Origin of the sequence: Paenibacillus ottowii, from assembly GCF_050516475.1 — a bacterium.
GTDB classification, from domain to species: domain Bacteria; phylum Bacillota; class Bacilli; order Paenibacillales; family Paenibacillaceae; genus Paenibacillus; species Paenibacillus ottowii.
This window is the reverse complement of the sequence record NZ_CP191577.1, coordinates 2,983,021-3,040,691: the sequence shown is the minus strand read 5'-3', so window position 1 is coordinate 3,040,691 and position 57,671 is coordinate 2,983,021. Positions and strand designations below refer to the sequence as shown.

The 57,671-nt window shown below is 48.6% G+C and carries 52 protein-coding genes, 1 pseudogene and 2 riboswitches (1 of these 55 running past the window's edge); of the genes and pseudogenes, 43 read left to right on the top strand and 10 right to left on the bottom strand.

All coding sequences use genetic code 11. The features are described 5' to 3' along the window. From metE to ACQQ6X_RS14100, 4 genes are all read right to left on the bottom strand, one after another. On the bottom strand, positions 1–2,191 hold the 5' portion of the coding sequence (gene metE / locus ACQQ6X_RS14115) for a 5-methyltetrahydropteroyltriglutamate--homocysteine S-methyltransferase (RefSeq protein ID WP_305165846.1). The gene continues 128 nt to the left of window position 1, outside the view; 2,191 of the gene's 2,319 nt are visible here — the first part of the coding sequence; its start codon is at positions 2,189–2,191; its stop codon lies off the left edge, out of view. 159 nt (positions 2,192–2,350) lie between these two features. Then, positions 2,351–2,546: riboswitch (cobalamin riboswitch) on the bottom strand. A gap of 195 nt (positions 2,547–2,741) precedes the next feature. Next, complete coding sequence (gene nrdG, locus ACQQ6X_RS14110; protein WP_305165845.1) at positions 2,742–3,239, bottom strand: anaerobic ribonucleoside-triphosphate reductase activating protein; 498 nt, start codon at positions 3,237–3,239, stop codon at positions 2,742–2,744. Next, complete coding sequence (locus tag ACQQ6X_RS14105; RefSeq protein WP_305165844.1) at positions 3,236–5,185, bottom strand: anaerobic ribonucleoside triphosphate reductase; 1,950 nt, start codon at positions 5,183–5,185, stop codon at positions 3,236–3,238. The genes nrdG and ACQQ6X_RS14105 overlap by 4 nt, the downstream gene beginning before the upstream one ends. Positions 5,186–5,477: 292 nt before the next feature. Then, positions 5,478–5,948 carry an AbrB/MazE/SpoVT family DNA-binding domain-containing protein gene (locus tag ACQQ6X_RS14100; protein WP_142612518.1) on the bottom strand — a complete coding sequence of 157 codons (471 nt, stop codon included), beginning with the start codon at positions 5,946–5,948 and terminating at the stop codon, positions 5,478–5,480. Positions 5,949–6,180: 232 nt separating this feature from the next. Here ACQQ6X_RS14100 and ACQQ6X_RS14095 point away from each other — a divergent pair, with 232 nt between their 5' ends. Next, on the top strand, positions 6,181–9,102 hold the full coding sequence (locus ACQQ6X_RS14095) for a glycoside hydrolase family 3 C-terminal domain-containing protein (protein ID WP_305165843.1): 2,922 nt from the start codon (positions 6,181–6,183) through the stop codon (positions 9,100–9,102). Positions 9,103–9,168: 66 nt separating this feature from the next. Next, the gene (locus ACQQ6X_RS14090) at positions 9,169–9,666 is read left to right on the top strand and encodes an Rrf2 family transcriptional regulator (RefSeq protein WP_305165842.1); all 498 of its coding nucleotides are present in this window, start codon (positions 9,169–9,171) and stop codon (positions 9,664–9,666) included. Between the two features lie 86 nt (positions 9,667–9,752). Here ACQQ6X_RS14090 and ACQQ6X_RS14085 read toward each other — a convergent pair whose 3' ends face one another. Beyond that, the gene (locus ACQQ6X_RS14085; RefSeq protein ID WP_305165841.1) at positions 9,753–10,844 is read right to left on the bottom strand and encodes a diguanylate cyclase; all 1,092 of its coding nucleotides are present in this window, start codon (positions 10,842–10,844) and stop codon (positions 9,753–9,755) included. A gap of 225 nt (positions 10,845–11,069) precedes the next feature. On the opposite strand from ACQQ6X_RS14085, the gene ACQQ6X_RS14080 reads away from it, so the two are divergent. The 3 genes from ACQQ6X_RS14080 to ACQQ6X_RS14070 are packed head-to-tail and all read left to right on the top strand — an operon-like array spanning position 11,070 to position 15,063. Beyond that, positions 11,070–12,704 carry a spore germination protein gene (locus ACQQ6X_RS14080; protein ID WP_305165840.1) on the top strand — a complete coding sequence of 545 codons (1,635 nt, stop codon included), beginning with the start codon at positions 11,070–11,072 and terminating at the stop codon, positions 12,702–12,704. Positions 12,705–12,747: 43 nt separating this feature from the next. After that, positions 12,748–13,923, top strand: coding sequence for a Ger(x)C family spore germination protein (locus tag ACQQ6X_RS14075; protein ID WP_305165839.1), 1,176 nt, complete (start codon positions 12,748–12,750; stop codon positions 13,921–13,923). A gap of 27 nt (positions 13,924–13,950) precedes the next feature. Beyond that, the gene (locus tag ACQQ6X_RS14070; protein WP_305165838.1) at positions 13,951–15,063 is read left to right on the top strand and encodes a GerAB/ArcD/ProY family transporter; all 1,113 of its coding nucleotides are present in this window, start codon (positions 13,951–13,953) and stop codon (positions 15,061–15,063) included. 107 nt (positions 15,064–15,170) lie between these two features. Here the strand turns inward: ACQQ6X_RS14070 and ACQQ6X_RS14065 are convergent, their stop codons facing one another. Next, positions 15,171–15,488: a hypothetical protein gene (locus tag ACQQ6X_RS14065; protein ID WP_305165837.1), complete on the bottom strand. Its 318-nt coding sequence runs from the start codon at positions 15,486–15,488 to the stop codon at positions 15,171–15,173. 187 nt (positions 15,489–15,675) lie between these two features. On the opposite strand from ACQQ6X_RS14065, the gene ACQQ6X_RS14060 reads away from it, so the two are divergent. The 6 genes from ACQQ6X_RS14060 (at position 15,676) to ACQQ6X_RS14035 (ending at position 20,982) form a co-directional block, all read left to right on the top strand. Then, positions 15,676–16,071 (top strand): Fur family transcriptional regulator, encoded by a 396-nt coding sequence (locus tag ACQQ6X_RS14060; RefSeq protein WP_013373543.1) that lies wholly within the window; start codon positions 15,676–15,678, stop codon positions 16,069–16,071. Next, complete coding sequence (locus ACQQ6X_RS14055) at positions 16,047–16,886, top strand: winged helix-turn-helix domain-containing protein (protein WP_305165836.1); 840 nt, start codon at positions 16,047–16,049, stop codon at positions 16,884–16,886. The genes ACQQ6X_RS14060 and ACQQ6X_RS14055 overlap by 25 nt, the downstream gene beginning before the upstream one ends. A 142-nt stretch (positions 16,887–17,028) precedes the next feature. Continuing rightward, positions 17,029–17,442 (top strand): BlaI/MecI/CopY family transcriptional regulator, encoded by a 414-nt coding sequence (locus ACQQ6X_RS14050; RefSeq protein ID WP_016324858.1) that lies wholly within the window; start codon positions 17,029–17,031, stop codon positions 17,440–17,442. A gap of 3 nt (positions 17,443–17,445) precedes the next feature. Beyond that, positions 17,446–18,306 (top strand): M56 family metallopeptidase, encoded by an 861-nt coding sequence (locus ACQQ6X_RS14045; RefSeq protein WP_305165835.1) that lies wholly within the window; start codon positions 17,446–17,448, stop codon positions 18,304–18,306. A 121-nt stretch (positions 18,307–18,427) separates the two neighbouring features. Then, positions 18,428–18,835 (top strand): DoxX family protein, encoded by a 408-nt coding sequence (locus ACQQ6X_RS14040; RefSeq protein WP_305165834.1) that lies wholly within the window; start codon positions 18,428–18,430, stop codon positions 18,833–18,835. 158 nt (positions 18,836–18,993) lie between these two features. After that, complete coding sequence (locus ACQQ6X_RS14035) at positions 18,994–20,982, top strand: methyl-accepting chemotaxis protein (RefSeq protein WP_305165833.1); 1,989 nt, start codon at positions 18,994–18,996, stop codon at positions 20,980–20,982. 82 nt (positions 20,983–21,064) lie between these two features. Here the strand turns inward: ACQQ6X_RS14035 and ACQQ6X_RS14030 are convergent, their stop codons facing one another. Next, on the bottom strand, positions 21,065–22,051 hold the full coding sequence (locus tag ACQQ6X_RS14030) for a DMT family transporter (RefSeq protein ID WP_305165832.1): 987 nt from the start codon (positions 22,049–22,051) through the stop codon (positions 21,065–21,067). A 181-nt stretch (positions 22,052–22,232) separates the two neighbouring features. On the opposite strand from ACQQ6X_RS14030, the gene ACQQ6X_RS14025 reads away from it, so the two are divergent. The 20 genes from ACQQ6X_RS14025 (at position 22,233) to ACQQ6X_RS13930 (ending at position 42,025) form a co-directional block, all read left to right on the top strand. After that, entirely contained in the window at positions 22,233–23,090 is an 858-nt protein-coding gene (locus ACQQ6X_RS14025) for a LysR family transcriptional regulator (protein ID WP_305165831.1), read from the top strand. A gap of 70 nt (positions 23,091–23,160) precedes the next feature. Next, positions 23,161–23,874, top strand: a complete 714-nt coding sequence (locus ACQQ6X_RS14020; RefSeq protein ID WP_305165830.1) for a pirin family protein — start codon at positions 23,161–23,163, stop codon at positions 23,872–23,874. A gap of 15 nt (positions 23,875–23,889) precedes the next feature. Beyond that, complete coding sequence (locus ACQQ6X_RS14015) at positions 23,890–24,228, top strand: hypothetical protein (protein WP_305165829.1); 339 nt, start codon at positions 23,890–23,892, stop codon at positions 24,226–24,228. Positions 24,229–24,409: 181 nt separating this feature from the next. Beyond that, positions 24,410–26,035, top strand: a complete 1,626-nt coding sequence (locus tag ACQQ6X_RS14010) for a spore germination protein (protein ID WP_305165828.1) — start codon at positions 24,410–24,412, stop codon at positions 26,033–26,035. Then, positions 26,035–27,252 carry a Ger(x)C family spore germination protein gene (locus tag ACQQ6X_RS14005; RefSeq protein WP_305165827.1) on the top strand — a complete coding sequence of 406 codons (1,218 nt, stop codon included), beginning with the start codon at positions 26,035–26,037 and terminating at the stop codon, positions 27,250–27,252. Before ACQQ6X_RS14010 ends, ACQQ6X_RS14005 begins: the two co-directional genes overlap by 1 nt. Further along, complete coding sequence (locus tag ACQQ6X_RS14000; RefSeq protein WP_305165826.1) at positions 27,245–27,469, top strand: hypothetical protein; 225 nt, start codon at positions 27,245–27,247, stop codon at positions 27,467–27,469. The genes ACQQ6X_RS14005 and ACQQ6X_RS14000 overlap by 8 nt, the downstream gene beginning before the upstream one ends. 43 nt (positions 27,470–27,512) lie before the next feature. Continuing rightward, complete coding sequence (locus ACQQ6X_RS13995; RefSeq protein WP_305165825.1) at positions 27,513–28,670, top strand: GerAB/ArcD/ProY family transporter; 1,158 nt, start codon at positions 27,513–27,515, stop codon at positions 28,668–28,670. 101 nt (positions 28,671–28,771) lie between these two features. Further along, entirely contained in the window at positions 28,772–29,629 is an 858-nt protein-coding gene (locus ACQQ6X_RS13990) for a uroporphyrinogen-III synthase (protein WP_305165824.1), read from the top strand. A gap of 202 nt (positions 29,630–29,831) precedes the next feature. Further along, the gene (locus ACQQ6X_RS13985; RefSeq protein WP_305165823.1) at positions 29,832–30,386 is read left to right on the top strand and encodes a TIGR00730 family Rossman fold protein; all 555 of its coding nucleotides are present in this window, start codon (positions 29,832–29,834) and stop codon (positions 30,384–30,386) included. Positions 30,387–30,443: 57 nt separating this feature from the next. Then, positions 30,444–30,631, top strand: a riboswitch (cobalamin riboswitch). After that, complete coding sequence (locus ACQQ6X_RS13980) at positions 30,593–30,748, top strand: hypothetical protein (RefSeq protein WP_156497401.1); 156 nt, start codon at positions 30,593–30,595, stop codon at positions 30,746–30,748. It overlaps the preceding riboswitch by 39 nt. Positions 30,749–30,941: 193 nt before the next feature. Continuing rightward, the gene (cobJ, locus tag ACQQ6X_RS13975) at positions 30,942–32,741 is read left to right on the top strand and encodes a precorrin-3B C(17)-methyltransferase (protein WP_305165822.1); all 1,800 of its coding nucleotides are present in this window, start codon (positions 30,942–30,944) and stop codon (positions 32,739–32,741) included. A 90-nt stretch (positions 32,742–32,831) separates the two neighbouring features. Next, positions 32,832–33,902 carry a sirohydrochlorin chelatase gene (locus ACQQ6X_RS13970; RefSeq protein ID WP_305165821.1) on the top strand — a complete coding sequence of 357 codons (1,071 nt, stop codon included), beginning with the start codon at positions 32,832–32,834 and terminating at the stop codon, positions 33,900–33,902. Next, positions 33,899–34,678 carry a precorrin-6A reductase gene (cobK, locus tag ACQQ6X_RS13965; protein WP_305165820.1) on the top strand — a complete coding sequence of 260 codons (780 nt, stop codon included), beginning with the start codon at positions 33,899–33,901 and terminating at the stop codon, positions 34,676–34,678. The genes ACQQ6X_RS13970 and cobK overlap by 4 nt, the downstream gene beginning before the upstream one ends. 165 nt (positions 34,679–34,843) lie before the next feature. Next, positions 34,844–35,488, top strand: coding sequence for a precorrin-8X methylmutase (locus tag ACQQ6X_RS13960; RefSeq protein ID WP_142612494.1), 645 nt, complete (start codon positions 34,844–34,846; stop codon positions 35,486–35,488). Between the two features lie 74 nt (positions 35,489–35,562). Then, positions 35,563–36,708, top strand: coding sequence for a cobalt-precorrin-5B (C(1))-methyltransferase (locus tag ACQQ6X_RS13955; RefSeq protein WP_305165819.1), 1,146 nt, complete (start codon positions 35,563–35,565; stop codon positions 36,706–36,708). After that, positions 36,701–37,957 (top strand): precorrin-6y C5,15-methyltransferase (decarboxylating) subunit CbiE, encoded by a 1,257-nt coding sequence (gene cbiE / locus ACQQ6X_RS13950; protein ID WP_305165818.1) that lies wholly within the window; start codon positions 36,701–36,703, stop codon positions 37,955–37,957. Before ACQQ6X_RS13955 ends, cbiE begins: the two co-directional genes overlap by 8 nt. 29 nt (positions 37,958–37,986) lie before the next feature. After that, positions 37,987–38,703: a precorrin-2 C(20)-methyltransferase gene (cobI, locus tag ACQQ6X_RS13945; RefSeq protein ID WP_305165817.1), complete on the top strand. Its 717-nt coding sequence runs from the start codon at positions 37,987–37,989 to the stop codon at positions 38,701–38,703. After that, positions 38,700–39,494, top strand: a complete 795-nt coding sequence (gene cobM, locus ACQQ6X_RS13940; protein ID WP_305165816.1) for a precorrin-4 C(11)-methyltransferase — start codon at positions 38,700–38,702, stop codon at positions 39,492–39,494. Before cobI ends, cobM begins: the two co-directional genes overlap by 4 nt. After that, a complete protein-coding gene (locus ACQQ6X_RS13935; RefSeq protein WP_305165815.1) occupies positions 39,487–40,575 on the top strand; it encodes a cobalt-precorrin 5A hydrolase in 1,089 nt (362 codons plus the stop codon). Before cobM ends, ACQQ6X_RS13935 begins: the two co-directional genes overlap by 8 nt. After that, positions 40,568–42,025 carry a cobyrinate a,c-diamide synthase gene (locus ACQQ6X_RS13930; protein WP_305165814.1) on the top strand — a complete coding sequence of 486 codons (1,458 nt, stop codon included), beginning with the start codon at positions 40,568–40,570 and terminating at the stop codon, positions 42,023–42,025. The genes ACQQ6X_RS13935 and ACQQ6X_RS13930 overlap by 8 nt, the downstream gene beginning before the upstream one ends. A 105-nt stretch (positions 42,026–42,130) precedes the next feature. On the opposite strand, the gene ACQQ6X_RS13925 is transcribed toward ACQQ6X_RS13930, so the two are convergent. Continuing rightward, positions 42,131–42,580 carry an AbrB/MazE/SpoVT family DNA-binding domain-containing protein gene (locus tag ACQQ6X_RS13925; protein ID WP_063213794.1) on the bottom strand — a complete coding sequence of 150 codons (450 nt, stop codon included), beginning with the start codon at positions 42,578–42,580 and terminating at the stop codon, positions 42,131–42,133. A gap of 423 nt (positions 42,581–43,003) precedes the next feature. On the opposite strand from ACQQ6X_RS13925, the gene ACQQ6X_RS13920 reads away from it, so the two are divergent. The 10 genes from ACQQ6X_RS13920 to ACQQ6X_RS13875 all read left to right on the top strand — a co-directional run bounded on the left by ACQQ6X_RS13920 (position 43,004) and on the right by ACQQ6X_RS13875 (position 51,661). Then, positions 43,004–43,642: a ThuA domain-containing protein gene (locus ACQQ6X_RS13920; protein WP_149034598.1), complete on the top strand. Its 639-nt coding sequence runs from the start codon at positions 43,004–43,006 to the stop codon at positions 43,640–43,642. Positions 43,643–43,755: 113 nt separating this feature from the next. Continuing rightward, on the top strand, positions 43,756–44,115 hold the full coding sequence (locus ACQQ6X_RS13915) for a phasin family protein (protein ID WP_305165813.1): 360 nt from the start codon (positions 43,756–43,758) through the stop codon (positions 44,113–44,115). 1 nt (position 44,116) lies between these two features. Then, positions 44,117–45,787 carry an ABC1 kinase family protein gene (locus ACQQ6X_RS13910; protein WP_305166128.1) on the top strand — a complete coding sequence of 557 codons (1,671 nt, stop codon included), beginning with the start codon at positions 44,117–44,119 and terminating at the stop codon, positions 45,785–45,787. A 22-nt stretch (positions 45,788–45,809) separates the two neighbouring features. After that, entirely contained in the window at positions 45,810–46,382 is a 573-nt protein-coding gene (locus tag ACQQ6X_RS13905) for a hypothetical protein (protein ID WP_305165811.1), read from the top strand. 272 nt (positions 46,383–46,654) lie between these two features. Continuing rightward, positions 46,655–48,103: a SulP family inorganic anion transporter gene (locus tag ACQQ6X_RS13900; protein WP_305165810.1), complete on the top strand. Its 1,449-nt coding sequence runs from the start codon at positions 46,655–46,657 to the stop codon at positions 48,101–48,103. 218 nt (positions 48,104–48,321) lie between these two features. Beyond that, positions 48,322–48,987, top strand: coding sequence for an amino acid ABC transporter permease (locus ACQQ6X_RS13895; RefSeq protein ID WP_305165809.1), 666 nt, complete (start codon positions 48,322–48,324; stop codon positions 48,985–48,987). Beyond that, a complete protein-coding gene (locus ACQQ6X_RS13890; protein WP_305165808.1) occupies positions 48,968–49,645 on the top strand; it encodes an amino acid ABC transporter permease in 678 nt (225 codons plus the stop codon). Before ACQQ6X_RS13895 ends, ACQQ6X_RS13890 begins: the two co-directional genes overlap by 20 nt. A 17-nt stretch (positions 49,646–49,662) precedes the next feature. After that, a complete protein-coding gene (locus ACQQ6X_RS13885) occupies positions 49,663–50,418 on the top strand; it encodes an amino acid ABC transporter ATP-binding protein (RefSeq protein WP_305166127.1) in 756 nt (251 codons plus the stop codon). 18 nt (positions 50,419–50,436) lie between these two features. Continuing rightward, the gene (locus ACQQ6X_RS13880) at positions 50,437–51,312 is read left to right on the top strand and encodes a cysteine ABC transporter substrate-binding protein (RefSeq protein WP_305165807.1); all 876 of its coding nucleotides are present in this window, start codon (positions 50,437–50,439) and stop codon (positions 51,310–51,312) included. Positions 51,313–51,553: 241 nt separating this feature from the next. Beyond that, positions 51,554–51,661 (top strand): putative metal homeostasis protein, encoded by a 108-nt coding sequence (locus ACQQ6X_RS13875; RefSeq protein WP_016822819.1) that lies wholly within the window; start codon positions 51,554–51,556, stop codon positions 51,659–51,661. A 360-nt stretch (positions 51,662–52,021) separates the two neighbouring features. On the opposite strand, the gene ACQQ6X_RS13870 is transcribed toward ACQQ6X_RS13875, so the two are convergent. Beyond that, positions 52,022–53,257 (bottom strand): PHB depolymerase family esterase, encoded by a 1,236-nt coding sequence (locus ACQQ6X_RS13870; protein WP_305165806.1) that lies wholly within the window; start codon positions 53,255–53,257, stop codon positions 52,022–52,024. Between the two features lie 312 nt (positions 53,258–53,569). Here ACQQ6X_RS13870 and ACQQ6X_RS13865 point away from each other — a divergent pair, with 312 nt between their 5' ends. Together ACQQ6X_RS13865 and ACQQ6X_RS13860 are read left to right on the top strand one after the other, a co-directional pair. Further along, positions 53,570–55,108, top strand: coding sequence for a phytoene desaturase family protein (locus ACQQ6X_RS13865; RefSeq protein ID WP_305165805.1), 1,539 nt, complete (start codon positions 53,570–53,572; stop codon positions 55,106–55,108). Then, complete coding sequence (locus ACQQ6X_RS13860) at positions 55,080–55,694, top strand: TetR/AcrR family transcriptional regulator (RefSeq protein ID WP_305165804.1); 615 nt, start codon at positions 55,080–55,082, stop codon at positions 55,692–55,694. Before ACQQ6X_RS13865 ends, ACQQ6X_RS13860 begins: the two co-directional genes overlap by 29 nt. Before the next feature lie 201 nt (positions 55,695–55,895). Here the strand turns inward: ACQQ6X_RS13860 and ACQQ6X_RS13855 are convergent. After that, positions 55,896–57,481: pseudogene (locus ACQQ6X_RS13855) on the bottom strand (IS1634 family transposase). Between the last annotated feature and the right edge of the window lie 190 nt (positions 57,482–57,671).

Genomic DNA, 57,671 nt, shown 5'->3' with positions numbered 1-57,671 from the left:
ACGGCAGCACACGCAAGGCGCGCTGGATCATGCTTAGCATTTCTGATACATCAGGAATGCGCGGACTGTGAATATCGTATACACCCAGACCGATGCCCTTGTCGTAAATCTGATCCTCAAAGCTAACAATCAGTTCTCCGTGGCTACGAGAGGTTTCGATAGAAATCACGTCAGCATCCATGTCTGAAATGGACTGGATCATATCCTGGAATTCGGAATAGCACATGTGTGTATGGATTTGGGTCGCAGGCTGAGCGGTGGCCGTGGTCACAAGGAAGGCTTGAACCGCCCAATCCAGATAGGCTTGCTGTTGTTCTTTTTTCAACGGAAGCCCTTCGCGAATTGCGGGTTCATCCACCTGAATCATGCGGATGCCCGCTTGTTCGAGCGCCTCTACCTCGGCCCGTAATGCCAGAGCCAACTGCAAAGCAACTTGCCTGCGTGGAATATCATTGCGTTCGAAGGACCAGTTTAGAATGGTCACAGGACCTGTAAGCATTCCTTTAACCGGCTTGGAGGTTAACGATTGGGCAAATGCCGTCTCCTCCACGGTCATAGGTTGATCGAACGACACATCTCCGTAAATAATTGGCGGTTTGACACAGCGGGAGCCGTAGGATTGCACCCATCCGTTCTGTGTAAAAGCAAAGCCCTTGAGCTTTTCGCCAAAAAACTCCACCATGTCAGTCCGCTCAAATTCCCCATGTACAAGCACATCAATGCCAATGTCCTCTTGAATATCAATCCATTCCTTGATCTGCTGTTGGATAAACGTCCGATATTGCTCGGCAGACCATTCACCTTTGCGATAGTGCAGACGGGCCTTGCGGATCTCGGCCGTTTGCGGGAAGCTGCCGATGGTCGTCGTAGGCAGTGGGGGCAGCTTCAGCTTGTTTTGCTGAATTACACGGCGCTCGGCGAAAGGAACGCTGCGTGACAGAGGCTCTTTTGCCAGCAGGTCGGCCAGATCGGCAGCTGTCTGTACCCTTGCCGCTGAGCTGTTGAAGCGGGCTACCGCCTCTGCACTTTGCTCAAGCTTGGCAAGTGCAGAGGAATCGTGCTGTGCAAGTGCAGCCGTCAAGAACGCGATTTCCTCCAGCTTTTCATCAGCAAAGGCTAGTGCATGCACCAGCTCTCGGTCCAGCTTGTGCTCTGCATCCAGACTGACCGGTACATGCAGCAAACTGCACGATGGCTGTACGATAAGCTGTGTGGCCGGGATCTGTTCTGCTAACTGGCTCAACAGTGCAGCCACGGCATTCAGGTCGCTGCGCCATATATTGCGACCGTCAATGACACCAGCACCCAGCGTTTTGCCTTTGGGGAAGCCATGCCGTGATATATGCTGAAGATTTTCACCATCATCGTATACAAAATCAAGACCCAGCCCTTGTACCGGAAGTTTAGTCAGACGCTCATAATGATCCAGGCTGCCAAAGTAGGTTTGCAGCATGATGTTCAAGGAGGGTGCAGCTTGGCTCAAAGCTTCATAGACCTCCTGAATTATTTCCAGATCCTCTACCGGGAATGAGGTGGTCAGGACAGGTTCATCGATTTGAACCCATTGGACGCCTTCTGCGGCTAGTTCCGACAGAACTTGGGCGTATAAAGGCAGGAAGGTTCGTATAATAGCGCCTAGATCCTTACGGTCATAGCCTTTGGATAAAACAACAAATGAATAGGGACCGATAAGAACCGGTTTACCGTTAATGCCTAACTCTTGCTTTGCTTCACGATAAGCCTGTAAGGGTTTATTTTCAGTCAGCACTGGAGCCGCGTCTGCCAATTCGGGAACGATATAGTGGTAATTCGTATTCATCCACTTGGTCATTTCACTGGCGGTAGCCCCTTTTTGCCCACGTGCGATCCCGAAATATACGGACAGAGGAACCGGACCTGCGGTACGATAATTGAACCGTTTGGGTACGAGACCGAACATCACGGATGTATCCAGCATGTGATCGTAATAGGAGAAGTCTCCGACAGGAATGAGATCAATGCCTTTATCACGTTGTTTGCTTAGATGCTCCAGACGCAATCTCTTCATCTCACGATGCAGTTCGCTTTCGTCAATACTGCCCTGCCAGAAGCGTTCCAGTGCTTTCTTCCATTCCCGATTCCCACCGATACGCGGATAACCCAGATTACTGCTAATTAAACCGGACAATGAAGGCTGTTCATTAATAGACATGCATTATTCCTCCTAACGGGTAGCCAGCTTATTTTTACGTACCAAAAAAGGCATTCTGTCCCCTAAAGCTAAAAATAAGTAAGGGAAAGAATGCCTCCGCGATTAAAATTCAAAAATACGGCGACTGCTCTTAACACCTCCCTATCTTCCGTAGGTACTGCGATGTTGTTAAAATAGGCAGGTCTCCTGACTTACGGATCATGACGTTCAGCATCCCTTCCCGGTCTGTGGACCAGTGGGTGTTAATCAGCTGAACATTCCCCGTTTACAGTGGCGGGACCGTCCCGGATTTGCACCGGCTTCCCTTTTAAGTCTGAGCTGGATTAGAACAGACACCTATTTCCAAGCTATGCGATTAGGTATGACGAATATTTATGCACCTCGTATACTTGTTCACCATCATAAGTGAAACTCACAGGATGTGCAATAGAAACCGTAATCGAAATGAGTGTGGAATCAGTTAGATATATCAAAAAAAGACAAGCCCAACTCATCGTGGAATCTTGTCTTTTTTGCATTATAGGGCATCTTGTTAAGTAGCACTTCGCCTCTAAGCTAATGAAACGGTGTAACCTGCTTGTACACTGGCTTTCACATCTACCAGACGCTGATTACGACTGCCCCGAAAGGGGAGGGTCAGGTCTTTTTGCTGTTCAACAAAACGACCGTCCACAATCACATCACACAAAAGAGCTAGCTCTTGTCGTTCCTGATCCATGAGCAGATCCTCGTAAACAAAGCCCGTATAGGCCCATACAGTTCGGTCCGGACAAGCCGTGCGGAAGTCACGCACAAATTGCGAACATTCTGCTGCTGAGAAAAAAGGGTCTCCCCCGCAGAGAGTCAATCCATCCAACAACGGGTTATCCATCATATCACGGATGACCTCCTGTTGACGCTCGGGCGTGAATGGCTCCCCTGCGCGAAAGCTCCATGAAGCTGGGTTAAAGCAGCCAGGACAGGCATGGCGGCAACCGCTAATGAATACAACGGTGCGCAGGCCGTATCCTTCATTTAGAGATTCCGGAATATAGCCGCACAAATTCACTTATGCTTCACCCGATCGCGAACTTCGGCTTGCTTGGCAGCATTGAAACGAACCGTATAATCTCCTGTCAGATATCCGGTTACCCGACGCAAACGCTGAAAGTGCGTGTGTTCCTCATCTGTGCCGCATTGAGGACAGCTTGTCCCGATAATTCCTTCATAGCCGCATTCCGTACAACGATCCACCGGATGGTTGATGGAGAAGTAGCCGATGTTCTGATGCAGCGCGTACTGAACAATTTTAAGAAACGCATCCGGGTTATTGCGCGCATTACCGTCCAGCTCGATGTATGAAATTGCACCAGCATTACATAGATTATGAAACGGAGCCTCCAAGCTGATTTTGCGAGCAGCAGGGAGCTTGTAATACACCGGAATGTGGAAGGAATTCGTGTAATATTCCCGGTCATTGACCTCAGGGATAATTCCGAAGTCACGTTGATCCAGCAATGTGAACTTGCCCGACAGACCTTCGGCAGGCGTCGCGAACAGTGTAATATTTAGATTGTAGTGTTCACTCATTCGATCACAATACATGCGCATGGAAGTGATGATTCGCTGTGCTTCACGGTATACAGCATCATCTTCCCCGTGGTGTTTTCCATATAATGCTTTCATGCACTCAGCCAGCCCGATAAAACCAATCGAAAGTGTACCGTGCTTTAGGAGGCTTCCTACCTTCTCATCAGGTTCCAGTTTTTCTCCGCCTTCCCATACTCCTTCGCGCATCATAAAGTCCGAAGCTTTGGCTGGCTGGCTGGTCTGGATATGATAGCGATGAATTAGACCGTCTACTGCAATTCGCATAACCTCTTCTAATTTTGCATCAAAGCGATCCCGGTCAGGTGTCAGACGCTTGCCTGTACAAATGCCATATTCAATCCCGAGCCGCACCAGATTAATGGTATTAAATGAGAGATTGCCTTTGCCGCTCTGACGGTTTCTGCCGAAACGGTCAGAAATGGTGCGGGTACGGCAGCCCATCGTGGCAATGATGGTATCCGGGTCATCTGCGCGGTAATAAGGCAGGTTGAAGGTAGCATCCACATTCACAAAATTGGGATACATCCGCTTGCTGGAGCACTCGACCGCCTTTAAGAACAGATCATAGTTGACATCGCCCTCTGCCTGGTTGACCCCTTTTTTACATTGGAAAATATGCTGTGGAAAAATAGGAGTTTCCCCGCTTCCGAGTCCGCGAATTGTGGCTTCCAGCAACGATTGTGAAACAAGCCGACCTTCAGCAGACGTACACATCCCGTAATTCAGCGAAGTGAACGGAATTTGCCCCCCTGCCCGACTGCTCATGGTGTTCAGGTTATGAATGAGCGATTCAGCAGCCTGCCGGGTTTCTGTTTCCGTTTCCTCACAGGCGAATAAATACGAACGAGGACAGACTTCTTGCAGATGGGTATTAGCTAAATGCAGTTCGTCATCAGACCAACTGGAGTCTATTTCTTCCTCGAACAGTCGGAGTCCTTTGCGCAGGTGCTTGCGGAAGGAACGAGCAACGTATGGGGCAAGGTCCCAATCTATTTTATTGGCAGAGACACCACCGAATTGGCTATTTTGCTGAGACTGGAATATGATGGCGACCAGTGCCATCGCAGACATAATCGTTTGTGGTGTGCGCACGGAGCCATTGCCTGTATTAAAACCGTCTTGCAGTAAACGACCAAAAGGGATAAAGATACAATTTGTAGTTCCAAGCGCATATTGGTCCAAATCGTGAACATATACATACCCTTGGTCGATGGCATCCCTCAATTCAGATGGAAGCACACGCAGACGCGCATACCATTTGGCATATTCCGAGCCGAGCTTGCTCATTTTGCCACTGAACGATTCTCCATTTAAATTTGCATTCTCCCGCAGCATGTCCAGATCTTGTGCCCCAATGACCCGCTCGCCGATGTCGTATAATTGATGTTCCTCCAGCACCTTCATCGTAAAACCCTCCATATAGTAAAAAATATATATTTTTCACAAAAACAACATATTGATGATATCTAGTGATAACCAATTGTTTCGATCTATATATTGTATATACGTAAACATTGAGAGTATGTGACTATTGTCACATTGATAGGAGCGGGAGGCATAAAAAGGCCAGGTATAGAATAAGGGACACATCCACAGATATGCGCCTTACTCTATGCCTGGCCACCGCATTTGCGACGAAATAAGTAGGCTTGCAAGTACATAGTATATAATATTGGGATATCAATTTTTAGAAGGTTCAGAGCAGCTTTTTCAGTTGGGACACCCGGCCTTGGGAAATATCGAGCATTTCTGCATATGCTTTTTGTGGCAGATCCGGATGTTCCTGAATCAGCTTGCGGAGCTTTTTTACCATTTCACCTTGCTGCACTCTGGATTGCTTGGGTTGCCAGGTTGTGCTCGTTTGGGGCGGCTTGGTATGCTCTTGAGCCTGGAGGGCATCATTGCCTGTGGCATGGACATGTTCATCGCTTTTTAATAACTGGATGCAATCAGCGCAAATAAAGCTGTCCCGAAAATAAGTTAAATGATCCACTGCGCCGCAAAATTTGCAGGAAACACCTGTGTATTTCCTTAATACAAATCCTTCTTCATCTACGAAGAATTCAAGTGAATCCCCGATATTGATATCCATTGTAGTGCGCATTTCCTTAGGCAATACGATTCGCCCCAACTGGTCCAGAGGCCGTGTCATTCCAGTATTTTTCATCAGCGCTTCCTCCTTCAATGAGATATCCTGATTATACCAAAAAGTATTATTTTTAGCTTTACATATGAAAGGGAAAATGCAATTTTTTTCTTTTATGCTTCGCTTTGTCTTCCATCCAATTTAGGATGATTTCGGTATTGTTGCCGGTGTACTCCTTTTTCGTTATGATATATTAAAACGCTTTCGTGGAAGAACCTTTTATTATCTTAATTAAGCTAAGGAGATGGCGGATTTGAGTCATGAAACAACGGGTATCGAATATTTATTTCAAGATCCGAAGATTCACCTGGACGAGCGTGTACGGGATCTCGTGTCGCGACTAACCTTAGAGGAAAAGATTGAATCCATGCTGCAGTACCAGCCGGCCATTGAACGTTTGGGAGTTGCAGCCTACAAGCACGGTACGGAAGCGGCACACGGGATCGCCTGGTTGGGGGAGGCAACTTCCTTTCCTCAGCCTGTGGGGTTGGCGTGTACATGGGATACGGAGTTAATGCGTCAAATCGGCTCTGTTATTGCAGATGAGGCGCGTGTCTATTACCGGCGTGATCCGAAATTGAACGGCCTAACCCTGTGGGCGCCTACAGTGGATATGGAACGTGACCCAAGATGGGGGCGGAATGAGGAAGCCTACGGAGAAGATCCGTATTTGACGGGTGAATTGTCGAAGGAGCTAGTCAAGGGAATACAGGGTGATCATCCTGTATATTTGAAAGCGGTTGCGACACTAAAACATTTTCTCGGTAACAACAATGAAGTGGACCGGGGAGTCGGCTCCTCCAGCATAGACCCACGGAACCTGCGAGAGTATTATCTGAGAGCTTTCGAGAAGCCTTTCAGGGAAGGCGGAGCCCAATCGATGATGACTTCCTACAACTTGATTAACGGGACGCCTACTACGTTATACCACGGTGTTAACGATATTGTCAGGGGCGAATGGGGGATGGACGGCTTTGTCGTAAGTGATGCGGGTGATGTCATGGGAATTGTCAATGACCATCAATATTACGACTCCCACACGCCAGGCGTGGCTGAATCTATTCGCGCAGGAATTGACAGCATTACGGATGATGCGGAGCTTTCCAAGCAGGCGATTCGAGAAGCTTTGGAGCAAGGAAGGCTACAAGAAGAAGACTTGGATCGAGCACTGTTCCATACGTTCCGTGTTCGTTTTCGTTTGGGCGAATTCGATCCAGAGGCAGACAATCCCTATGCCTCCATCGGGGAGGAGGCATTAATGACAGAGCAAGCCCGTGCATTGTCGTTACGTGCAGCGAGGGAGCAGATCGTACTCCTCAAAAATGAGCAAAAACTTTTGCCATTGAACCCTGCCCGGTGCGGCAAAGTAGCGGTCATTGGTACGCATGCCAATGAGGTATACCGCGACTGGTATTCAGGTACGCTGCCTTACCGGGTTACACCGCTGGAAGCGATCCGCGCCAAGCTGGAAAGTGAGGGCGTAAGGGATCGCGTCGTGTACTCCGATGCGAAAGACCGTGTGACCTTAACGGCGGCGACTGACGGCGCAAAGGTAACAGTCAATTCTTCTGGCGATATGAACCTGTCTCAGGATCGAGAGCCAACCGTATTGACTATGACGGATTGGGGCTATGGCAGTGTGACGCTGAAAGATGAACATCTGGGTACCTATGTGACGAGCGATGAGAAGACGCTCCGCGTGACAGCTGATGAAGCGTATGGCTGGTATGTCAAAGAGGTCTTTGGACTGACTCCTGTGGAACAAGGAGCATATCTGTGGACCACATGGAACGGCAAGCCTGTGAGCGTAGGAACAGAGGGCTCGTTAAAAGTGATGGAGTTCGCATCTCCTGCATCTGGCGCTACAGACTCAAACCATACGACCTTCCATATAGAGACGGTATCCGATGGTTTAGCGGAAGCGATAGCCGCTGCGCAAGCGGCAGATACAGCGATTGTATTCGTTGGAAATCATCCGCTCATTAACGGAAAGGAAGAGAATGATCGCCCAGGTTTGGAATTGGCAGCATCCCAGCAGCGACTTATCGAGGAAGTATATCGCGTCAATCCGAATACGATTGTGGTACTGACGGGTAGTTATCCATTTGCGATTCCTTGGCTTCAAGAACATATTCCAGCGATCATTTACACATCTCATGCGGGACAGGAGCATGGTACAGCCATAGCGGATGTATTGTTTGGAGATTACGCACCAGCAGGGCGTCTGAATATGACCTGGGTTCAGAGTGAGGATCAATTGGGTGATATCAAGGATTATGATATCATTCGCAGCGGTCGAACCTATCAATATTTTAAAGGTGAACCGCTGTATCCATTTGGACACGGGCTAACGTATTCGCCGTTTGAATATAGCAATCTGCATACAGATGCTCATAAGGATAACGTTAAATCTATGGCTGCGCTTGACGCTGCGGATACTCTCCAGGTGTGGGTAGATGTGACGAACCGGGGGGAATCTGCTGGCGAAGAGGTTGTACAGCTATATGTACGCTCTGAAACCTCGCGCGTAAAGCGCCCATTGAAGACCTTGTGCGGTTTTGAGCGCATCCGCCTTGAATCCGGTGAGACACGAATGGTTTCTTTTACGGTTCAGGTGAAGGATTGGGCGATTTGGGATGTCACACGGGATTGCTATTGCGTGGAATCGGGCGAATATACCCTGCTGGCAGGCGCCTCCTCCGCGGATATTCGATTGGAGTATCCTGTGTATGTCCGGGGTGAAGTCATTCCACCACGACAAGCCGGATCAAGGACCCGAGCTGAAAACTTTGATGATTGCTTCAACATCCTGCTGGATGAAAGCAAGGAGCAAAAGGAGGCCTGTGTACGTTCCCGTTCACCACAACGTCCCGGCTGGATCGCCTTTCATGGCGTAGACATGAATACAGTGAGTGTGGCCGAGCTTCAGTGCCGCGTGTCAGGCAACAGCCGTGATGCAGCAATCGAGCTGCATTTGGATACACTGGACAGCCAAGCTGTAGCACGTATGAACGTGGGCAATACAGGAGGAGCACAAGCATGGGTGACGCTCTGCGAAGGGTTACCATCAGTCTCCGGTATCCGTGATGTGTATCTTTCGCTCCGTGGGGAAGTGCGAATAGGTCATTTTACTTTGGGTACTAGTAATCTGGAGGATTCCGGCTTTCAGGCTTGAACTTACATCTGACATCACGTACAATGCATTCAACGAAGTTCATACAGCTTAGGGGTGTCATCTCATTTGAATAGTGAAAAAAGACTACGCACCGCAACGCCCAAATGGCTTGGAATTGCGGTAAAGGCGCTTGTCTATTTGGAAAAACACGGCGAGCTTTGTGCCAGCGGTTCCATTGCCCGCTCCATTGATTGCGAAGTTACCTTGGTGCGCAGGGTGCTGACGCGGCTTGTGCAGGCCAATTTGATTGCAGCACGTGAAGGGCGCGAGGGAGGCTATGTGCTTACCCGTTCAGCGGATCATATTACACTTGCTGACATATACCACGCCATTGAAATATGTGATCCCATTTTCCCGGGTATGATGCATGAACCGGAGACCAACCCTTTTTGTGAGGAGCTGGCGACGGCCGTATCTGAAATTTTAGCTGAGAGCGAACGACGCATGCTGGAGGTATGGGAATCTTATACGCTTGCTTCGCTCGCCAAGCGTACATCACTTGTGTTGGGAAATTGCAGTCATACTAACGATCAGGATGTAAACTCCTCTGCCCAAAGTGATTAATATGTTTTTGTTTAAAGGAAAAATAGCCGATACAACGCTCGAAAGAGGGTTGTATCGGCTATTTTCGTGTAAGGGTCTGCTTCAAATTATATTTCATATGAGCAAACCCGGTTACGTCCCGCCTTTTTAGCTTCATATAGCGCTTTGTCTGCCTGTTCCAGCAGGGCCGCCCCAGATATATCTTCTCCTGTACCTGGGAAGGTGGTCAGGCCGATGGACACCGTAACCTTAAGGATGAGCCCGTCCGCCAAAACAAATTCATGCTGATTTACTCCACTAAGAATCTGATTAGCTATGCGTAGCGCTTGCCGAAAAACACAATTTGGCAAGAGTACGGTGAATTCTTCTCCCCCGCTGCGGGTGACTACATCATTAGCACGGCACTTTTCCATTAAAATCTGCCCAAGCTGACGCAGCACGGCATCGCCTGCAGCATGTCCGTAGGTATCATTTACTTCCTTGAAGTGATCAATATCCAACACCAGTACAGATAAGTGTTCATGCCGTTGACGTGCTTGAGGAAGCTCCTCCTCCAATGAAAATTCAAGCTGCCTTCGGTTGCTTAAATTGGTGAGATGGTCTGTATAGGAGGTACGCTCCAGACGGAGTAATAGCTCATTGGAGGTATTGATGGACTCAGCAATGAGGTACAGAAGACATCCACCAACCATCGAAATGAAGAACTGGAGCGGATAAACATGCAGAACATCATCAAGATCTCTCAAATTAACCATCAGGGAACAAAATATAAAGCCCAAAGCAAAAATGTTCATCATAATCAGCTTGGGCAAACGTGACCAGGACAAATGTGATAGTATAGCGCACCCCAGACCGGCAAGCAGCATAAAAACGGCGCCTACAATAGCTTGATTGTTGATACCAAACAGCAAAAGTCTGCCTAGACATATAAAAAGCGTTGCCATAAGCGCAGCTGGACCGCCAATATAGGTTGCGGTAGCTACGATAGCTAGATGACGAAGATCAGCAATGGTATTAAAGCCTACTGGAATAGAGTAGTACATGATGACAATGCCGTAGCACCCAAAAAGAGCGCCTCCAATCCAATGCACCTTTCGCGTTAAGGTGTGTAGACGGATTTTATACCTCTGCGAAATAAGACCGGTTATGTACAAAAAGGTGACTAGGATACAGGTATTTACAAAAAACGTACTGAACAAGATGATAACCCTCCCGAGAGGCATATTCCTTCATTTTATCAAAAAGAACTGACATTAGGCTTAAAAAAAGAAAAAAAATTATTGGAATTTATTACGTTGGGTTGACTTGTAACGTTTCGATTACGTGCGTGGTGCATAACTAGGAATAGATTGAGCATACTCCAAAGATACAATAATTAGGAAATAGGTAGTGTGCTGCTACCATTTTGGAGATGAGGTTTGCTCATGATTCGCTATCCCTATCGCAAACATAATAGAAAATCGGGTGTGGATAAGAAGAATGGAAATTCTCCGCGCTTTTTAAACATCGAGCCTAGTTTGGAAACCAACTTGCAGCAAATTAAGGAATTGACGTCAGATAGCCCGGACTTTCTGATTCGTCGCTTTAAAGTGGGCCTCAAGGCGAATGTCCCCGCCGCTATTGTGTTTCTGGATAGTATGGCCAAAACAGATACGGTGAATGAGCTTATTATGAGATCCATGCTTAGCCGCCCATCTGCTGAAGCGGCTGTTGAGGTGGAGAGCGCAGAAGCACTGTACACAGAAATACAGAGTCACGCGCTTGCACTGGGAGAAGTGAAGGACTGCGATGATTGGAATTCCATGATGGAACAGCTGTTAATGGGGGACACGATCATTTTATTGGAAGGCTGCGAAAAAGCCATTGCGTGCGGCACGCGTGGAGGAGAGACACGAGCTGTCAGCGAGCCAACCACACAGACAGTCGTCAGAGGACCAAAAGACGGATTTGTGGAATCCCTGTTCACGAATATTTCTCTGGTTCGGCGCCGGATTAAAAGCTCCGATCTTACACTGGAAATGTTCCAAGTGGGAAGCACGTCCCTCACGAATGTGGCCATGCTGTATATGAAGAATATTGCAAATCCACGCGTGGTAGATGAGGTTCGTAAACGGATAGAAAGCATCAATATTGACGCTATTTTTGAGTCCGGCATGGTTGAGGAGATGATACAGGAAAATCATTTCACTCCATTTCCAACGATCTTTAACACGGAAAGACCCGATACCATCAGCAGCAATATTATGGAGGGCCGAGTGGCGCTCATTATAGATGGAAATCCGTTTGTATTGGTGATGCCCACAGTATTTGCCCAATTTTTTCAGAATTCTTCAGATTATGAAGAGCGTTACGATATGGCGACGGTTGTTCGGCTCATTAGATATATCAGCTTCATTATTCTTATTCTGGGGCCTTCTCTCTACATTGCCTTAACAACATATCATTATGAAATGATACCGACTCCATTGCTGATCAGCATATTGGCTCAGCGGGAATCCGTTCCTTTTCCGGCATTTTTAGAGGCGTTTATTTTGGAAATCACCTTTGAAATTTTGCGTGAGGCGGGTATTCGAATGCCGCGTGCGGGTGGACAAACGGTATCCGTTATAGGAGCGCTTGTATTGGGTCAAGCGGCGGTGGAAGCCGGAATTGTTACCCCACTGCTTACAATTGTAGTAGCCCTGACGGGGATAGCCAGTTTTGCAATCCCAGCCTACAACATGGCGGTGGCTGGAAGATTGTGCCGATTTATTTTCATGATACTGTCTGCGTCCATGGGGCTATACGGCGTTACATTGGGGCTGATTGCACTGATTGCTCATATGAACAGCCTGAGTTCCTTCGGGGTGCCCTACATGGCACCTTTCAGTCCTTTTGTGCTGGAGAGCCAAAAAGATGCCGTATTGCGACTCCCGTTCTGGATGATGAGGAAGCGTCCTGAAAGCATTACCTCTAAAAACCAGAAACGAAAGAAGGATGGAAGCAGTATTTCCTCATCTGATAAAGCTACACCGATGCAGGAGGGAGGCAATCAGGGTGTATCAGGTGAAGAGGAATGAACAAAGCGCAGTAACGTTTAAGAGGAGAATAGGGAGGCTGTGTTTGGTCTTGCTACTGTTCGCTCCACTGTTATCCGGTTGTTGGGATTCTGTGGAGTTAAACCAAAGAGCAGTAGTAGCGGCTATAAGTATTGATTCAGATGGGGAGTCGGATTTCGAAGTTTCCCTGCAGGTGATCGTGGCAGATGAAATCGCCGGAGCCAAAGCGAGAGGAGATACTCCTGTCGTTTTGTATCGGGCAAAGGGAAAAAATCTGTTTCAAGCGCTCCGCAGAGCTTCACAAAGGGTTCCGCGGGTCATTTCTATGGCGCATACCAAACTGGTTGTTATTGGTGAAAAGCTGGCACGGGCTGGAATCGGAGATATGATGGATTTTCTGGAAAGATCTACAGAAATCCGACTGCCGGTGAAAATGCTGGTGGCACGTGGTAATACTGGGAAGGATGTACTGGCAATCATGACCGCGATCGGCCGTATTCCCGCGAATGATATTTCAGGAAAGCTGGAAACATCGGAGCGTTTGTATGCCGGGGATTACGCGGTGACTATCGACGATGTCATACGCAGCCTGTCTCATAAGGGTGGCGGTCCTGTGCTGACGGGCATAGGGGTCAATGGGAATTTGGAGCAGGCCCCAAGCAAGAGCAATGTGGACAATATTGTACCGAAAGCTATTGTTCATATTAACGGAATGGGGGTGTTCAAAAAGGATCGGCTTGTCCGCTGGCTGGACGATGACCGGGCCATTGGACTGTCTATGATCAACAACAAGGTGAAAAGTGCCCAAACAACACTGAGCTGCGGGAAGAATAAGGAAACCATTGGCATCGAAACCTTGTTTTCTGCAACCAATATACACACTCGGATGGAGCAAGGAGAGCCTATTTTTGTGATTAACCTAAAACAGACCGGGGCAATACAGGAGGCCGAGTGCTCGATTAACTTGCAAAGTCCAGAGGCGATGAAAAGACTGCAGGAGCAATGGTCAGAGGAGACGAAAAAAGTGATCGCTTCAACAGTCAGGGACATTCAGCGTACTCGCAGCGATGTAATAGGCTTTGGCCTCGCGCTGGAGAGGAGCCATCCCCAACAATGGAAGAAGCTCTCTCCCGATTGGAGTCGTTATTTTGCGGAAAGTACCATTCGTATTCAAGTGACTTCTATACTGAAACATACTCAGTCCCGTACTAACCCATATACCAAGGGGGAACCAGACTAGTGAAAAATAGAACGAGGAGGGAAGGCTATGAAAAAAAAGGTGCAGATAGGTGCAAAAGAGATGATCTCTCTTATGGTGTTGTTTGAGATGGGCACATCCATGATGTCTATTCCTGGAAGGAATGCGGGCAAGGATGCATGGATCGCCATCCTCATTTCCACGGTTTTGGGAGCAACGCTTTTTGTATGCTATGGCAGCCTTCACCGACGCTTTCCCAACTTGCTCATGACACAGTATTGCAGAACCCTTTTGGGCAAGAAAGCAGGGAGTACGCTTGCATTTTTATATATCGTGTTTTTTCTTTACGGCGGGGCACGGGATCTTCGGGATACGGGAATCCTGATTGCCGACCGGACACTTCAGCATACGCCGTTGACAGTCATTTGTGCCTTAATGATTGGACTTGTCATGTATGTGATGTATTTGGGAATTGAGGTTGCAGGCCGGACGGCCATCATCATGTTGATTATGCTACTGCTGCTGGGCCTGGCTACGAATATATTAATTTTGTTGGCAGGCATTATAGATATGGGCAATATGCTGCCAATAGCCGAGCATGGCTGGCAGCCGATATGGCAAGTTGTTTATTCGCAAGCCGTGATGCTACCGTACGGCGAGATGGTTACGTTTGCGATGATTCTCCCCACATTAAAAAAGAACTATCGTGCCAACGGGGTAGGGGTCTCTGCTATATTGTTCGGAGGGCTGCTCCTGTCTATGGTTACACTGTCCAATGTGCTGGCACTGGGAGAGGATGTGTTCAAACGGGCGACTTACCCGCTACTGTCGATGATCAGCAAGGTCGAAATATCTGATTTTATCGACAGAATCGATGTCATCGGAGTGATGAGCGTTATTATTTTTGATTTTTTTAAAATATTCATCTTCTATTATGCCGCGGTTAAAGCCGCAGAAGATGTATTGAGAATATCCTACCATAAACTGATCCTGCCATTTGGGCTGATTATGTTAGTCTCTTGTGTATTGATGTCACTGAGCTATCAAGATCACCTTCAAACAGGCGAGTTAGTACTGAAATGGGTGTTTCCGATATTTGCTGTGTTTTTTCCTATCTTGCTGCTAATCGTTTCGTGGCTGAGAAAGACCCGAAATAAAAAAGGAGAGGAAAATGTCTCATGAGTTATCGTCTTGCCGACAAAAAAACATCGGTATCGGTCAAATGCTCGTTTTGATGTTCCGTTTTATTCTGGGAAATGCGGTCGTAAGGGTGCTTGTTCTTTCATTCATTATTTGTTTGCGTTATCCCTTGTTTGTTCTTTCTGCTGGCTCTCTTGCGAAGAAGCAGAGGAAGGAGTAGAAACTTTGAGGAAACGTGACCATTGTGAGAACAGGAAGCGAAATGTGTTACCTATTGGCTTTTTTCCTACATATATGAAGAACACGATAAACATTCCGGCCAGAACGACATATTCCGATGGTCGCATCATGCGAAAAGCCAATGAAATAGGCTCCCAAGGATGACGCGCACCGAAAAGCCATTTGATCGATATGCTTGTTCCGAGCATGAGCAGCATGAAAAGCGTAAATATCCACAGTATCTTCACAAAATATCCCTCCAATAATAAATAAGCTAAGCATGTACTCCTGTATACATTGTGTTGCAAAGCGGCTCAATTTATCCGACGCCATTGACTTGAAATAAATTAAGATTTATACTTATTCTAAATTAATTTTTAATATGATTATAAGTTTAGAATAAATATAATCTGTACTGGTTAAGGGAGATGCGATATGAGAACTTTAAATTTAACTTCGCAGCGCCAAGCAGTGTATGATGTGGTCCGTGAAGCCCACGATCACCCTACTGCTGCCGATGTTATGAATCGGTTGATGGAGCGCGGATATAATTTGGCCTATGGAACGGTCTATAATTCACTACGTTATTTAACGGATAAAGAATTAATCCGTGAGCTGAAACTCGGGGAAGCGGCTAGCCGTTATGACGGCCGGATGGACGATCACCAGCATATTATTTGTCAGGTATGTGGACGGGTAGATGAAGTGATGAGTGAAGTCCCACACGATTGGATTGATACGGTTGCGCATGAAACGGGATATACTATTGCCCATGCCCATGTCGTATTCGGAGGAGTGTGTAAGGAATGCCAAAGCAAGCGAATCAAGTAACGAATCGCATTAAGGTGGCTGACATGCCTAGACGCGTGAAAGGCAGTTGGACATCGCTGCTGTCTGACCCGTCTACAACTGCGGTGCAGACCGTCCCTTCGAATGAACCTTTATATTGTCCGACTACACGCCGCATCATTTTGATCAGTTCCGTACCGGGTGTAGTTCACGGTGTGGTGCGTACGTTGTCAGATGCGTGTTTTGACGTGATGGTCTTCCATCGCTGGGAGCCTGAAGTACAGCGTCATTTGGGGAGCGATCTCTTGATTTACGATTTAACCGCCACCGATCCACGGAGTGAATTGCTGAATATCCGCAATGACCTTGAGCATGAGTATATGAAGGACACGCCAGTCATGTATGTGGTTCAGGATCGGATGTCTGTGCATGCGAATGATCTGCTTCCTTCGGAAGAGGTGCTGATATGGCCGCTGGCATCCAGCCAAATGGTGCATGATATTGAACGGATGATTGTGCGTCATCCGGTGGTTTCCCGTCAGGCAGCGCAAACCAGCCGTCGTACAGTGTTCAAGGACATCTGGATTGACCGTGATAAAATGTTGGTATATAAGGAAGAGAATCCATTAAATCTGACCAAAACAGAATACGATTTACTGTTGAAGCTGATAGATGCTCAAGGAAAAGTGATCTCCCGGGAGCAGATGATGCATGATATCTGGGAAACCGATTTTGTTGGTGGCAGCAATGTTGTGGATGTGCATGTCAAAAGCTTGCGCAAAAAGCTGGACGATCGGCCTGCAGAGCCCGAATATATTGCTACCGTAAGAGGTGTAGGATACAGATTGGCAGATTAAACGAAGGTTATGAATATCGATGAATTTCCGCCGGATGTAGGCCATCCGGCGGTTTGTACATAGATCCTGAAGCTGACACCAGGTGTGATGGTTGACTTTATCAGGATATATACACTACAATCGGTAGTGTGAGGTGCTTCTTATGAAACGACTGAATTTTAAAGCTGGCGAAACCGGACTTAACCGATTTTTCGGACCGCTGGAAGCCAAAATCATGGATATTTTATGGTCCACTTCGGATCGGAGTATCAAAGAAGTGCAGACCGCATTGGAGGGGGATCGGGACTTTAACTTCAATACGGTGATGACCGTGATGAACCGTTTAGTGGAAAAGGGAATTTTGAGCAAAAGTATACGTGGCAGAACGTCCTTATACCGTCCTGTCTTAAGCAGAGAAGAGTTTATGGATGAGCAATCCAAAGAACTGAGTCACGAGTTGGTAGATGAATTTGGCCCGCTAGCTGTCAATCATATGATTGATGCTCTGGAGGTAGCGGATCCGATTCTGATCGAACGTTTGGAACAAAAAATTAAACAATGGAAAAAGGATATGTAGACGATGTGGAAAACACGTTCTAAATTACTGTTTACAGCAGGCGCCTTGATTTCGAGTTTCGCCCTTATACAGATGGGCATGTATGCCGGGCAGCATGTCTTCGGCTGGAAATTGAATTTTAACGTGTTTCAAATTTGCAGAAGTTTGTTGCAGCACTACGGAATCGGCTACATGGTGGATGCGCTCAGCGGGCTAGTTTTGGTTACCTTCGGTATCGCCGGAGGAGAAGCGGTCAGGCAGTGTATGGCTACCAGGGCGGCTTTCCGCAAATTGCACCGAATGCGTAACCTGCCGTTAACCGAAACACTGGGCGAGCGGTATCGTGAACTCGGAACAGACCGGATTTGGGTCATTGATTATGCCAAACCTGCTGCCTTCACTATGGGATTATGGAAGCCACGCATTATATTGTCCTCTGCGTTGTTGTCGGTACTCGACAAGCATGAGGAAGAAGCAGTCATATACCATGAAGCGTATCATATGAAGCATTATGATCCATTGAAGACCTGGTTCCTGCAAATGTGCGCTACACAATTGTTTTACTTGCCGGTGCTACGTCATATTACTAGCCAGTACAAGACGGCCCGTGAAATCTTGGCAGATAACGAAGCGATTCAACGAGCCGGTTCACCGGTTGGGATTGGGAGCGCATTGCTCAAGCTTCTAAGTATGACACCTGCTAACGCCCGTCTGGTAAACTCCGCTGCTTGTTCCTCTTTTGCAGAAACGTCCATTAATTATCGGATTTCACGCATTCTTGATCCTCAGCAAGAGCCGATCATTCGAATGCCTTGGCGTTCCATTATGTTTTCAGGCTATATATTAATCATGCTGACGATTATGTTTACACTGGCATTAATCTAGTTTAGCCAAAAGTTATCTTAAAGGGTGGCGCCTTGTGCGCTACCGATTCTTCATATGCATTACACTACATATTGTAGTGTATTCACCTAATCTGTACACAACTTAAAGGAGATGAGCTTATATGAATCAAACGCTTGCGAATATTGGACTATTATTGGTACGAATCTTTACAGGGGTTATTTTTATCGTTCACGGTGCACAAAAATTTCAGGGACTGGACGGAACCTCCGGCTTCTTCCAAAGCATCGGACTCCCTGGCTGGATGGCTCCAGTGGTCGCTACAGTTGAGCTAGTCGGGGGGATTGCACTGGTTCTGGGTATCGGAACACGATTGGCTGGAGCAGCATTGACCATCGTAATGATTGGTGTATTGCTCACTGCTAAAAAAGGACAGCCTTTTGGGTCGATTGAATTTGATCTGCTGATTCTGTTCACCAGTCTTCAGCAGGCCCTTGTCGGTGGGCGTTTTCTGGCAGTGGATCAGTTTTTTGGCCGTAAAAAGGCTGAAAATAGTAACGTACAGGTCTAAATATTCATATAACCGCGTCCTTAGTAGCATAGGGCGCGTTTTTTATTTTGCTCCTTTGTGAAAATTCTTTGTAAATAATTTGCTACTTTCTGCCGATATAACTTCCATGGAATGTAATGAAATAATATCGCTTTTTGAGCAAAGGGGAAGAAAGATACATGGCAATAACGCGAAAGAGAAAGACCATATGGACCCTCAGGAACAAGTTAATTTTAGGTTTTTTACTTGTTTTGCTGATTCCGAGTTTAAGCATTTCCATTGCAACCTATAGATCATCGTATAATGCTATGGAGAAACAGCTTCACAGCAGTGCAAATCAGGGGGTAACGACAGCTAACTCTGTGATTGAATATGCAATCGCCAGTAAAATTCAAGATGTGGGATATTTGGCGGAACGTCTCGACGGTTCGATGATTGATGGGCCGAACAGTCCCTTGATTCAGCCCAAGCTGATCCAATACATAGGCTTACACGAAGATGCGAAGGATATTTTCGTGGGAACACCGAAGGGGCTGATGATCCGTGGAGTGCCCAAAAAGGATGAAGGCACATTTGACCCTCGCACACGACCATGGTATATCGAAGCGATGAAGCAACCGGGCAAGGTAGCGATCACCCCTGTTATCATCAATTCATCAGGTATTCCTGTAGTCATCGTATCTCGGACTCTTGCCGACCAGTCTGGCGTGATCGGGATCTCTCTGAATCTGGAAAGTGTACGCAAACTGGCTTCCATCAAAGTGGGTCAGGAGGGGTATATCGTTATTCTGGATCACACGAAGAAATTCGTAGTCCATCCTACGGCTAAAGCGGGTTCATTACCTCAGGATAATTCGCTTGACAGGCTGTACACTGCGCCAAGCGGGAGCTTTAGCTATATGTATGAAGGTCACGAAAAATATTTAACCTATGTAACGAATGAGGATACCGGTTGGAAAATTGCAGGTACTTTCTATGTATCCGAGATTAGCGATGCCACCGCTGCCATGCGTTATGTAACCATTTTTGTGCTGGCTGCCTCATTGGTGGTTGCACTTATCGCAATTTTCCTGATTACCCGTTCGGTTCTGGTTCCGATTCGTAAGCTGCAAAAATCAGCAGAACGAATTAGTGAAGGAGATTTGACGGGCGATTTGGAAACAGGAAAAACAGATGAGGTAGGCGAACTCTCTGCCCACTTTCAAACCATGGTGGATAGTTTGCGTACGATGATTCGAAGCGTACGCGAAACAACTGATCGGGTAAGCTCTTCAGCGGAGGAGCTGGCTGCGGGTGCAGATCAGACGACCCAAGCCATTGAGCATGTCACAATTGCTATTCAAGAAGTAGCTGTAGGCAGCGAGCGTCAGCTGCAAAGCGTCAAGCATGGCTCTGCGAGTATGGAGGGGCTGGCTCAGCAAGCAGCGGATGTATCCGAGCGCATGGTGGGCGTATCTGAACATGTGAAAATGAATGCCGAGTCGGCACAGGAAGGCAGCAAGGCTGCTACGCAGGCTGTACAGAAGATGCATGACATCGACGAGACTGTTCATGATCTTGGACAGGCTATGGATTCGCTGAATGAACGATCCGGTGAAATCGTGAATATTATCAGTGTTATATCTGGGATTGCCAAACAGACCAATCTGTTGGCACTGAATGCATCCATTGAGGCTGCGCGAGCCGGAGATCATGGGAAGGGTTTTGCCGTAGTTGCTACAGAGGTACGTAAGCTGGCTGAGGAATCTGCCAAATCGGCTACCTTGATCTCGGAGCGCATTGAAGCGATGCAGGTGGATATGAACCACGCGCTGGGTGCGATGCAACAAGCGCGGGCACGGGTATCCGAAGGTATTGATTCGGTAACCACGTCCGAGCACTCGTTTGCGGAAATCAGTCAGGCTGTTGAACGCGCGATGGGGCATATCCATGACATTACCGGAGTGACTCAGGAAATGGCGCGGGGGACTGTAGGTGTCGTGGATATTATGAGCGACATTTCCCATATTTCGGACGAGGCGGCGAGCAACACCGAGTCGATCTCAGCAGCGGCTGAGCAACAGCTTGCTTCCATAGAGGAGATTGCTTCATCTACAGCAGATCTGAGTCAAATGGCAGAGGAGCTGCGCGAACTGGTTGGACGTTTCCAAATTGAAGAAAAACCATAAAATGATAAAAAGCGCCTGGATACCGGAGGTTATTCCGTATCCAGGCGCTTTTTTGATGTTAATCATCACTTGGTTCGCAGGGTTAGAAGTCACCATTGAATGACTTGCGACGATTCAGACGGAAACGGACACCCCGTGAGCTGTTGGATGTACGCAGAGAGCTTCTCTGAAACATATTGTTCAGAATCAGTGCGAAAATGACCAGTACCGTTCCGTACAGTTCAAAATGACTAATGACATAACCTTGGAAATACATAAGTACCAGTGTGGTAATCGGTACAAAATTAATAAATAGAATTCCGTTCAGTGGAGACAGCTTGCGGATTCCGGCATTCCAGCTAAGCAAGGCCGCTAGCCCTGGAAGCAGGATCATAAAGCTCATTTCATATTTGACTGACCATACGTGCTGCCAATCTGGCACCGTAATCCAGTCAAAGATAGAGGCAAATGTCACGACAACGAAAGAAACCAGAGTACCAAGCAGGCAGGTCAAGGTTGAATATCGCAGAGTAGACCATCCTGCAAAATGGCTGCCCCCCATGGAATATACGACCCACCCGACGACGCCTACAAAAATAAGCAGCAACGCCAGCAAATGTTGTCCGGCAAGCGTGAAAAAGGTCCATTTGCCGTTCGTGATTACCAGTAAGGCCCCAGCCAGCGCAATTACCATGCTGACTAGTGTATATTTTGGAGGCATTTTACGGGTCATGATCCACACCATTGCAATGGAAATCATCGGCATTAACACTTCCATAATGGAGGCTACAAGGGTGCCTGCCGCCCCCATCGCGTGTTGTCCCTGGAAAACAGCCATATTATAAATGGTAAATCCCATAGTTCCAAAGAACAACAACGCCTTGCCTTTGCCCTCAAAGCGAAATGCTGTCCGTCCCTCTTTGAGCCACAATAGCACAATTAATATGAGTGTAACCGAGAAATAGCGTAAAAATGAAAAATACAGTGGATTAATATGCTGTAATGCGATGTGCGACACCGGAAACATAGCCCCCCAGGACATACTGGCGATCAGGCATAATAAAGATCCGGTCATGATCTGTTTGTTCATGGTGTACAGAAGCTCCTCCTTGCCGGTCTCAGCGGACATATCTTATGGACACATCATAAAGGATAGGAAGCTGTTGGTAAAATGATTGAAAATAAACATTATGATCATTTAAAATGATGATAAGTGACAAGGTGCGTCAATTTTGTTGGCCCTTGCCCTTTCACGATAAGGAGGAACAGTAGTGGATCTGAACGATTTAAACATCTTCCAGACGGTGGCTGCACATGGCAGTGTCAGCAAGGCTGCAGCCGAGCTTAGCTACGTCCAGTCCAATGTAACGGCCAGAATCAAGCTACTGGAAAAGGAACTGCAAACGCCTTTATTTTATAGACATAAGCGGGGCATGATCCTCAATGCCGAGGGTAAGCGTCTGCTGCAATATACGAAAAGCATTTTATCGCAATTTGAGGAAATGAAGCATGCGTTCCAGAACAATGCTGCACCTTCAGGGGTACTGGAGATTGGTATCGTGGAGACTGTCATTGCTCTTCCGGCCATTTTACATGCTTACTACAGCAAGTATCCGGATGTCGAATTGTCTCTCAAGGCGGGGGTTACGGAATCACTGGTGCAGGAGGTTGCAGAAATGCGACTGGATGGAGCCTTTGTGACCGGACCGGTCAAGCATCCGCTCATTGAACAGTTTGATGTATTTCAGGAAAAGCTGGTGCTTGTATCTCAAGGAGATGACTTTTCCGTGAACGATTTTGCAACTCGTCCGCTCCTGGTATATAAAAAAGGCTGCGGATATCGGGGAAGACTGGAAACCTGGCTCAAAATGGAGGGAATTATCCCCAAGCGGATCATGGAGTTTGGGACATTTGAGACGATTATCGGCAGTGTAGCGGCAGGCATTGGAATGACCGTTTTTCCCGAATCCTCGATCAGCGGGCTGGTGGCTCAAGGTCTGGTGTGCGGTCATGCCATTCCAGAGCCTTACAATGAAGTGACAACGGTGTTTATCCGCCGTAAGGAGGCTTTCGTGACCAGTACCTTGCAGTCTTTTATAGATGAGATTACCACTCAGACAGAAACGTAGCTTTATCGCTTGGGCTCAGGTACAATGAGAGGGATTTGGATCTCATTGTTCATCCTGAAGGAGGGCTATTATGTTTACAATATATCCGGCGTCTTCCCGGTTCAGCTTCGATAAGGGATGGCTGCGGGGGAGTCACAGCTTTTCATTCGCGGAGTACCAGGATGAGAACAATACAGCGTTTGGTCCTATGCGTGTCTGCAATGACGATGTCATTGCACCAGGTCGGGGTTTTGGAGCGCATCCGCACAGTGATATGGAGATTGTCTCCATTGTGCTGTCTGGGGAGTTGCGCCATGAAGACAACCGTGGGCATGTAGCGGTGACCCGTTTTGGAGGCATCCAGCGAATGTCAGCAGGCCATGGCATCATTCATACGGAGCACAATGCTTCGCAAACCGAGGATGTCAATCTGCTGCAATTGTGGTTTAGTCCGCATACAAGAGGACTGGAACCGTCCTACGAGACTACAGCGTTCAATCCTGAGCGTCTGCACGGTCAGCTTCTGCCTGTCGTTGCTGGAAAGCGTGTACCAGGCACGGAGGGCGAAATAGCTGCAATCAATCAGGATTTAACGATTTATTTAAGCAAGCTTCAACCAGGGGAACAAGTCGAATTCACACAGGCCGAGGGTCGGCGCGTGTTCTTGTTCGTCATTGAGGGCTCGCTGCGTGTGAATGGTGAACATATTCTGCAAGGGCGCGATTCTGCACGTATAGAGGAAGAACCGAAGCTATCATTGAAAGCAGAGGATGCTGTCTTTTATATGCTGATTGATTTGCCCTAAAAGGAGGTGCGCACAATGGCGCAGCAGGAAACATGGCTGATCAAGCATGCCGTTACAGGGCGCAGCTTTGCTGACAGCCGTAAGCAGCATTTCGATTGTCGCTTGGAATTGGCGGACGGCGTGTTTTGCTTCACGCTTCAAGAGTTGCCGCGTGAAGCGGCAGAGGCGATTGTGCGTTTCAGCGAGGAACTGAACGTATTTCGTTTTGTAACGCCGGCAGATGGCGGACCCGTAGTAAAGCACTGGTATTACGTGACCCCGGAAAGTGTGCAGTATCATGGTCAGAACGGTGAGCTTACGTTCGAAGCCGGTTCTAAGATTGAATACCATCCCGAGGACTATTGGGGAGACTAATTATTCCTTTAATCATCCATGTCCGAATTATAATCAGCTTTCAGAGGCTCTGCATTATTGCAGGGTCTTTTTGTTATGCATTCAAGATGATGAGCGCATTGGATACATAATCCTTTACAGGCTGGTACATCCTATAGGTTATGTTACGTGTTCGGTTCATTCGTAAAAGGGGGGACTAAGGATGAAGAAAGGACGCTTTCCCAAGTTGCCAACGCTACCGTGGAGCCGGAGAGCGGTTCCAGCCGCTAATCGCAAACCACGAAATTCTCGTGTGCCCCAAGGGGGGCCTGAGTCTTCATGGCTGGAAGAGCCGCTGCGCAGCAGTCTGGAAGACAATTTGGTTGCATTGCGTGATATTTTCAAGGAATGCTCTGATATTGTCTACCGAGAGCTCATGATTTCTCCTGAGCGAAAAGGGCTATTGGCCTATTTTGAAGGTACGGTAAAATCAGAGGATTTGCAGGATCATATCCTGCGGCCCGTCATCCTGGGGATGATGCTTAAGGACCCTGAAGTCAACGGCAAATTGGAGCCGCTGGATGAGACTCGTATATCCATGTCCCAGACCAAAACGATGGACGAATGGAAGATGGTATCAGCAGCGATTCTGGATGGCAATGCCGCTCTGTTCGTAGACGGCACGGCTCGTGCGTATATTTTCAGCGCCAAGGGGGGCGTCCGCCGTGGCGTGGAGGAACCGCAGACGGAAGCGGTTATTCGCGGGCCGCGTGAGGGTTTCACTGAGACGCTTCGCGTGAATACGGCACTGCTGCGATTCAAGTTGAAGACCTCTAAGCTCAAAATGTACAGCATGACTATCGGAAAAGAAACTCAAACGAGCGTTGTCCTTACCTATATCGAAGGGATTATAGATCCGAAGATGGTGGAGGATGTTAAAAAACGCCTCAGCGATATTAAAATCGATGGTGTTCTGGAGACTGGATATATCGAGGAGCTGATTGAGGATCATCCGTTCTCTCCGTTTCCGCAAATGGAGTACACAGAACGTCCGGATACCGTCACCGCGCAATTACTGGAAGGGCGTTTTGCCATTTTTGTGGATGGAACGCCTTTTGCCTTGATTGGACCAGTCACGATGTGGCAGATGATGCAAGCGAGCGAAGATTATTACGAGCGCTTTTTCATCAGTAATATGGTGCGCTGGATTCGTTTTCTTTTTCTCATCATGGCTCTCTTCCTGCCCGCATTATATGTAGCGGTGACGACCTATCACCAGGATATGCTACCGACGACACTCATATTGAGTATTGCGGCGGCTCGTGAATCCATCCCTTTTCCGGCTCTGGTGGAAGCGTTGATGATGGAGGTTTCTTTTGAAGCATTGCGGGAAGCAGGGATTCGTCTCCCCAAAACGGTCGGTCAGGCCGTCAGTATCCTCGGCGCGCTCGTTATTGGGCAGGCCGCAGTACAGGCTGGGATCGTATCGGCGCCCATAGTCATTGTTGTGTCGCTCACAGGTATTGCGTCGTTTACCATACCACGTTTTAATTTCGCCATCACGGTTCGTCTGCTGCGGTTTCCAATCATGCTGATGGCGGGTTTATTTGGCTTGTTTGGCATCATTATTGCGACAACACTGATTGCTACGCACCTAACCAAGCTAACATCGTTTGGTGTTCCTTATATGAGTGGGTATAGTCCGTATAACCCTATGGATCAAAAGGATATCATCGTCCGTGCGCCTTGGTGGAAAATGGTCAAACGTCCTTCCTGGATTGGCAGGGACAACAACAAACGAGAGAAGAAAAAGATGAATGGATCGCCTAAAACCGAGGAGGGATGGTGATGAAGCCCACGTCGAATACACAACAAATGCGTAAAGCGGCTGTGCTCTGTTGTCTGTTGCTTTGTTCTGTTCTTCTGGGAGGATGTTGGGATCGTCGTGAAGTGAATGATGTGGCCTTTGTCATGGGTACTGGACTGGATAAGGAAGGCGATCAATACCGGGTAACGATGCAAATTGCTTTGCCTGGACAGCTCGGTTCTTCGGGCAGCACAGGAGGAGGGGGAGGTACCAGAGGTACGAAGTCCTACTACCTGGAGTCCAAAACAGGTCCAAGCTTTCGGGGGGCAATAGCCGAGGAACAGCGGGAGGTATCGCGGACGCTGAATTACTCTCATCGACGGGTGCTACTGTTCGGCGAGGCATTGGCACGAGAAGGGATTAGCAAAATGATGGATGTCATTGCACGTATTCCACAAAACCGTTTGTCTTCTCTGATTGTTATCACGAAGGGGTCAGCGATGGAGATGCTTCAGGCAGACGCCCCGATTGAGCAATATCCAGCGGAAATGATACGTGAGCTCAACTTTTCCTATATGAAAGAACCTCGTTCCGTGAAGCTGCTGATGAACTCCATTCTTCTGGATGGTATTGATCCGGTGGTGCCAGTAATGTCTCTGGTGAAGAATGGGCCAGCTAGCCTTAAAGACAGGAAGACAAATATTCAGATCGATGGACTGGCTGTCTTTCGCCAAGATAGGATAACAGGGATTATTGATAACCACCTCAGTCGTTTTCTACTGTTGGGTATGGAGCAAGCCAAGGAGACAGAGATATTTATCACCCCTCCCAAGGGCAAAGGTTACATATCTGTCCATCTCATTGAAAATAGAGTTCATATTAAGCCTCATATTCAGGGGGATGAGATTAGAATGACCGTTCGACTGGACTGCAATGGAAATGTGAAGGAAAATGAAACGGATTTTGATATTTCCAACGAGGAAAATTTGAAGTGGCTGGAGCAGCAGACAGCTGAGGAGATCAAGAGGGAGCTGGGAGAGGCTGTTCATGTGATTCAGCAAAAGTATCATTCAGATGTACTTGGCTTGGGCCGGGCCATTATTACAAGTCGCCCGGATGAATGGAAACGGATTAAACCTCGATGGGATCAACTCTATCCCAAAGTGGAAGTCACCATAGATCCGGTCGTGCATATTGAGAATATCGGTGCGGTCACCAAACCATTCGGGTACAAAAAGGAGCAAATCCAGAATGAATAAAGTATATCTATTGCCTTTATTGCTGGCTATGCTGTTCATGTATCTGGTTGACCGTAAAAGTATTAGCAATGCACCCGCTGTCAATCGCTGGATCTCCCGCACGTTGTATGTTGTTAGCATTGGTATCTGGATTTACGGCACATCGACGAAGAGCGCTATTTATGTGGCTACATGGGTGGCCCGTTTCATTGACATGTGGCTCCCCCCTGTGTTGTAAATCATGTAATGGATGCCTGCGGGCAAAAGGAGGATGTACCTGCATGAAACAGTTCACAACCAGACAAATTGTGCTGCTTGGTGTATTGATGGAGAGCGGAATTACCCTTATACATGCTCCGGCGCAGGCAGCAGATTACGCGAATCAGCATGCCTATTGGACCTGTGTAGTTGCGGCTATCGTACTGTGCTTGCCGATCTGGGCGATGCTGAGAATCAAACGTCGTTTTCCCGATCAGGATTTGATGCAGGCGATGGTGAGCTCTCACCCTGTGCTGGGGCGTGCGCTGCTTGCGATCTACCTTATTTTATTTCTCATCATTTTTGCGCGGGATTTGAGGATTATTACCGATCTGGTGGAGGTGGTGCTTTTGCCGCTGACTCCGATTGTGATCACTTCCCTTATTTTGTTGTTGACTCTGGCATTTATGGCTAAAGGCGGGATAAGCACCATGGTTAATATGGCGGAGATGTTTGTACCGTTATTGATTGTGACGCTGCTGACGATGCCGCTTTTTTTTGGTCGTAATATGGACTTTTCAATGTTGAAACCCTATTTACATCCGGAAGTAGAGGGAGTGATTAAGGGTAGCTGGCGTATGCTGGGGTATATGGTCGATATCATGATCGTTCCCTTTGTGCTTCCGGGAAAGAGCTATAATGGGCGTAGTGCTTGGTTTGGGCATTTGACCGGAACCGTCTATATGATCTTGTTAGTGTTGCTGTCGGAGTTAGTGATTGGTGTTCCTATCTTGTCACGGCTGTTTTATCCATCGTATGAACTGGTACGCCAGTTGCAGCTAACCGACTTTCTGGATCGATTCGACTTATTCGTAGCAGCGTTGACCGTACCAACCTTTCTTATAAAGATTGGAGTTGACCTGTACGTTATCAGTTTGGCGGTTAAGCGCATGTTTACTCAGGTCTGGGGGAGTCTGATGGTGTGGCCCGTAGGTTTGTTAGGTTATGTCTGTTCGTTTATGTTGTTTTCCAACACCGTACAAATTTATGATTTCAGTCGGGAATGGACTGCGGTGATGGTCACTTTTTTTGTATTCATGCCCTTGGTATTATGGATGCTGCTTCGACCCAAATCTAAAGGGAACGATAACGATGATAAGTCATCATCCAGCAGGGAGAGGGATAGAAATGATGAGAAAGAAGGCCAGCAGGGAAGTGAAACAGGACACGCCCAATTATAAGTTTACTGTATTTAGCGGAAAAGTAATTCTTATTTGTCTTTTGTCTCTCTAATTGTATACTTGGTAGAAAGAAATACGACTTCTACAAGGGAGGCAACAGCATGGCACAACGCATGGCAGGTAAGAGAGTCGCTCTTGCCGGTCCTCGTAAAGCAGATGAAATGGCGCTGCTAGTTATGAAGATGGGAGGAGAGCCCGTAGAGCGCCCGGCCCAGGGCACGGTTTTTCTGGATGATATCGAGCTGCGCAACGCTGTTGTATCGTGGGTGAAGAATCCTCCGGACTGGTACATCTTTACGACAGGTATGGGACTGGACGCTCTGTTCGATATGGCGGAGGATATGGGCGTGGCTGAGCAAATTATAGAGCTGCTGCAATCCTCCAACATTGCGGCACGGGGCTACAAGACGGTCAATGGACTCAAAAAGCGTGGCTTTACGCCAGCAGTACGGGACGAGGACGGAAGTTTGATCGGGCTGACACGAGCCTTTGCCCCCTATGATCTGAAGGGGAAGGAAGTGCTGCTGCAACTGCATGGAGATCCGGCGCCCCGGTTGGTAGAGTGGCTGGATGAGCAGGGGGCAGTGACTCGCCAAGTACTTCCTTATAAGCATATCCCACCTGAAGAAGCAAAATTGCAGGCATTGGTGGACGATGTGATCCATCGTAAGGTTGATGCTGTCACGTTCACGAGTGGCCCGCAAATCCGATTTTTGGCCCAATATGCCAGAGAGCAAAACCGAATTGAAGATTTGCTGGAAGCTTTTCGTGAAGATGTCATTGCTGTATCGGTAGGCAAAGTGACCGCACAATCCATTTTGGAAGAGGGAATTGAACGAATTGTGTTCCCAACTGAAGAGCGCATGGGCGCGATGATGGTGGAGCTGGGCAAATATTTTGAGCATAGTGCTTCTGCGCATGGCTACGGTCTGAAGAGTGTAAACGGTCATTTGCAATGAGCTAGGAAATGATAAATACTATAAGCTGAAAATGAACTTATATTTACTAATCCAGCGTAAAATAAAGATAAGGGCCTGTGAGGTCTTTATCTTTTTTTGTTGGACAAGCATCGATAAAGTTTTTTGTTATAGCGAAAATATTTGTCTAATATAATGAATAAGTTTCGATGCATGATACTTGAGGACAGGAGCTGAGACGTTAATGAATTCTATTTGTGTATTTGCCGGGTCCAGACCTGGACATTCATCGGTATATGTAGAGGCGGCAGGCAAGCTGGGGGAAGCCATGGCTCGCCAGCATATCCGTCTGATCTATGGTGGCTCCAGCAGAGGGCTGATGGGTGAGGTGGCGGATGGACTGCTGGCGGGTGACGGTCAGGTCACCGGCATTATGCCCACCCTGTTATTCGATGCAGAGATCGTACATCGAGGAGTTACCGAGTTTATTGAGGTAGCAAGCATGCATGAACGTAAGGCGGCAATGAGTGAGATGGCCGATGCATTTATAGCCCTTCCGGGTGGCTTGGGAACCTTTGAGGAGCTGTTCGAGGTATTGTGCTGGGCGCAAATTGGCATTCATCGCAAGCCTATTGGGCTGCTGAATGTAAATGGATATTTTGACCCGTTGGTAGAAATGGTACGTCATAGCGTTCAGGAAGGGTTTACCGGAGCTGATCATCCAGCGCTACTGAGTATCTCTGCGGACCCGGACGAATTGCTGCATATGTTAAAAGATAAAGCAGAGAACTTAAAATAAAGCTTTTTTCGTGCTTGCACAACTGATTGAGGCAAGGTTATGATAAGACCCATAATCAAATAGCGGACAGACAAGGTGCCTTTGCGATTGAGCAAAGGGTAACAGGGAATCGGGTGCAAATCCCGAGCGGTCCCGCCACTGTAAGGAAGAGGGTTTTTTTTAAAATAGTCACTCGTACAAAACGGGGAAGACGAAAGAATCCGTTGATGCCAAGCCAGGAGACCTACCTTGATCTGTATGCACCGTTAACCTTCGCGGAGAGGATGGGTGTACGAAAATCAGGAAATCAGGCACACGTTGCTTTTTCCATGTTGGTTACAGGTTTGCGTGGATATGAACGTGCAGCAGCGTTTGAAGCGTAAACAAAACAGATGGAAAACAACGGCAGGTTGGAGGGAGACAAGAACTGTCTTCTTACGCTGTTTCGTCTGATGAGAGAGATACGTACATAAGAACCCCATCCGGGCAGGATGGGGTTTTTTCGAGTTATAGATGTTCACAATTATTGAATTAGTTGGTATAGCTGCCCTGAAAAGGATGAAGAGGAGGAGCACGATGAGCCCATTAGGAAAATTGCTGGTGATTGGATTTGGACCAGGAGATATGGAACATATCACAAAACGGGCGTTGGATGCGCTGGCTGAAAGTGAGGTCATTATCGGCTACAACACCTACGTTGATTTGATCCGTCCGTTGCTAAATGGTCAGGAGATTGTACGCACAGGGATGACAGAGGAAGTGAGCCGTGCACAAGAGGCGGTACGCCAAGCAGAGATGGGCAAGAAGGTAGCCGTCATATCCAGTGGGGATGCGGGAGTCTATGGCATGGCAGGGCTGGTGTACGAAGTACTGATGCAAAAAGGCTGGCGCCGCGAGGACGGAGTTGAGGTAGAAGTCGTGCCGGGGATCTCGGCCATCCAATCCTGTGCTTCATTGTTGGGGGCACCGGTGATGCATGATGCTTGCACGATCAGTCTGAGTGATCATCTGACCCCGTGGGAAACGATCGTGAAGCGTGTAGAAGCTGCGGCTTCGGCTGATTTTGTAATTGCATTATACAACCCGCGCAGTGGTCGGCGTACCCGCCAGATCGTGGAGACGCAGTCCATTCTGCTCCGTTACCGTGATCCGCAGACTCCGGTTGGGCTGGTAAAGAGTGCTTATCGTGAACGTCAGCAGGTTATCGTAACGACGCTGGAAGATATGCTGAACCATGATATTGGGATGCTGACGACCGTAATCATCGGCAATTCCTCAACGACAGTGTATGACGGCTTAATCGTGACTCCGCGCGGCTATCAGCGCAAATACACGTTGGATACGACTGAGCAAGCGCTCAAGCCGCATCAGCGGCTTCGCACGGAAGCAGAGCCGTGGTCGCTGGGCGCGCAAGAGGATCGCGCGCTGGATGGACCGCAGGCAGGCGCAGCTCTGACTGCGCCCACCGGGCCTTCCGCGAGCGGCGCTGCGGTTGCCATGCAGGCACGCCCGCAAGCGATGGCTGCCGTGCAGGCTACGCCTGCGAAGCAGACCGGGGCATCGCTGGCAGCAGAGGCACTCGGCCGCCTTGCTGTCGGCGGCAAGCTGCCAGGCGAGGCCAACGCTCGCTGGAGCGGGCAAGCGCCTGCTGCCGTGAGCGACGTCGGAACGTCAGCAGGGGCCGGAGCAGGGGCTGCGGCTGGGAAAGCGTCAGGCGGCTTTGGCAAGCCTGCGCTGTTTGAGGTAGGGGTTTCCCCTGGTGTGGGAAACAAGAAGTTCACCGCTCGGCAGATGGCACTGCTCGCTGACGTAGCGGGTGATGATGGTGAGCTGGAATACACGCCAGATCATCAAATCGTGCTGCGCGTGCCGTGCACAGACCCCGAGGAACTAGTCGGACGGCTACGGGATGAACGATTCATTGTCATGCCAATCGGCGATGTGTTTAAGGTGAAGGCGTGCGACTTCTGCAATATGGAGAAAGATGACGCTGTGCCTGTGGCGGAGCATCTACAGGTTGTACTTGGCGGATTACAGGCGCCCAAGGAAACGAGTATTGCCTTGAACGGATGCGGCATGGCTTGCTATGGAGCAGTGCTGGAGGATATCGGAATCGTCTATCGCAAGGGAGGATACGATCTCTTCCTCGGCGGCAAAAAGTTTGGTCGAAACGCTCATGCCGCTCAGCCTGTAGCGGAAGGGATTCCGGGTGATCAGATTACGGACATCGTGGAGAATATTATCGCTGAATACAAGGAAAAAGGGCATCCGAACGAGCGTTTTCATAAATTTTTCAAACGTGTAGGCATCGTTGCTGGTTTCCGGCATGAAGATGCGCCGGCCACAGTAGAAGTGAACGCGGTTTGTGGTGATTAGTCGGTTGGTAGGCTTGATGAACCGGATACAAGCATATATAAAATAGGGCGTCTGTAGGCTATCCCTATAAATGAGGAGGAACAAACAGCAGTGGATGCAATATTGTTGGTTGGGCATGGAAGTCGGGACCCAGAGGGGAATCAGGAACTACTGGAATTTGCACAGGCGGTGGCAGATCGGGCGCCAGGTACGTATGTAGAAACCTGTTTTCTAGAGTTGGCACGGCCCAGTATTGGCGAAGGAGTGCAGGCGTGTGTGGAGAAAGGGGCGACGCGTGTCGTTCTTATTCCGATTATTTTGTTCGCAGCAGTACATGCCAAAATTGATATTCCGATGGCTATTGATCGGGCAAAGGCAAAATATCCGCAAGTGGAATTTGTATACGGACGCCCGATTGGCGTTCACGAGAAAATCGTTAGCATACTGCTGGATCGATTGAAAGAGACCTGTCCAGTTGCAGTTCCAGCGGGGCTGCATAGCGCGGTCGAGGCATCTGCCGAGGTATCCAACGAAGAAACAGCGGTACTTGTGTTAGGACGCGGAAGTAGCGACCCAGATGCAAACAGTGACTTTTTCAAAATCACCCGTATGCTGTGGGAGAAGCTTTCTTATACGTGGGTAGAAAGCAGTTTTATCGGTGTGACGCAGCCTTCTTTTCCAGATGGCCTGGAGCGTTGCGTACGACTGGGTGCCAAAAAGATTATCGTGCTTCCGTATTTTCTGTTCACGGGTGTGCTGATTAAGCGCATCGAAGAAATGACCCAGGAATTTGCTGAGGCTCACCCTGCATTACAGGTGGAAATGGGCGGATATTTTGGTTTCCATCCTCAATTGGTTGAGCTGGTGCTAGAGCGAGCTAACGAAGGCTTGTTCGGTAAGGTTACGGCTAATTGTGATAACTGCCAGTTCCGTCTGGAAGCACAGGAGCATCACCATCATCACCACGACCACGACCACGATCACCATCACGACCATGAGCATGGCCATCACGATCATGATCACCACCATCATCATACACATGAGCATGATCATCATCACGAGCACCATACACACCACCACGCGCACGATCATGAGCATAGACATGCTCACGACCATGAAGAGCATGACCATGATCATACGGCTTCTGTAGTGAACGTAACTGGGCAGGTGAAAGGCTCATGATTTTCATGCTGTGTGGAACGAGCGATGCACGGGAATTGGCGCTGCAAATTCGTAGTATGGGCTTTAACGTATTGACCTCAGTCGTAACCGAAAGCGCGGCAGCCAGTTTGTCCGAAGCAGGACTGGACGTGCGTACAGGCCGAATGACAGCCGATGAAATGGGGGTAATGATTCGGGAGAAGGGGATGCAGGCTGTTGTTGATGCCAGTCACCCCTTTGCAGAGGAAGCACATGCGAATGCGATGACTGCTGCTCGCGAGTCTGGAGTTCCTTATATCCGCTACGAGCGGACGGGACTGGTGTATGACAATCATCCGTTGCTCCATATCGTTCCTTCCTATGAAGAGGCGGCATTAATTGCTAAGCAACTTAAAGGCTCTGTCATGCTTACAACGGGCAGTAAGACGCTCGGTACGTTCACCAAGCATTTACTCGGAGACCCGGAGATTCGTCTGGTTGCACGTATGCTGCCGCGCCTCGACAATATGGAGAAATGCGGCGAACTGGGGATGGAGCAAAAAAATATTATTGCCATGCAGGGACCCTTTTCGCGTGAGATGAACGAAGCATTGTACAAGCACTTTGCTACGACTGTGATGGTCACCAAGGAAAGCGGACGCACCGGAGCAGTTGATGAGAAGGTTCAGTCTGCTTTGGACCTGGGTATTCACGTCATTTTGATTTCCAGACCAGAAGTAGAGTTTGGTACGGTATTTGATCATTTCGACGGAGTAATTAACGCACTGCGTACAGCCACAGGGGAGACTTCAATTTGAGTTGAGTCAAAGCCCTACAAGTTCAGTTAATCCAGAACAACTGCTGGCATGTATCTAAAATATAGTCATCTTAATATACGTGTTTTAATAGAAATATCTGATATTTCACTGCACGGGCAGTTATTTTTCCTAAACTAATTTTCCATAAGGGAGTGGGTCGATACCATGGATTTTAAAACAGACTTTAAGCCGCTAACGGTGCAGCCGCAGGAGATTGAGGGTAAAAGCTTCGCGATGATCACAGAAGAATTGGGAGAGCATCCATTTACAGCAGAGCAATACCCCGTCGTACAGCGTGTCATTCATGCATCTGCTGATTTTGAGCTGGGGCGCAGCATGGTATTTCATCCAAAAGCAATCGAAGCAGGAATTGCAGCTATTCGCGCCGGGCAGCCGGTGGTGGCAGATGTGCAAATGATTCAGGCGGGGCTGAGCAAGGATCGTATCCGTCAATTCGGCGGGGATGTTCATGTGTACATATCTGATCCGGACGTGATGGAAGAAGCCAAAAGGCTGAATACGACACGTGCCATTATTTCAATGCGCAAAGCGATTCAGGCCAGCGAAGGTGGGATCTATGCGATCGGGAATGCGCCGACAGCGTTGCTGGAGCTGATTCGTCTGGTGAAAGAAGGAGCGGCTAAACCCGGACTGGTGATTGGCATGCCCGTAGGTTTTGTATCGGCGGCAGAATCCAAGGACGAGCTGCGCAAGCTGGATATTCCGTTCATCACGAATATTGGACGCAAGGGTGGCAGTACGATTGTGGTAGCGGCATTGAATGCCATCTCCTTAATGGCTGTCCGCTAGATGCGGTTGTCCGTTTGCTGTATCATGAAATGAAATTAGACATGATCAGCAGCAGAGGTTAAGGAGGAATTGGCATGGAAAAGGAAGCGGCGTCCGCCAGCAAACCCAAACGGATGAAAAGTGGTGAAGCTCCCGCGCCGGACAAGCCGATGCGGTCAGGCTTTACGACGGGGGCTTGTGCGGCGGCAGTAGCCAAAGGAGCGGTGCAACTGCTCATTACGGGCATACCGCCGAAGGAAGCGGTGATATCGCTGCCCGCGGGCTTCGATCATGCGTTTGAGCTGATCGAGCCTGTGTTGGACGCGGACGAGGCTTCCTGCACGACGATCAAGGACGGTGGCGACGACCCGGATGCCACGCATCAGGCGAGAATTAGCGCCTCTGTTAGCTGGCGCGAGGAGCCGGGCATTGAGCTGGACGGCGGCATTGGAGTGGGACGGGTAACGAAGCCCGGCCTGCCTGTGCCTGTCGGGGAAGCAGCGATCAATCCGGTGCCGCGCCGGATGATTACGGAGGCCGTCTCAGGCGTGCTTGAGGAGCATGGATCGGCCAAAGGGGTCCGGGTCGTCATCAGTGTGCCGGACGGCGAAGAAATCGCCAAGAAAACACTGAACGGACGGCTAGGCATTCTTGGGGGAATTTCCATCCTGGGTACACGCGGTGTGGTCGTTCCGTTTTCCACGTCTGCGTATAAAGCCAGCGTGGTGCAGGCTATATCGGTTGCCCAAGCGATGAACTGCGAGGAAATTGTCCTGACCACAGGTGGCAGCAGTGAAAAATATGCGATGCAAATGTATGACCAGTTAACGGAAGAAGCTTTTATTCAGATGGGTGACTTTGTTGGCTTTGCAGTCAAGCATGGCAAACGATTGGGAATGAAAAAGATTATTCTCGTCGGTATGCCCGGCAAGCTGTCAAAGGTTGCTCAGGGTGTCATGATGGTTCACTCCAAGAGTGCTCCGGTAGATTTTGGATTTTTGGCTAGAGTTGCGCGTGAAGCAGGGGTGGACGAGTCGCTTGCAGCGGCAGTGGTTGAGGCGAATACAGCTACGCAGGTGGCGGATATGATGACCGAAGCGAATGCGCTGAGCTTTTTTGAAAAGTTATGTACCTATGGGTGTCAGCATTGTCTGGAGCATGCAGGTGGTGGAATCACCGTGGAAATGATACTGGTAACGCTGAAAGGGAACGTGCTGGGGAGGGCGAGAGTCGGTGAGTAGAGTGATCCGTGTGATTGGTATTGGAGAAAATGGAGCGGCAGGCCTGTCGCAGGAAACGCTGGAACAAATTGAGCGTGCTGACCTGCTGGTCGGTGGCGAGCGCCAGCTGGCTTTTTTCAAGGCAGCCGCAGGAGAAAAACGAACATTAAAGAGCGGATTATCCGCCGTGGTAGAAGAATTAGGACGGTTGCGTGAGCACAAGGATATTGTCGTGCTTGCGTCAGGCGATCCGCTTTTTTTTGGAATTGCAGGCTATTTGTCTGCCAAGCTGGGGGCCGAACACCTGGATATTTTACCCCATCTCAGTTCGGTTCAACTGGCGTTTGCACGTCTCGGTGAAAGCTGGCAGGATGCGGTGCTGGAAAGTGTACATGGTCGTCCGATGACTGGTCTAGCGCAGCGGATTGATGGACAGAACAAGATTGCGCTGCTGACGGATGATCGCAATCATCCCGCTGCGGTTGCCGCTTATCTGCTGCATTTTGGCATGACGGAATATGATGCCTTTGTCGGTGAGCATTTGGGAGGACCGGATGAGGTGTATCGGCATTATACGCTGGAAGAGATGGCGCAGGGGACATTCCAGCCCCTAAACGTGGTTGTTTTGCGCCGTCGTAAGGGAGAAGACGTGCCAGCAATCCGCCGGGGATTTGGCTTTGAGGATGCTGAATTTCACCAGCGCAAGCCGGAAAAAGGGCTGATCACGAAGCGTGAAGTGCGTGTATTCAGCTTGTCCGAGCTGCGACTGACTGAGCGGAGCATCGTATGGGATATCGGTGCAGGCTCGGGTTCTGTAGCTGTGGAATGTGCGCGGCTGGCCAAGTACGGGCAAGTGTTTGCCATTGAGAAGAATGAAGGCGATCTGGCCAATGTGGAAGCGAACAAGATCAAATTTCGCACTGATTTTCCAGTGATTCATGCCAAAGCGCCTGCCGGATTGGATGAGTTGCCAGACCCGGATGCCGTGTTTATCGGCGGGAGCGGAGGAGAACTGGCAGAACTGATCCGTCTGTGCGCTTCCCGTCTGCGTAAGGACGGGCGAATTGTAGTAAATGCTGCAACGATTGAGACGCTGCATGACGGTATGAAGGCGATGCAAGCCGCAGGACTCGAAACCTCGGTGACGCTACTGCAAACAGCACGTAGCAAGCCGATTTTAAATATGACTCGTTTTGACGGACTCAATCCGATATATGTCATTACAGGACAGCCGCCGGTAGACGTGGCTGACGGAGCAGCAGGGGAGTAAGCTGGTAAATCAAGAGGGGGAGAGACAGCATGAATACGGCGGCAATAGGAACACTTTACGGCGTAGGCGTGGGGCCGGGTGATCCCGAGCTGATCACGGTCAAGGCGTATCGGATGATTCAGGAATGTGCAGTTGTGGCTTATCCGAAGAAGCGCCGAGGAGGCAAATCGTATGCTCACGAAATTGTGGAATTATACGTGAACCCGGAGGAAAAGGAGATGTTGGGGCTCATTTTTCCAATGACTAAGGACCCGGTTGTACTGGAGCGGGAGTGGAATAAAACGGTGGTTGCTTGCTGGGAGGCTCTGAGTCAAGGGAAGGATGTAGCCTTTGTCACAGAGGGAGATCCCAATCTGTACAGTACCTTTATTCACTTGGCGCGTCTGATGAAGGATCTTCATCCCGAGGTGCCGATTGTATCTATTCCGGGCATCTCTTCTGTATTGGGAGCGGCGGCAGCCCTCGAATTGCCATTGGCAGACGGAGATCAGCAGGTGGGTATTATTCCGGCTACGGAGGATCGGGAAGCGATGAAGCGGGCGATTGAGAATCACGATACAGTCGTGTTTATCAAGGTTGCCAAGGTGCTGGATTTGATTTTGGATGTGCTGGATGAGCTCAAGCTTGGGGATCGTGCCTCTGTCATTACCAAAGTCACATCTCCTTATGAAATGGTATGGCGCAACGCCCGTGAACTGCGCGGACAGGAGCTTGAATATTTGAGTTTAATGGTGGTGAGCAAATGACGTTGGAGCCAAAGGTATATATCGTAGGAGCAGGCCCTGGCGACCCGGAGTTGATTACAGTCAAAGGCTCCCGGATTCTACGCACGGCAGATGTGGTGTTGTACACAGATTCACTTGTGAACGACGAACTGATTGCTACGGCCAAGCCCGAGGCGCAGGTGCTGCAAAGCTCAGGCATGGATTTGGAGCGGCAGGTCGAGATTATGAGCGAGGCTGTGCAGGCTGGACGTAGCGTAGCTCGTGTACATACAGGTGATCCGGCAGTGTATGGTGCGATTTTGGAGCAAATGGTGCTGTTGAAGCAGCGCGGCGTAGCCTATGAAATCGTACCCGGCGTCAGCTCGGTCTTTGCTTCTGCGGCTGTGCTGGGTGCAGAGCTAACCGTGCCTGATTTGACGCAGACGGTTATTTTGACGCGTGCCGAAGGCCGTACACCTGTACCCGATCGAGAAAAGCTGCGTGATCTGGCATCCCACCACTGTACAGTGGCGCTGTTCCTTAGCGCAACGCTGGCGAAGAAGGTGGTCGTTGAGTTTCTGGCGGCCGGCTGGAGCGAGGACACGCCTGTAGCAGTTGTGCAGCGCGCAACCTGGCCGGACCAAAAGATCGTGCGCACGACGCTTGCCCAATTGCCAGCCGATCTGCGCGCAGAGGGTATTACAATGCATGCCATGATTTTGGCAGGCTGGGCGCTCGACCCGGGGCTGGTGGACAAGGACGCGCATCGTTCCAAGCTGTATGACAAGTCGTTCACCCATGGCTACCGGAAAGGAGTGAAGCCTGGTGAGTAATCCATTTGCCGCTGTGGCGATCACGAAGCATGGAGTCGAAATGGTCCGCAATTTGGAAGCCAGCTTTCCGGGTACGGACGTGTATTACATGTCCAAGTTTGAACGTGGTGACGAGCAGGAGCGTGGCATTCAATTGTTCGAAGGTTCGGTCAAGCTGATCTTGCCGGATTTATTCAAGCAATATAACGGTATTATATTATTTATTTCCCTAGGTGCGGTGGTTCGTATGATTGCACCGATTTTGGTGGATAAAAAGGTAGACCCAGCCGTGGTCGTCATTGACGATCGCGGAGAACATGTCATCAGCGTACTGTCTGGGCATTTGGGCGGCGCGAATGAATTGACCCGTCATGTAGCTGCTGTACTCGGCGCACGTCCGGTAATCACGACCGCATCGGACGTGCAGGGCACGATTCCGGTGGATATGTTGGGCCGGGAATTGGGCTGGGTGGTCGATAGCTTCGACAAGGCCACGCCTGTGAGCGCCGCTGTTGTGAATGAGGAGCCCGTTGCATTCATCCAAGAGACGGGCGAACGGAACTGGTGGCGTTATGACAAGCCTGTACCTGCGCATATCAAGGTATATGCCTCAATGGCGGAAGCGGCACATGAGCCGTTCAACGCCGCGTTGGTCGTGAGTGACCGTTTGCTGGAGCCTGAAGAAGAGGAGAGGTTTCTTTCAAATGGCGTGCTGTACCGTCCCAAAAGCTTGGTGCTTGGTATTGGCTGCAATCGGGGGACTGCATTGGAGGAGCTGGAGGCTGGTGTGCTGGACACCTTGCAAGAGCTGCGTTTGTCTGTCAAAAGCGTACGGAATATTGCCACGATTGATCTGAAAAAGGATGAAGAGGGCTTGCTTGCCCTCTGCGGCAAATACGGCTGGGAACTGGTGACCTACACTCCGTCAGAGCTGAATACGGTGCAGCTTCCCAATCCATCGGAGACCGTCTTCAAATACACCGGGGCATATGGGGTTAGCGAACCCTCAGCCCTGTTGTCCTCAGGTGCAGACCATTGGCTGCTGGAGAAGAAAAAAATCGGCAATATGACGTTGTCTGTGGCGCGGGTGCCTTATGAATGACGATATGAAGCAGCCTGTACAACAGCCTGATCTGTCTACTCCAGTGCGCAGAAGCCGTATCGTTGTTGCCGGTACGGGCAGCGGTGCGGGCAAAACCACGGTGACCCTCGGGCTGATGAAGGCGTTCGCCGACAGCGGCCTGCGAGTGCAGGGGTTTAAGTGCGGTCCGGATTATATTGATCCGACCTATCATACAGCCGCGACCGGAACGCCTTCCCGTAATCTCGATTCATGGATGACCTCGCCAGATACGGTGCGTGAAACCTTTATCCGCGCTTCTGAAGGCGCGGATCTCTCTGTGATTGAAGGCGTCATGGGGCTGTATGACGGCAAGGACCCGCTCAGCAATATTGGTTCGACCGCCGAAATTGCCATGCTGACGGATAGCCCGGTATTGCTGGTCGTCGACGTGCGCAGCATGGCACGCAGTGCGGCCGCTATCGTGCTCGGCTTTCAGCGCTTGGAGCCCAAGCTGCGCATTGCGGGCGTAATCGTAAATCGCTGCGGTAGCCAGGGGCATTACAGCATGGTCAAAAAGGCGATCGAGCAGGAATGCGGCATCCCTGTGCTCGGCTGGTTAAAGCGCGATGACGGGCTGGATATCCCCGAACGTCATCTGGGTCTGGTGCCTGCTGTAGAACGCGGCGAGCTGGAGCCGCTTTTCCAACGGGCGGCAGAACTGATCCGTGCAGGTACGGATCTGGAGGCACTGCGGACATTGGCGGATTCGGCTTCGCCGCTCACTCTGCCCGAGCACCCATTATTTTCACTGGATCGGCATCCAACAGCTGGGTATGAAGCTGCGGCCGGGGAGCGTCCTGTCATTGCTGTCGCCAGAGATGCCGCGTTCAATTTTTACTACCCGGAAAATATGGATTTGCTGCGCCAGGCGGGAGCAGAGATTGTCTATTTTAGTCCGCTGGCGGGAGAACGCGTCCCTGAGCGTGCCAACGGGCTATATTTGGGCGGCGGCTTTCCCGAGGAGTTTGCGGCAGATATCGCTGCCAATACAGGCTTTTTGGAAGATATTCGCGCCGCCGTCAGCCGGGATATGCCTGTATTCGCCGAGTGCGGTGGCTATATGATACTGGCCCGAACACTTACGGATCGGGTGGGTCACACCTACCACATGGCTGGGGTGATCCCTTCGGATGTTCGCATGCAGGAAAAGCGGGCTGCTTTGGGATACCGGGAAGCAACTGCATTGCAAGATTGCTTGCTGTTGGAGGCTGGAGAGACGATTCGGGGACACGAATTTCATTATTCTGTCATGAGCTATGATGAATCTGCTGCCCCTTATCCCTTTGCCTATCAAACCAAAGGAATGCGTGGACTCCAGAGCGAAGGCTTTGCCAAAGGGAACCTTTTGGCAGCCTACACACACATTCATCTCGCTTCTCTCCCCAAGGCAGCAGCACGCTGGGTTGAAAAATGTCGAGCGTACCACTAAAAAACAAAAAAGCCGGGTCCCCATAAGGGTCCGGCTGTTCTAAGTATAAGAGAATCAAATCTTACATAGAATGGAAGCGTATACATTGTTTTTTGGACGATTCATCTACATAAGCTTTTTCAGCTGGGAAATCCTTCCCTGACTCACGCCAAGCATGGAAGCAAGCTGTTTTTGTGAAGATGCCGGATGTTCTTCCATGAGCTCTCTCATTTTCTCCAAAATAACATCCGTGCGCTGGTAAATCTTTTTCATATGCATATTTTGCTTCAATGGAGGTGACTCGGTTTCAGTCGCTGTGACCGGAATTAAATCTTCCGTTTTCATTGAGGTAGCACATGCATCGCAGATAAACTGGTCTTTAAAATAGGTGTTGGTATCAACGGAACCGCAGAATATGCAATTGGTTGATTTGTACTTACGGAGCATGAGTGTTTGGTCTTCAATAAAAAACTCTAATGGATCGCCGATGTCAATCTCCATCGTCATGCGCAACTCTTTAGGAAGCACAATTCGTCCCAAGCTGTCCAAGGGCCGGGTCATTCCAGTCCTTTTCATTCATGCAACCTCCCCATTGTTTTAAGATTTATAGAATGTATAAGCTTAAAAGAAATTCTTAACAATTCTATAACCGCAAGCATAGACTTCTTACAAAAAGCAGTCCTTTAGAATAAAGCATGCTTGGACGCACTTTTTTTCTTACGAGTATACCATAAACGGGCCGAATCGCCAGCGTCACGTTTAGAAAATTTTGAACAAGTGTATTCAGAGCGAACATATATGCTATAATCTTCTGCTAAAGGATTTAATAGGCCGCCTGTAGAATTATTTTATATATGCCGTAGCTTGGACAATGAGGGCGGTATTCATGGGAAATAGATGAGGGCGAGATGGACTTTTTAGAGCGTTTTGCCCGCACAAACAAGAGATCGGGGCCGCCTTTAAAGTCCTTATATACAAGTCAGGCAAGGAGGATTTTTGATGGAAAAAAGAAAAGCATTGCTGCTAGGAGATTATTCATATCCGGAGTTTCACCCGCTACAAGGGGTGGACGAAGAGATTAGCCATATTTTACATGATTCGATGACGGTACAATGCAGTGAGAATCGTAAAATGCTGCTTAAGGAAAATCTAGCCTCATTCGATCTATGCATCTCGTATTGTGACAGCCGCAAGGAGGTTCTGTCTCCTCAGCAAACAGCAGGACTGCTGTCCTATGTCAGCGGCGGAGGTGGACTGCTTGTGCTGCATAACGGAATCACATTGCAAGGACGGTATGAAATTGCACAGCTCATGGGAGCACGTTTCCTGCGGCATCCGGCAGCGGAACTGCTTTCCTTCAAGGTAACGGAGCCGGATCATCCGATTATGGAAGGGATTGAGCCGTTTGAGATTCAAGAGGAGCCGTATCGCTTTGATTTTGATCCATTCACTGAAAAGACACTGTTGATGGAATACGAACACGAAGGTCAGTGGTGGCCGGCTGCATGGGCTTTGTCCTATGGCTTGGGCCGGGTCGTCTACTTGATGCCTGGACATAATCAGCCAAGTTTCCAGCATGAGGGATACCGCAAGCTGCTGCTTCAGGCTGCTAAATGGGCCGGACGTTTTCCGGGTTAAGCCAAATCATATTCATAACCATTCCATCCATTGGGAGAGGGGAGTCGCGAGCTTTATGCGGCTCCCCTTTTCAGGTTATACTATAGGTAATCACAGGTAGGGGAGGGTATATTATGAGCGATTTGTTCAAAAAAGCCATCTCATTGGGATGGGGCCTCACCGTTGTCAGCAAAGAAAAAGTGGAGAAAGCTGTTGAGGAGCTTGTAAATCGGGGAGAACTTGCACCCTCGGAATCCAAAGCGCTGGTCGATCGTCTGATCGAACGAGGGGCAGAGGAACAGGGACAATTCAAAACCATGGTCCGCGAGCAGGTTAGTCGCATTTTGCAGGAGCTGGAAGTACCTACCGAAAATGATGTCACAAGTTTGGAGCAACGTGTGGCATTGTTGGAAAAACAGGTAGCGGAGCTGGAAAAAGAAAAGGCGGCGCTTACGGGTTCGAGTGACGCTGAAGAAGCGAACCGGTTGGATTAAAATGGCCGTTCGCATGAAGCACGCCGGTCGTTACCGGGAAATTGCCATGGCGCTGGCGCGTCATGGCTTTGGTTATATGGTGGAAGAAATGGGACTGTTCCAGCTGCTATCCCTGCCCCGCAAGTGGCTGACGAGAGAAACCCCCGAATCCAAAACGCTGGGTGAACGGATTCGGCTTGTGCTGGAGGACCTGGGACCTGCATTCATCAAGCTTGGACAGTTGGCCAGCACACGCGCTGACCTGCTACCAGAGCCTATTATCCGCGAGCTGGTTAAGCTTCAGGATCAGGTACCGCCTTTTTCGCCTGACACGGCCCGTGGCATTCTGGAGCAGGAGCTGGATACGTCATTAGAGAACATACTGCTTCGTTTTGATGATGTTCCGCTGGCGGCTGCCTCGATCGGGCAAGTGCATCTGGGCAAGCTGCACAGCGGCGAAATGGTCGCCATTAAAATCCAACGTCCAGGCGTTAATCGCATCATCCGGCGGGATTTGGACATTTTACGGGAATTGACCGCAATGGCAGCCAAGCGCTGGGAATGGGTGGAGCGTTACCAGCTTCGCCAGATGGTGGAGGAGCTGGGGAGATCGCTCATTAAGGAGCTGGATTACAACCATGAAGCCCGTAACACAGAGAAGATTGCGCTCCAATTTGAGCAGGACCCACATATCTATATTCCGAAAATATACTGGGACCATACCTCCTCACGTGTACTGACCATGGAGTTTCTGGAGGGAACTCACTTGGGCAGTCGTGAAGAGCTATTGGGCCGTGGTTATAACTTAAAAGAACTGGCGCAGCGGCTGGTCAACAGCATGCTGCATCAAATTTTTATAGAGGGCTTTTTTCATGCCGATCCCCATCCGGGGAATTTGCTTGTCCTGAATAATGGAAGTCTCGCGTATCTGGACTTTGGCATGGCGGGAAGGCTAAGCGAAGAAATGAAAAATCACCTCGCCTCCCTCATAATCGCTCTGATGCGCAAAAATACCGACGCCATGGTACGGGCTATCGAACGACTGGGGCTGGTTGAACCGGATACCGATCTGAATGCGCTCCGTGCCGATCTGGATAAGATACGCGAAGATTACTCGGACGTTCCTTTCTCACAGGTCAGCATTGGCGATGCTTTGAACGACCTGTTTGGCGCAGCCCAGCGCCATCGAATTGGGTTGCCGTCGGACGTCCTGCTGCTTGGCAAGGCGCTGCTGACCTTGGAGGGGGTTGTGGAGCATCTGGACCCCGACCTCAGTATTATTGCATTAGCTGAGCCTTTTGGTAACAAGCTGCTGAAGGAACGCTTCAGCGGTCGTCGTATTCGGGGCAAGCTGTTAGGTGGTGCGGCTGAGCTGGTGGAGACACTGATGGAGCTGCCGAGACAGACGAGGCATCTGACCTCAATTATCAGCAAGGGTAAGCTTAAACTGGAAGTAACCGTACCCGAGCTGGAACAGCTGTTGCGCAAGCTGGATCAGATCAGCAATCGCTTGTCATTCAGTATTGTGCTGTTAGCGTTCAGCATTATTATGGTTGGACTGATTATCGGCTCTTCACTAAATCATCAGGCGACTATGCTATGGAACGTACCTGCAATTGAAATTGGTTTTGTCGTAGCGCTCTTAATGGTTGCCTTTTTACTGTACTCTATTTTTAAATCAGGAAGGTTCTAGATACCGACTACAAGGAGGCGTCATGGACACTCATAAGATAAACACTGCCTCAATGAATACTCTTGAAATCGCAGATGTACCGTGGCACCGCCTGACTACTCCTTATGGTAGAGGCACGGAGTTGCCGCATTTGATATCCAATGGGGAGTATGCAGCCATCGCTGATCTGATTGAGCATCAAGGCACACTGTGGCAGGTTACCCCATGGGCATTACTATTCTTATTGCGGAACATGCATGCGAGAAGGCCGAAGGATATCACACTAAATGAGTTGGAGTTGTATCACATGGTTGTTCAAGCGTTGGACATGGAAAACCCACAAGCGGACTCACAGGAGTCCGTGGAATCCTTGACCATGCTGCTAGATGAGAAGTATTTATGGCCAGCAGACAGCGACCCCGAAGAAGATGAACTGGAGTGGGAAGAGGAAGAAGCACGCGGCTATGATCCGGTGGCTTTTTGGGGCTACTATGATTATAGTTGTCGGTTACTAAAGCAAGCGCTACCTGATTTTGAGAACGTGCTTCAGCACCAAGTGGACTCTGAGGTTGCTGAATCTCTTACGGAGCTTGTGCTGAAATTACGAAAATTTTAAATATAAGAAAACGAACCAGATGAAGAAAACGAGCGATATTTTAAGCAAATAGAGGTTTTCTTTCTGTAAACAGCCTTTTAAATCATTCGTCTCTACGAATTCCTTGCGTTATAATGATGGACTGAATATAACGGAGCGGGTTCGTTTGAGAGAGACGAGCTGAATGATAGGAGAGCCTTGGCGATTGACCGCTGGACGGATGCCCAAAGCCATATCGGGTTGCGGGTCAAGATGCTGTTCTCTGTAAATATAGGAGGCTGGAACGAAACTGTATGAATTTTAGACAACAATGGTTCGGCAATATCCGGGCTGATATACTTGCGGGCATGACCGTGGCGCTAGCGCTGATTCCAGAGGCAATTGCCTTCTCAATCATTGCAGGTGTTAACCCTATGGTCGGACTGTATGCCTCCATCTCGATGGCGATTGTCATTTCTATTGCAGGCGGACGGCCAGCGATGATCTCGGCAGCAACCGGGGCTGTAGCTGTAGTGGTCGTTGGTCTGGTCAAGGATTATGGCGTGGAGTATTTGTTTGCAGCTACCATTTTAGCTGGGGTTATTCAGGTGCTGCTGGGGGTTTTGAAAATAGGGCGCTTTATTAGCTTTATTTCACAGCCGGTCATGACCGGGTTTGTAAATGCACTGGCGATCCTCGTCTTTATGGCGCAGCTTACCCACTTTCATCGAGCGAATTGGATCATGTACGCCATGGTAGCAGGAACATTGCTGATTGTGTATATTTTACCGAGATTTGTGAAAAGCGTTCCTGCTCCATTGACTGCAATTATTATCATGACGATCATTACGTATGTATTTGGATTGAATGTCAAAACGGTAGGAGACATCGGTACGCTAACCAGCTCGCTGCCTTCATTTCATTTGCCGCAAATTGAGTGGTCGTGGCACACGTTGCGGATTTTGCTGCCGTATTCCTTTACGATGGCGCTGGTTGGACTGTTGGAATCACTGCTAACAGCCAGTATTTTGGATGAAATGACCGAAACGAAAAGCAATAAAAACCGGGAAGCCCGCGGGCAAGGGATTGCCAACTTTGTAAATGGCTTTTTTGGGGGTATGGGTGGCTGTGCCATGATCGGACAATCCGTCATTAATGTCAGCTCAGGGGGAAGAGGACGTCTGTCGACTTTCACGGCAGGGGTGTTCTTGGCCTTCTTGCTGCTCGTGCTTGGCGGGGTTGTAAAGGAAGTGCCTATGGGCGCATTGGTGGGAGTCATGTTCATGGTGTGTATCGGAACCGTGGATTGGAAATCGCTCCGAAACATCGCCAAGGTTCCCAAGGCAGATACGTTTATTATGGTGGTCACGGTCATCATCGTGGTGGCTACGCATGATTTGTCCAAGGGCGTGATCGTAGGTGTGCTGTTGAGTGCTTTGCATTTTGGCTGGAAAATGGCTAAAATCCATATCAGTGCGACTGAGGATCATGAAGCCAAGGTGTACCATGTCAGGGGACCGATGTTTTTCGCCTCAACGACTCATTTTGTCGATCATTTTGAGCCTTCACATGATCCGGAGCGCGTTGTAGTGGATTTCAGCCATTCGCATGTGTGGGATCACTCGGCGGTTACTGCCATTGGCAAGGTGCTGCAAAAATACAAAAACTCAGGTAAATCGATTACCCTGCAAGGGTTAAATGAGGAAAGCCGTTTAATTGTAGAGAAGCTCGGCGGTCCTGTAGTTACAGAACCGATCGTGTGATGAATCGTATAGTACAAAGCAAAGTCTGAAATGGAAACCCTCCATTTCAGACTTTTTTATTTATTTTTGAAATGAAATAGCGGTTTTCATTCTAAATGAAAGATAAATATGACAAATTTTCATCAAAGTATTGACGTAATAATTTGGCAGGAATACAATCGTTGTTATTAAGCATAGCAAGTACATAGGAATAATTGAAAATTGAAAGGTATGTACATATGAACTTAGACTGGGAGTTTATTGTAGAAAGCTTGCCGCTGTATGGAGAAGCCATGTGGCTAACGTTGAAGATTGCCTTTTTTGCTATTCTGTTTTCACTAGTCGTCGGTTTGCTGTGCAGCATAGTGCTGTATTACAGGGTGAAAGGAATTAGCGGAATCATTGTAGCTTATATCGAGCTTTCCCGAAATACACCGCTGCTTGTACAGTTATATTTTCTGTATTACGGGTTTACAAAAATTGGTCTGCACATGAGCGAAATGACGTGTGCCATTGTGGGAATGACCTTTTTGGGCGGGGGCTATATGGCTGAGGCGTTCCGCGGTGGAATTGAAGCCGTGAGTAAAACCCAAACGGAATCCGGGTTGAGCCTCGGACTGTCCAAAATACAACTGGCGAGATATGTTATTTTGCCGCAAGCATTTAGCATCAGTATTCCATCCCTGGGAGCGAATGCGATCTTTCTACTCAAGGAGACCTCCATTGTGGGTGCCATTGCTTTACTGGATCTGATGAATGTGGCAAAAGACCTGATCGGCATGTACTACAAAACGACAGAATCGTTGATTCTGCTGGTATTGGCATATCTCATTCTGCTTTTACCTTTGTCGATGCTGCTGACGTGGGTGGAAAGGAAGGTGCGATATGCTGAGTTCGGGGATTAATGTGCTGTTTGAGGGATCGAATTTCGAGCGTCTATTAGGGGGATTGCTCGTTACACTGGAGATTGCATTACTTTCCATTATTATTGGTACGCTGCTAGGCATTCTGATGGGTCTACTGCGCACCTTAAAATCAAGACCGATTCGGTTTGTGCTGAGATTCTATTTGGAGACATTCCGCATTATTCCGATTTTGGTATGGTTGTATGTCGTGTATTTTGGATTTACACCTTTACTGAATGTGGATATCAGCGGAGAGTTGACAGCAGTAATCGTATTCAGTCTGTGGGGAGCAGCGGAAATTGGTGACATCGTACGAGGCGCATTGGAATCACTGCCCAAGCATCAGGTGGAATCCGGGCAGGCATTGGGGCTGACCTATTGGCAATTATACCGTCATGTGCTCATTCCCCAAGCGGTGCGCCGCATGCTCCCGGGTTCTATTAATCTGGCGACACGCATGATCAAAACCACGTCACTTGTGGTGCTGATCGGTGTTGTGGAAGTGGTCAAGGTCGGGCAGCAGATTATTGAACTTGGTGTAATCAAGGCACCTTCGGCATCCTTTTGGGTGTATGGTTTTATCTTTATATTGTATTTTCTTGTATGCTATCCGTTATCCAGACTTTCCAAAAGATTTGAACGCAGATGGCAAAATTAGCAGGATGGGGTGGTGTCATGGGAGAGCCTGTTGAGGTTTTATTGGAAATTCGAGGACTGGAAAAAAGCTTCGGCGACCGAAAAGTACTGCAGCAGATTAGTCTGGACGTAAAGAAAGGGGAAGTCGTGGTTATTCTCGGCCCTTCAGGATGTGGTAAAAGTACGCTGCTCCGATGTCTTAATGGTCTAGAGCCCGTCCAGGGGGGAGATATCCGTTACAGAGGACAGGATCTGACGGATACAAAAGTGAATTGGCGTGAGGTGCGGCAGCATATCGGAATGGTGTTCCAAAACTATGAGCTATTTCCGCATATGACGGTCTTGGAAAATATATTGCTCGGCCCGCTTAAAGTTCAGCGGAGAAACAAGCAGGAGGCGCTTGTGCAAGCGGAGCAGCTATTGGAGCGAGTCGGTCTGCTGGACCGCAAGGATGCGTATCCGAGACAATTATCAGGCGGGCAAAAGCAACGAATTGCGATTGTGCGCGCTCTGTGTATGAACCCTGAGATTATGCTTTTTGATGAGGTCACCGCATCCTTGGACCCGGAAATGGTCAGAGAGGTGCTGGATGTTATGCGAGAGCTAGCTCAGCAGGGGATGACCATGATTATCGTGACGCATGAAATGGGATTTGCGAAGTCGGTAGGAGATCGTATTGTTTTTATGGATCAAGGACAGATATGTGAAATGACTACGCCACAGCAATTTTTTACCCAACCGGAAACAGAGCGTGCCCAGCACTTTCTGGATATATTTCAGTACGAAACGATATAAACAGGGGGATGAATACAGATGAGAAAAGGAATGAAGTTCACAACGTTATTACTGGTTTTGAGCTTGCTGCTCGTCGGTTTGGCGGGATGTGCAGGAGCTGGAAACACCAATGGTAGTTCGGGTTCGGCTAAATTCGCCTCAATTGAGGACATTAAAAAGAATGGCAAGATTCGAATCGGTGTTTTCGCGGATAAGCCGCCTTTTGGCTACGTAGATTCTGAAGGGAAGAATCAGGGTTTTGATGTGTATATTGCGAAACGGTTTGCCAAAGATCTCTTGGGCGACGAGTCCAAAGTGGAATTCGTTCTGGTGGATGCCGCCAGCCGGGTTGCCTATTTGGAGTCGAACAAGGTAGATATCATCATGGCTAACTTTACTGTGACCGATGAGCGTAAAGAAAAAGTCGATTTTGCTAACCCGTATATGAAATTATCCTTCGGTATTGTGTCACCCGACAGCGCACCAATCACCACGATCGACCAATTGAAAGGATCGGATCAAAAGCTGATTGTTGCCAAGGGAACGACGGCTGAAACTTATTTCACAAAAAATTATCCTGACATCAAGCTGCTCAAATTCGACCAGTACACCGAAATCTTTTCAGCTCTCAAAGACAAACGCGGTGCCGCCATTGCGAATGATAATACAGAGCTGATCGCTTGGGCCAAGGCCAATCCCGGCTTCACCGTAAGCATTCCAGCCTTCGGTGGCCAAGATACGATTGCCCCCGCAGTAGCGAAGGGAAATAAGGAACTGCTGGATTGGATCAACAACGAGTTGGCTACATTGGGCAAGGAGAATTTTGTGCATAAAGCCTATAAGGACACACTGACCTCTGTTTACGGAGAAGGCTTTACGGATCAATTGGTTGTAGAGGGCGGAAAGGTGAATTAATCATCGTATAATTTGCTTTTAAGATCATAAAGAAGCGTTGGGCTTGCTGTCCCAACGCTTCTTTAATGTGGGGAAAAGGGAGATTTGTAAGTTCTTAATCGAGATAATACTTCCCCAAAATCTCTTGCATGCTCGTAGATTTCATTATATAATTTTAAATGATTATGATTCTCATTATCATTTAAGTCTTTAGGCGCAGACTCCCAATATGAGCCTAAGTGAATAGGATGGTGCTTTACACATGGCTAAAACGGATGTGGCTACTGCCAGAAGACAGCTCAGCAGTCCGAACAAGGTAACGCGCAGACGGGCTTTGAGAACGATCAAAGCTGCGAAGCGCGCGAAGTAACAAGCTTCAAGTTAACTGTAAATGGCAATGCCAGTGTCAAATTTCTCAGTCTCCTCGTTTTAATATTGCACCTACCTTCCTGATGGTGGTACACAGGAAGGCAGGTGTCTTTTTTTGAATAATAAAAAACCGTTCTGGCGCTTTATTTGGAGATATAAGATACCAAACCAAAATGAACATAAAAACGGAGTAGACGGAATAGTGCTGTACAAGCGAAGCGATCGCTTTTGTCCCCGGATTTCTACTCTATAAAAGGCTTTGTTCAAGAAAACCGGGGGCGGTGGCGATGGGAAGCACTATCTGACTGCGTAGTGGCACAATATGAAACTTTTAAGTTCGATTTTAATACAAAAACTACATTTATTTCTTTTGTGCAAATAGCCATTCAATCATATCCTGATCTTGCAAAGCCGGAACCCAGGAGAAGTGTCCTGTAGGTTTGATCATCCCTGCTTCGTATTCAGTGAAGTGAATGAGGTTTCCGTTCTGTGCTTTAATGGCAGCAACCATTTCTTCCGAGTTCTTAGGACTTACTGTCGTATCATCTGCAGCATGAAAAGCCCAAATCGGAACGTTTTTCAATACTTCAACGTGTGCAGGGTCAACAGGGGCATACATGTTCACCGCTTTTTCATAGTTGGTCAGACCAGCAATGGGTACGCCAGCAGCGAATAGATCAAGATTTTTTTCTAACAATCTCCATGTTCCCATGGCACCTTGAGAAATACCTACGATATAGATTCGGTTAGTGTCAATCGGATATTTCAGGGCCGTTTCACGTACCAAATCAGCAACAGCGCTGTTGCGCGGTTCATCTGCCCAAATAAATTTATGCTCCAGGTCAATCGGGCTTTGAGGAGCGATAACGAAGGATGGGTGCTTGGCTTGCTGCTCCGGAGAAGCCCAAGTGACTGCACCGGCATTCGCTAGCAGGTTAACCCCGTTTCCATCACCACGTTCGCCGTTTCCGTGTAGGAATACAACCAACGGGTAGGTTGTGCCGGGCTCTACTTTAGGTTCAAATGTAAAGTAGTTGAGTTTGAAGCCGTCTTTGTTTTCAAAAGTGCTTTTTTGAAAATCGTCTACAATGGGTGTCACTTTATCGGTTGCTTTTATAGCCTGTGCAGAGACTGGAACGACTGTTTTCTTTGAAGTTGCAATATCCTTCTTTTGGCTAATGTAATAGTTCAACGGATTGATGCGGTTGACTGCGCTTGTTGAATCGTAAGTAAGGGTGCTTGCATTTTTATCCTGCGAGTCCAGCTCGATCACGACATATTTGCCATGAGTACTGCGGTTAGTGATGGCACCGGTATCGTTGGTATACACACCGGTCACGGTTCTGTCCGTGTATACATCATTGAGCACAGATTGAACCTGAAAGCTGGACGTGGACAGGGATGCTCCGTCAATATTGGTGCTGTATTTCAGGACAACGGCTGAAACAATCTCACCCAGAGGCTGTACCTCAGTAAGCAGGGTGGCCTGTGGTGCTGAAACATCGGCTGCTGCCGCAGCAGAGTTCGAGGATGGATAAAAGATCGTAAGCAGGAACACGAAAGATAGTAGAACAAGGGCAAAACGTCTTTTTTGCATAAGATAATCTCCTTTGGTGTTTTTTTAAAGCGCTTACTATATGCTCAGGACGCTTGACTGTATGCTGTGGAACTCATACAAATCAAAAAAAAGGCAAACTCCGGGTACACAAGTGTACTCGGGTTTTGCCTTTTCAGTAACAATCCCACCTGAAGAATAGCATCCTCCATGGAATCTGACAAGTGAAAGCGCTACATTTTTGGATGTTTTTATAAAAATAATTTTCCTTCTCAACAGGGATACGGTAGTATATAATTTACTTAACTTAACACTGTTAACTTATATAACGATGTTAACAAGGGAGATGAAATCATGAACCATTATGATGTTATTGTCATTGGTGCAGGGCTGAGTGGATTGTCCTGTGCAGCAAGACTTTCTGCACTGGGTTACCGGACAGCTGTATTTGAAAGTCATATTTTGGCTGGTGGCTTCGCTACTGAATTTACAAGAAAAGGATATACCTTTGACGTCTCCTTGCACGGTGTCGGCGGACTCGAAGAAGGCAGTTTCGGACAGATGTTAAAGGAATGCGATGTGGACCAGCGAATCGTTCCTCTTCGCAAAAAGCACCCTTACTCGATCCGCTGGGAAGGGCAGATTATTGATATCCCATCCGATGTGGAGGAATATATGCAGCTTCTCAAAGACATGTTCCCTGCTGAGATAGCAGCCATTGACAATCTATTCGCAGGTATTCACCGTTTTAAGACAGGCTTTACTGCTTTTTCTTCCCTTACTTCCTGGCGTAAGATGTTAGGTCTGCTCAAAGCAGGCACCTTCTTCCGCTGGACGCAAATGACCACCTGGGAGGCTGTAAGTCAGTTCGGCTTATCTGACCGATTCACGGAATTTTTCACCGCCCTATGGGCTTATTATGGTTTACCTCCGAAGCGGCTAGCGGCCTTGTATTTTTTCATTCCTTGGATTGGCTATCATTTGGAGGGGGCGTATTACATACAGGGAGGGGCACAGGCCTTATCCAATGCGTTGGTTGACGCTATTCAATCAGCTGGGGGAGAAGTCCACCTACGCAGTCAGGTGTCTGAAATTATACTTGAACGCGGTAAGGCAGCTGGTGTTCGTCTGAAAAAAGGGGATGTATATAAAGCCAACTGGGTTGTATCTGGTATCAGTCCTCATCATACCTATGGTCGTCTGCTGGAAAATCATAATGCCGCCCGTCGTGAGCTGGAGGCTGTCACCAAACTGGAGACTGGCACATCTCTCACTCAGCTATACCTAGGGCTATCATGCGAGCCTCGCGAGCTTGGGATCATAGAAGAAGACTTGATCCTATGTAACGAGCCGGATTCGGAGATGGATTATGAAGTCATGATGAGCGGCCAGTATACGAAAGGCAACTGGATGCTCACTAATTATAACGCTATGGACCCTACGCTCAATGAACCGGGGAAGGGTGTCATCGCCGTAACCTTTTTGGATAGATTGGAGAACTGGCCTAGCGCAAGACCCGAATATAAAGCCAAAAAAGAAGCAGTAATACAGCAGATACTGGAACGTCTTGAACAGCTATATCCCGGTTTTGGCAGCAAGGTGGTGGTGGCCGAGTTGGGCACACCACGCACAATGCAGCGCTATACCGCTAATCCCGGCGGAGCTGTTTATGGCTATGCACAATCAGTCCGGCAGTCCGGCATAAACAGACTGAAGCGCAAATCGGCATTGAACCGCCTGTCATTGGTAGGAGCCTGGACACAGCCCGGGGGCGGGTTTCAAGGGGTTATGAACTCGGGTATAATGGAAGCTAATCGTATCGCCGCCAAATTGGGGAAGGCAGAAAGGGCAAGTATAGCAACTCATGAAACATATCAAACGCCGAGAACGTGAAAGCAGTGAGATTCGCCGAAAAATCATTGAGGCCGCCCGATCGCTCTTCCTGAACCACGGGTATGCCGAGGTCTCCATGCGCAAAATTGCGGATCAGATTGAATATTCACCAACGACTATTTACCATTACTTTTCCAATAAGGAAGCAGTTGTCCGTGAACTGTTGTTAGAAGGAAATGCTTTGTTCCTAAAGGCTCTTCAGCAGCGTGTGGATGAAGCACAGGCAGCGGGATTGAATGCTCTGGACACACTGAAAACAGTATCCGACGCTTATGTCCGTTTTGGCATGGCTAATCCGGAATACTACAACATCCTGTTTATCAGCAACCTTGAATCTGTAAGCTTGGTTAGCCTTATAGACAGTGGGCGCTTTAAAGGTTTTGAGTTGCTTGAGACTGGGCTCAAAGCCGCTATGGAGGAAGGCTGTATTATTCAGGGAGATGAGCGCCTGATCGCTAGATCCATATGGAGTATGCTGCACGGACTGACCGCTCTCCTCCTGAATTTTGAGCTTCCTATGGCAAAATCAAATGATGAGTTAATTTCATTTACTATAGATACTTTTCTTCGAGGATTAAGCCGCTGACGTAGCGGCTAATTTTTTATCCTCACACCCCGTACATACAAGTCTGCATACGTCAATTCCGATGTTAACGAATGTTCACCCCGGCTATTCTTCTCAAAAAGTGATATGAAGACCGCAGCTAAAAGCTGCGGTCTTTTTTGTTGCAGCGTGCCCAGCTAAGCACGCATCTTCTAGCCGGTGAAACCTAAGTTCCCGACCAAATTATAACGAGGTTGGAGGCGGGACGTCCAGGGCCGCATAAAGTTCTAACTGACGTTTGGTGATCTCGTCAAACTGTAAGTTGTGTCCGGGGCGCTGGTAACATTCAATCACATCTAATTCGTCCAATAGTCCCTGCATCGTATAAAGCTGGAACAATTTCTTTTTTTGCATGACTTTCTTGAGATAGGATAAATAGATCAGGGCCACAAATTCAACAAACAGCTTCCCATCCAGACTTCGTTCGGAGGATACCTCCATGCGTCGGAAGTTCGAGCTATCTTTCAAATTGCCAAATACCTTTTCAATGACATCCTTATTGCGGTATAACGCCAACGCTTGAATGGGGTCTTGGATCTCATTGCTAAGCAGTGCAAAATATCCGTAATTTTGGACCGCTGCATCGATGGCTCCCTGTTTCGCCTTGACGACCGAACCGCGTTTGGGCATTGGACTTCACCGTGGATAAACCTTCTCATGTGCGGGTTCACGTTTCCCGCTTTCCAGTTCGGCTTTCAGCCTGGTGAGCCGGCGGTTTAATTTGTTGGCGTCGTCGGTTTCTTTTTCTTTATTGAAATACAGGTGCACGTACGCTCTGCGCTCGCTTTTCAGCACATCGCCTTTGGGCCGCTCCTGGCTATACTGCCATGCAATGGGGGTCGTGTAAGCGTACAAATTATAGTCGGCATGAAAATGCTCCCAATGACGAAGGTGCGTTCTGGCAGTGTCCAGTTCCTGTTGCACATATTTCAGTGTGACGCTAACACCGATCAGAAACTTTAGATGATGCTGGTACAGCGCGCGTTGATGTTCGCTTCGCTGTACAAGCCGCGGTCCATGACAAGCTTGATCTTTTTGTACGACAAAAAGTCCATGTCAGCCATGAGCTTTTGAGTCGTCGACACGTCAGACATATTCCCAGGCAGCTTGCGGTAGTAGAACGGCAAATTCGATTGCTCGCCGAACAGCAGTGCCAGATTCATTTGCGGAAGCGGATCGCGTTCCTTGTTCTTTCCATATTTGACTTACTTCAAACTTTCCGAATAGCTGGGCAAGGTGGTCGTATCGTAGGCCCAATACTCCTGTTCCGTCCGGCGGCGCCCTTGCAGACGAAAAAATTGCTCTCGGGCTTCTTCGGTTATGGAGGCGAAGAAATCGCTGCTGCGCTGGGAAGGAATATCTCGCCCATACGGGTGGCGGTACGTCAACGCCCATTTCGAAAAACGCATCAAAGGATTATGATCCTCCAGGATCAGAAAAAAGGCGATGGACAAGAGTTGCTTGTAGTGATCCGGAAAGCACTGCTTCAAATCTGCGGCAATGCCCAACTTGTCGCCGATCGCATCCAGCAAATAGGTGGCGCCTGCATAGAGGCGTTTTGTTTCGGTAAAGGGGATAGGACCCCGTTTCAGGGAGCGAGCGGGCTCGGATAAGCGCTTCGACGGGATCAGAGCGCCAGTAACAGGGTGCAACTTACCCACACATGTACGGCGGCTGCGTGATTGTTGCTTCTCTTTATCCCAATAGTTCTCGGATTCATAGACGTAGGTGATAAACGAGCGGCATATTCCTTCTCCATTCCACGTTATAATTATAACGTGGAATGGAGGATATTGGTAAGTGGGACTTAAGGAAATCCCGTACCTATAGGGTTTTTAGGCAAACCTCGTTATAATTTCGCGGGAATGCAGGTTTCAGGAACCCAACATCCGGATTTTCGACAAAAATTAATAAGAGCAGAGACCTATTGTCATGATAATACACATATAGTATATATAC

Excerpts from the sequence above, each read along its gene's own strand:
- ACQQ6X_RS13990 (WP_305165824.1), top strand. The coding sequence starts at position 28,772 with ATGGCACAACGCATGGCAGGTAAGAGAGTCGCTCTTGCCGGTCCTCGT.
- ACQQ6X_RS13880 (WP_305165807.1), top strand. The coding sequence starts at position 50,437 with ATGAGAAAAGGAATGAAGTTCACAACGTTATTACTGGTTTTGAGCTTG.
- ACQQ6X_RS14040 (WP_305165834.1), top strand. The coding sequence starts at position 18,428 with ATGAATCAAACGCTTGCGAATATTGGACTATTATTGGTACGAATCTTT.
- ACQQ6X_RS13905 (WP_305165811.1), top strand. The coding sequence starts at position 45,810 with ATGGACACTCATAAGATAAACACTGCCTCAATGAATACTCTTGAAATC.
- ACQQ6X_RS14020 (WP_305165830.1), top strand. The coding sequence starts at position 23,161 with ATGTTTACAATATATCCGGCGTCTTCCCGGTTCAGCTTCGATAAGGGA.
- ACQQ6X_RS14050 (WP_016324858.1), top strand. The coding sequence starts at position 17,029 with ATGAAACGACTGAATTTTAAAGCTGGCGAAACCGGACTTAACCGATTT.
- cobM (WP_305165816.1), top strand. The coding sequence starts at position 38,700 with ATGACGTTGGAGCCAAAGGTATATATCGTAGGAGCAGGCCCTGGCGAC.
- ACQQ6X_RS13865 (WP_305165805.1), top strand. The coding sequence starts at position 53,570 with ATGAACCATTATGATGTTATTGTCATTGGTGCAGGGCTGAGTGGATTG.
- ACQQ6X_RS14080 (WP_305165840.1), top strand. The coding sequence starts at position 11,070 with ATGATTCGCTATCCCTATCGCAAACATAATAGAAAATCGGGTGTGGAT.
- ACQQ6X_RS13955 (WP_305165819.1), top strand. The coding sequence starts at position 35,563 with ATGGAAAAGGAAGCGGCGTCCGCCAGCAAACCCAAACGGATGAAAAGT.
- ACQQ6X_RS13925 (WP_063213794.1), bottom strand. The coding sequence starts at position 42,580 with ATGAAAAGGACTGGAATGACCCGGCCCTTGGACAGCTTGGGACGAATT.
- cobJ (WP_305165822.1), top strand. The coding sequence starts at position 30,942 with ATGAGCCCATTAGGAAAATTGCTGGTGATTGGATTTGGACCAGGAGAT.
- ACQQ6X_RS13900 (WP_305165810.1), top strand. The coding sequence starts at position 46,655 with ATGAATTTTAGACAACAATGGTTCGGCAATATCCGGGCTGATATACTT.
- ACQQ6X_RS13980 (WP_156497401.1), top strand. The coding sequence starts at position 30,593 with ATGCCAAGCCAGGAGACCTACCTTGATCTGTATGCACCGTTAACCTTC.
- ACQQ6X_RS13910 (WP_305166128.1), top strand. The coding sequence starts at position 44,117 with ATGGCCGTTCGCATGAAGCACGCCGGTCGTTACCGGGAAATTGCCATG.
- ACQQ6X_RS14105 (WP_305165844.1), bottom strand. The coding sequence starts at position 5,185 with ATGAAGGTGCTGGAGGAACATCAATTATACGACATCGGCGAGCGGGTC.
- ACQQ6X_RS13930 (WP_305165814.1), top strand. The coding sequence starts at position 40,568 with ATGAATGACGATATGAAGCAGCCTGTACAACAGCCTGATCTGTCTACT.
- ACQQ6X_RS14060 (WP_013373543.1), top strand. The coding sequence starts at position 15,676 with ATGAGAACTTTAAATTTAACTTCGCAGCGCCAAGCAGTGTATGATGTG.
- cobI (WP_305165817.1), top strand. The coding sequence starts at position 37,987 with ATGAATACGGCGGCAATAGGAACACTTTACGGCGTAGGCGTGGGGCCG.
- ACQQ6X_RS14045 (WP_305165835.1), top strand. The coding sequence starts at position 17,446 with ATGTGGAAAACACGTTCTAAATTACTGTTTACAGCAGGCGCCTTGATT.
- ACQQ6X_RS13985 (WP_305165823.1), top strand. The coding sequence starts at position 29,832 with ATGAATTCTATTTGTGTATTTGCCGGGTCCAGACCTGGACATTCATCG.
- ACQQ6X_RS14030 (WP_305165832.1), bottom strand. The coding sequence starts at position 22,051 with ATGAACAAACAGATCATGACCGGATCTTTATTATGCCTGATCGCCAGT.
- ACQQ6X_RS14000 (WP_305165826.1), top strand. The coding sequence starts at position 27,245 with ATGAATAAAGTATATCTATTGCCTTTATTGCTGGCTATGCTGTTCATG.
- ACQQ6X_RS13875 (WP_016822819.1), top strand. The coding sequence starts at position 51,554 with ATGGCTAAAACGGATGTGGCTACTGCCAGAAGACAGCTCAGCAGTCCG.
- ACQQ6X_RS13920 (WP_149034598.1), top strand. The coding sequence starts at position 43,004 with ATGGAAAAAAGAAAAGCATTGCTGCTAGGAGATTATTCATATCCGGAG.
- ACQQ6X_RS13995 (WP_305165825.1), top strand. The coding sequence starts at position 27,513 with ATGAAACAGTTCACAACCAGACAAATTGTGCTGCTTGGTGTATTGATG.
- ACQQ6X_RS13885 (WP_305166127.1), top strand. The coding sequence starts at position 49,663 with ATGGGAGAGCCTGTTGAGGTTTTATTGGAAATTCGAGGACTGGAAAAA.
- ACQQ6X_RS13870 (WP_305165806.1), bottom strand. The coding sequence starts at position 53,257 with ATGCAAAAAAGACGTTTTGCCCTTGTTCTACTATCTTTCGTGTTCCTG.
- ACQQ6X_RS13895 (WP_305165809.1), top strand. The coding sequence starts at position 48,322 with ATGAACTTAGACTGGGAGTTTATTGTAGAAAGCTTGCCGCTGTATGGA.
- ACQQ6X_RS13915 (WP_305165813.1), top strand. The coding sequence starts at position 43,756 with ATGAGCGATTTGTTCAAAAAAGCCATCTCATTGGGATGGGGCCTCACC.
- cobK (WP_305165820.1), top strand. The coding sequence starts at position 33,899 with ATGATTTTCATGCTGTGTGGAACGAGCGATGCACGGGAATTGGCGCTG.
- ACQQ6X_RS14005 (WP_305165827.1), top strand. The coding sequence starts at position 26,035 with ATGAAGCCCACGTCGAATACACAACAAATGCGTAAAGCGGCTGTGCTC.
- ACQQ6X_RS14010 (WP_305165828.1), top strand. The coding sequence starts at position 24,410 with ATGAAGAAAGGACGCTTTCCCAAGTTGCCAACGCTACCGTGGAGCCGG.
- ACQQ6X_RS13960 (WP_142612494.1), top strand. The coding sequence starts at position 34,844 with ATGGATTTTAAAACAGACTTTAAGCCGCTAACGGTGCAGCCGCAGGAG.
- ACQQ6X_RS14100 (WP_142612518.1), bottom strand. The coding sequence starts at position 5,948 with ATGAAAAATACTGGAATGACACGGCCTCTGGACCAGTTGGGGCGAATC.
- ACQQ6X_RS13890 (WP_305165808.1), top strand. The coding sequence starts at position 48,968 with ATGCTGAGTTCGGGGATTAATGTGCTGTTTGAGGGATCGAATTTCGAG.
- ACQQ6X_RS14055 (WP_305165836.1), top strand. The coding sequence starts at position 16,047 with ATGCCAAAGCAAGCGAATCAAGTAACGAATCGCATTAAGGTGGCTGAC.
- ACQQ6X_RS14035 (WP_305165833.1), top strand. The coding sequence starts at position 18,994 with ATGGCAATAACGCGAAAGAGAAAGACCATATGGACCCTCAGGAACAAG.
- ACQQ6X_RS14015 (WP_305165829.1), top strand. The coding sequence starts at position 23,890 with ATGGCGCAGCAGGAAACATGGCTGATCAAGCATGCCGTTACAGGGCGC.
- ACQQ6X_RS14070 (WP_305165838.1), top strand. The coding sequence starts at position 13,951 with ATGAAAAAAAAGGTGCAGATAGGTGCAAAAGAGATGATCTCTCTTATG.
- ACQQ6X_RS13860 (WP_305165804.1), top strand. The coding sequence starts at position 55,080 with ATGAAACATATCAAACGCCGAGAACGTGAAAGCAGTGAGATTCGCCGA.